Source organism: Embleya sp. NPDC127516, assembly GCF_044765325.1.
Taxonomy (GTDB): domain Bacteria; phylum Actinomycetota; class Actinomycetes; order Streptomycetales; family Streptomycetaceae; genus Embleya.
Map to the genome: position 1 here is coordinate 304,097 of NZ_JBIWJT010000001.1, position 57,671 is coordinate 361,767.

Sequence of the window (57,671 nt, forward strand, 5' to 3'; positions counted from 1 at the left end):
CATCGCCCATCGCGCGTCGCGCGTCGCGCGTCGCGCGTCGCCCGCAGAGGTCCCCCGCCCGCGAGCCCGCCCCATCACCCCCGATACAGCCTCGCGACCACCTCCTCGATCGTCGGCTCCCGCACGGACACGTCCCGCAGGCCCCCGTCGCGCGCGATCCTGGCGATCAACTCCCCCGCAGGCACGCCGTCCAGCGCGAAGGTGACTCGCCTGCCGTCCGCCTCGACCGCCTCGATCGCGACCCCGGGCATCCGCACGTCCAGCGCACGCGCCTCGTCCAGATCCACCACCACCCGCCGGCGCGAGCCGTAGCGCGCGTGCAGGGCCTCCAGCGTCCCGTCGTGCACGACCTGGCCGCGGTCGATCACGATCAGCCGCCGGCACAGGTGCTCGATGTCGGCGAGGTCGTGCGTCGTGAGCACGGTCGTGACGTCCCCGCGTGTGCCGATCTCGGCCAGGAAGGCGCGCAGCGACTGCTTGCTGACCACGTCGAGTCCGATCGTCGGCTCGTCCAGGAACAGCACATCGGGACCGTGCAGGAGGGCCGCCGTGATCTCGCCGCGCATCCGCTGCCCGAGCGAGAGTTGACGCACCGGTGTGTCCATGAACTCGTCGAGTTCGAGCATCGCCCGGCACTGTCGGAGCCTGGCCTCGTGCTCGACGGCGGGCACCGCGTAGACAAACCTCAGCAACCTGAACGACTCGCGCAGCGGCAGGTCCCACCACAGCTGCGAGCGCTGTCCGAAGACCACCCCGATCCGACGGGCGAGCCGGCGTCGACGGGGCACCGGTTCCAGGCCGCAGACCCGTACATGCCCCGAGGTCGGCGTCAGGATCCCGGTCATCATCTTGAGGGTGGTCGACTTGCCGGCGCCGTTGGGTCCGATGTAGCCGACCGTCTCGCCGCGCGCGACGCTCAACGCGACGCCGTCCACGGCGGCCACCGTGAGCGATTCCCGGCGGACCCGGCCGATCTTGCGCCTGACGGTGAACTCCTTGCGCAGGTCCCGCACTTCGATCATCGTCTCGGTCGCGGTCTGGGTGATGGTCTCGGTCGCGGTCACGATCCCGTACTCCTGTAGTGCCGAATCCCGGTCCGCCACACCAGCAGCGCGATCGTCCAGGCGAACGCCGCGACGACCGGGGACAACCATGCGAGCCAGTCCGGCCCGCCGAGTGGATCCGCGCGTCCCGTCAGGAACAGCGCGGGGTGATAGCCGACCAGCGCGAGGCCGACCCCGTAGCCGAACACCCGGCGCAGCAACCCCGGGTAGATCGTCGCCGGGTAGCGGGCGAACTCCTTGCCGCCGTAGGTGAACGCGTTGGCCATCTCGCCGGATTCGACGAACCAGAACGCGACACAGGCCCCCAGTACGAACACCGCGGCGAACAGCGCACAGCCCGCGATCGGAGTCAGCACGAGCACCAGTACGCGCGCGGGAGTCCAGTGCAGGTCCGCGTACACGAGTACGGCCACCAGCAACACCAAGGACTGCGCGGCTCGACCGATCCGGCGCAACGCGAAGTCGGTGGCGAGCAGTTGCGGCAGTACGCGCAACGGACGGACCAGGATCGCGTCGAGCATGCCCTTGCGCACGTACAGGGACAGTCGTTCGATGTTGCCGACGAGCAGGTCGGCGAGGTCGAACGCGAAGACCGCGAGCGCGGACATCACGAGCACCTCACGCAGCCCGAATCCGCCGACCGTCGGCGACACCCGGAACACCACGAGGACGACGGCGGCCTCGACGAGCGTGGTAAGCGCGCAGGACGCGACGTCGATGGTGAACGAGGCGCGGTACTGGGTCTGACTGCGGATCTGGGCTCGTACCAGATGCGCGTACGCCTGGATCGTGCTCGACTCAGCCACCCTGGATCACCAGCTTGTCGGTCGCGGCCCGCTGCACGCGCCGCACGACGGGCACCAGGATCGCAACCCAGAACAACTGGAGCACGACGCTGCCGATCTGCTGTGCGGGGCCGGGACGTTCGACCACCACGTCGAGCGGGATCTGAAACAGGCCGGGGAACGGGGTGCACAACCACAACACGGCCTGGGCCCAGTCGGGCAGGAACCGCAGCGGGAAGAAGGTGCCGGCGAGTACACCCGAGGCGAGCAGCCACACCGCGCCGATACCGCGCGCGTCGAGCAGCCAGAACGCGCCGAGGTTGACGAGGTAGCGCAGCGCGAAGCTGAGCACCGTACCCAGGGTCAGCGAGAGCACGAACAGCGGGATCGTGTAGGGACGTTGCGGGACGTACAGGGTGAACATCAGCGCGCCGGCGAGGACGGGTACCACCATCCGGGCGAGCACCGCGTAGGCGGCCCGGCCGAGGTCGGCGGCCAGGAACGCCTCGAAGGGGTCGATGGGGCGCAGCAGGTCGGCGGTCACGTCGCCGCTGCGGACCCGGTCGGCGAGTTCGTTCCAGGTCCACACGTGGACGACGCTGAGGATGCCCTGACCGACCCAGACGTAGGTGGCGAGTTGCGCCGCGTCGTAGCCGCCGGGCCGGCGGCCGTCGTCGGCGAGGGCGCGCAGCAACGAGTAGATCATCACACCGAAGACGATGTTGGTGAACAGTCCGGCGAGGGTTGCCTGCCGGTAGGTGGACCAGCGGCGGAAGCCCGCGCCGAACAGCGCGCCGAAGCGGTACAGCCGGGCCCGTCGGTCCGGCGGTTGGTCGATCCGCAGTGAGCGCGCGGAAGCGAACGACATGGTGAAATCCCTTTCCCCGGGCAGCGTGCGGCGTCGGCGGGGCCGAGCGGACACGCGACTCCGGGCATACCGAAGTGACCTCGGTCGGAGGTGTGGGGATGCTCACTCTTGGTTTCGTTGCGCCGAGCCTGATGCGTGACGAACGCCGGCCCCGGCCCGCAACACCCCGGGCAAGGCGAGCAAGAGTAGCGGACGAGCGGGTACGTTTCACCCCGGTTTTACTGACCCGTACGAGTGGGCACCCGATTTTTTCGCCGCAAAGGATGAACCGATCAGCCCACTCGTGTGACGATCGTGCGCATGGTGCAGCAGTTGGGCAAGGGACAGAACACGCCGGTGGCCGCCGCGAAGGTAAGCGCGGTCTTCGTCTGGCGACCGGGGCCGAGTACGCCCGGTCTGGACGCGTCGGCGCTGTTGTTGGGTGCGTCGGGTCGCGTCTCGGGCGACGCGGACTTCGTGTTCTACAACCAGCCGACCCATCCCTCCGGCGCGGTCCGCCACGCGGGCAAGAGCGAGGGGACGTGGTCGAGGGACGCGCTGGAGATCGACCTGGGGTCGCTTCCGGCGAGTGTGGATCGGGTGGTGCTCGCGGCGTCGGCGCACAGTGGCACCTTCGCGGGCATCCGGGATCTGCACCTGTTGGTGAGCGATCCGGGGGCCGAGGTGGACCTGGTCCGGTTCGACATCGCGGATGCGACCGTGGAGACCGCGATGCTCGCGGGCGAATTGTACCGCCGGGGCGGGGCCTGGAAGTTCCGCGCGATCGGGCAGGGCTACTCGACCGGTCTGGAGGGGCTCGCGACCGACTTCGGCATCTCGGTGACGGCCCCGCCTCCGCCGCCCCCTCGGGTGCAGGCACCTCCGCCGCCCCCGCCGGCACCCACACCTCCGCCGGCGCCTCGGCTGAACGTCCGCAAGCCCGAGCCGGTACGGCAGCCGCCCGCACCGCCCGCCCCCGCGCCGACGCCGGCGCCCGCGACCACTCCGAACCGGCCGCCGGTGCGGTTGAGCAAGGTGACGCTGACCAAGGCCTCACCGATGGTCTCGCTGAGCAAGGAGGGCATCACCGGCAGCCGCATGCGGGTGAACCTCAACTGGGTGCAGGCAGCTCCCGGGCGCGGCATGCTCAAGCGGCTGATGGGGCCGACCGACCTCGACCTGTGTTGCCTGTGGGAGCTCAACGACGGCACGAAGGGCATCGTGCAGGCGCTCGGCAACATGTTCGGTTCGGCGGACGCGCCGCCGTACGTGTACCTGGACGGAGACGACCGGACCGGCGCGAACACCGCGGGCGAGAACCTGTACATCAACCTCGACCACAAGAACAGCTTCAAGCGCCTGCTGATCTTCGCGTTCATCTACAAGGGTGTGACGTTCGACGACGCGCAGGCGGTGGTGACGCTCACGCCGGCGACCGGCCCCGAGTTGGAGATCCGGCTCGACGAGACCGGCGGTGCGGCGCGCTCGTGCGCGATCGCGCTCGTCCAGAACCAGGGCGGGGACCTGACGATCCAGCGCGAGGTGCGCTACATCAAGGGCAACCAGCAGAAGGTCGACCAGACCTACGGCTGGGGCCTGCAATGGCGAGCGGGCACCAAGGACTGACAAGGGAACCGAACACGGGACCGCGACCCCGATCGCGGGTGCGGGTGCGGGCGCGGGCGCGGCTACGCACCGGCGGTCGCGAGCGCAGCGCCCTTGTGGTCGCGACCGTAGGTGCGCTTGCGCGTACCCGCAGGCGGTCGCGAGGGTACGCATGCGACCGCCGGCGCCCACGCGTGCGCGATCGCCCGTGAGGACGCAGGCGGTGGCGGTGGCAGCCGCACGCGCAGCCGAACGCTCACGCGAGCGCGAGCGGGCGCGGGCGCGCAGCCAGGTGGTCGCCGGCGCGGTCGCGAGCGCAGGCTCGCGACCGCGGTCGCGGGTACGAGGACACCGGTCGCAGGCGCAGGTGCGCGCCCCGTCACGCCGCCTCCGCCGCCGCCGCGACCGCGCTCCCTGCCCGGGACCCGTCCCGCCCCGCCTCGCCCGCGTGTCAGACCTTGAGCCCCAGGTCTCCGCTCGTCCCGGTCATGCGTCGTCCGGGTGTGTCCCCTCCGGGCGTACTCCGATCCCGGGCAGGTCGACATACCCGCCCGACGTCCATGCCCGAGTGCGCAGCCGCCGAGCGCCGTCGATGCCCCAGAAGGCGAACGCCTCCAGGATCGACTCGGCCGCCGCGACCGCGTGTTCGGTGCCGGGACGCAGCCATACCTGGCGTCCGTTGCCCGGCACGTTGCCCAGTTCGAGGCGGTCCTGCCCGACCCGGATCTCGACCGTGTGCGCGGGTTCGGCTACATCCCCCAGCACCAAGAGGACCGGTTCCACCCACCCGACCAGCGGCATGTCCACCACCAGCGAGGACAGTACGCGCGGCAACGCCTCACAAAAGTCGGCCCAGTCGCGCGGGTCCGGCCCGAACGGCAGGAACAGTTCCGCCAGGCTCATGTCCGGCCGACTGACACACCAGATGTAGGGCAGCTCGGCCAGGGACCCCGCCCGCTCGAAGCCGCGCCGCTCGAACGCCTCGCCGGCGCGCGTCGGAAACAACTCCATGACGAGCGCCTCGTTCGCGTCGTCCCGAGAAAGGCGCAGCGTGATCCGACGCGATCGCCAGCGCAGCCACGCGGCGGGCCCGCCTCGCCACGGCGCGGGCCCCAGCGTCGCGGTCAGCGCCGCGCCCAGCCGGGTGTGCGCGGCGTCCAACTCCCGCCCTCGATCGCGGACGTAGGGCACGGCGCCCCATGAGCCGGAACCTGGGCCGTACGCGTATTGACCCGGCACCGACGGGCCTTGGAACCCGGGCACCGGCGGCGGTGGGTCCACCCGGACCGGTAGTGGGGCGCTGAAGCGCACGCACGGCGCGCCCTCGGCGAGTTCGCCGGGGTCCGCCCGGCACTGCAGCCCGGGTATGCCGGTCTCGATCGCCACCTGCCCGTCCTCGACGCGGCGAGTCTCCCAGCCGAGCCGTCCGGCGGTCTCCTGCATGGCCTCGACGGACCAGTCCCCCCACTCGGCGCCTCGGGCGGCGAGCAGCGTTCGAGCGAGTGTGTCGGCGGCAGGCATCACGGAGACGGCCATGCTCGACATGGTCACAGGACACGGGCCGATCGGACCAGACCCTTTACCGATCCGCGCTCGAAAAGATCGTCGGCGAACCCGGGCCCCACACGTGTCCACCACGATCCGCATCGCCTCCCCCGTCACGCCGACACACCCCCGCAGCCCCCCGAAGGCCCCGCCTCACCCGCGACACCGGGCCCGCGACACCGAGCCCTCGACCCCTCGCCTCCGACCCTCCGCCCCTCTGACCCTGTGGTCCTCTGACCTTCGGCTATTTGGCCCTCGCAACCCTCTCGGCCCCCTCGACCCTCTCAACCCCTCGACCCGCCGTCACAACAAACTGGTCTCCGGATACTTGCCACTGGGCGTGACAATCGTCCCCGCGTTGCCCCGGAGGATCTCCGCGGCCTGGTCGAGCGCGCCGATCGCCGCCATGTCGCCGGTCATCTCGACGAAGCGGCAGATCGCGTCGACCTTGGGGCCCATCGAACCGGCCGGGAAGTCCCCCGCGCGCAGTTGCATGGGGGTGGAGTTGGTGATCTCCTGCGCATCGGGTTGTCCGAATCCGCGGACCACTCGGGGGACATCGGTGAGCAGCAACAGCGCGTCCGCATCCAGTGCCTCGGCCAGCAGGGCCGCGGTGAGATCCTTGTCCACCACGGCCTCGACGCCGGTGAGTTGGCCGAGTTCGTTGCGGACCACCGGGACGCCGCCGCCGCCCGCACACACCGCGACCGCCCCGGAGGCGAGCAGTTGCCGGATCAGTCGGGTCTCCACGACCCGTGCGGGTTTGGGCGAGGGAACCACCCGGCGCCACCACTTGCCGTCCGGCTTGACGATCCAACCGCGCTCGTGGGCCAGTCGCTTGGCCTCGTCCTCCTCGTACACCGGGCCGACGAACTTGGTCGGATCCTGGAACGCGGGGTCGGCGGTGGAGACGAGGGTCTGGTTGATCAGCGAGCACACCTGCCTGCCCGGCAGCGCGTTCTGGAGGGACTGGAGCAGCCAGTAGCCGATCATGCCCTGCGTCATCGCGCCCAGGACGTCGAACGGGTAGGGCTGGGTGAGCGATTGGTCGGCGGCGGACTGGAGGGCGAGCACGCCGACCTGGGGGCCGTTGCCGTGGGTGACCACGAGTTCGTGTTCGCGCGCCAGCGGGGCCAGCGATTTGACCGCCTTTTGGATGTTGTGCAGCTGGATGTCGGCGTCGGGCTTGTCCCCGCGCTGAAGCATCGCGTTTCCGCCGAGGGCGACGACGACGCGCATGGTGGATCCCTTCGGTTCGGGCGGCGAGCGCGAGCGGTCGTCGACCGGTCGCCTCGTCGCAGCAAAGCGAATGAACGTGGCAAATGGGGCGTTCCACAACCACGTGCGGCCCGGGTACCGGTTGGTCCGGTGCCCGGGCCGCGCCGTTCCTCGTACCGCGCTCTAGTCGCCGAGTGTGGCGACCATGACCGCCTTGATCGTGTGCAGGCGGTTCTCGGCCTCGTCGAAGACGATCGAGAAGTCCGACTCGAAGACCTCGTCGGTGACCTCCAGCGCCTCCATGCCGGTCTTCTCGAAGATGTCCTGGCCGACCTTGGTGTTGCGGTCGTGGAACGCCGGGAGACAGTGCATGAACTTGACCTTGGGGTTGCCGGTGGCCTTCACCACGTCCATGTTGACCTGGTATGCCTTCAGTTGTGCGATCCGGGTGTCCCACACCTCCTTGGGCTCACCCATCGACACCCACACGTCGGTGTAGAGGAAGTCCACACCCTTGACGCCTTCCGCGACGTCGGCGGTGTGGGTGATCCGGGCACCGGTTGCGGTCGCGATCTCCTTGGCCTTGGCGACGATCTCCGCGTCGTTCCACAACTCCTCGGGCGCGACCATGCGTACGTCCATGCCCAGCATCGCGGCAGTGATCATCAGCGAGTTGCCCATGTTGTTGCGGGCGTCGCCGAGGTAGGCGAACGAGACCTGGTGCAGCGGCTTGTCCGAGTGCTCGCGCATGGTGAGCATGTCCGCGAGCATCTGCGTGGGGTGCCATTCGTCGGTCAGACCGTTCCACACCGGCACGCCCGCGTATTTGCCGAGTTCCTCGACGTACTCCTGCTTGCTGCCCCGGTATTCGATGCCGTCGTACATCCGCCCGAGCACCCGCGCGGTGTCCTTCATCGACTCCTTGTGCCCGATCTGCGAGCCGCCCGGGTCGAGGTAGGTCACGCCCGCGCCCTGGTCGTACGCGGCGACCTCGAACGCGCACCGGGTGCGGGTGGAGGTCTTCTCGAAGATCAGCGCGATGTTCTTGCCGACGAGACGCTTGCGCTCGTTGCCCGCGTACTTCGCGGCCTTCAGGTCCGCGGCGAGGTCGAGCAGGTGGTTGAACTCCTTCGGAGTGAAGTCCAATTCCTTGAGGAAGTTGCGGTGACGCAGGTTGAAGGCCATGGCTCCAGGCTTCTCTTCGTGCGGGATCGAAAGGTCGGTGGACGCGTCGGGCGGGTCGGCCAACGCGTCGTCGGATCGGCAAACCGCCAGGTTAGACGGCCTCGCGCTCCACCGGACAGCTCATGCAGCGCGGCCCACCGCGACCGCGGCCGAGCTCGCTGCCCCGGATGGTGACCACCTCGATGCCGTTCTTGCGCAGGTAGGTGTTCGTGGTGACATTGCGTTCGTAGGCGAAGACCACCCCGGGTTCGACCGCGAGCACGTTGCAACCGTCGTCCCATTGCTCGCGCTCGGCGGAGCGCACGTCCTGCGTCGCGGTCAGCACCCGGATGTCGGACAGGTCCAGGGCGTTCGCGATCGCCTTGTGCATGTCGTGTGCCGGGTGGTCGGTGACCTTGAGTTCCTTGTCGTGCTCGCCCGGCTCGATCGTGTACGACGGCAGCATGCCCATGCCCGCGTACTTGGTGAAGGTCTCGCCGTCGAGCATCGTCATCACCGTGTCCAGGTGCATGAAGGCGCGTTTCTTCGGCATGTTCAGGGCGACCACCTTCGTCGCGGAACCGTGCTTGAACAGCGCCCGCGCGAGCGCCTCGACGCCCTGCGGGGTGGTCCGCTCGCTCATCCCGACCAGGACCGCGCCGTTGCCGATCACCAGCACGTCGCCGCCCTCCATCGACGCGGGGAAGCTGCTCTGGCCCGGGTTCCACACGTTGAAGTCGCCCTTGGCGAAGTTCGGGTGGTAGTTGTAGATCGCCTCGAAGTGCACGGTCTCGCGCCGCCGGGCGGGCATCATCATCGCGTTCACCGCGACGCCGTCGTAGACCCAGCACGAGGTGTCCCGGGTGAAGATGTGGTTGGGCAGCGGCTTGAGCACGAAGTCGTCCACGTCCATCGTGTGGAACGCGACGCTGTGCGGTTCCTGCATCAACTCCAGGATCTCGCGCTTGGTGATCCCGCCCACCAGGTAGCGCACCAGCTCGTTGGTGTCGAAGCCCTCGAACAGACCGCGCAACTCGTCCACCGCCAGCAGGCCGAACTCGCGTTCGTCGAAGACCCGGTCCAGCACCATCTTCTTGGCGGCCGGCTCGCCCGAGAGCGTCTCGCGCAGCAGGTCCGTGAACAGGTGGACACGAATGCCCCGATCCCGCAGCGCGTCCGCGAAACCGTCGTGCTCCTCGCGGGCCCGCTTGACCCACAAGACGTCGTCGAACAGGAGTTCGTCCTTGTTCGTCGGGGTCAGCCGCTTCATCTCCAGATCCGGGCGGTGCAGGATCACCTGCTTGAGTCGACCGGTCTCCGACTCGACGTGGAACCCCATGGATGGTCCTCCTGACCGTTGCGAACTGCGGTGTGCCTTCCGGCCATCGGGACCGGGTCCGGTTCTGCTTCCGACGGTGCTTCCGGTTCTCGTGCCGTGTGCGCCTGCGAATGATGTTTCCGATTTCGAAGGTACGACGCACGCTGGGCGCGTGCGCCGCGCTACTCGCGCATGGCGGGGGTCGCGCCCTCGACTTCGACGCGGCTCGCCTCCTTGTCGCCGGGGCGGTACGCGCCGCGCGCGGCCTTGACCCGGAGATGGACCGGGATGCCGAGCACCAGCATGATCAGGCTCTTGAGCACCGCGTCCATGCCCGCGCCGTGGAGCATCCACAGGGCGAACAGCAAGCCCGCGACGGCGATGGTGAGGTCCTTGGCCAGTGCCGCGCGAGTGACCGCACGCTCGCGGGTGACCAGCCAGAGCAGTTGCGCCGAAGCGGAGGACAGGTAGGGGATCACGGTGGTGACGGTGGCCAGGAGCAGGATCGTCTCGAAGGCGTCCTCGGACCACACGTGGTTCACCGCGACCACGACCGAGGTCAGGACGGCGGCGACCAGCACGCCGAAGACCGGCACACCCGCCCGGTCGACAACGGCGAACCGCCGGGGGAACACGCCGTCCTTCGCCGCCGCGTACGGCATCTCCGCGCACAGCAGGGTCCAGCCGTTGAGCGCGCCGATGCCGGAGACGATCGCAACCGCGGCCATCACCCCGCCCCAGGGGCCGCCGCCGAACATGTGGTTCAGCGCGTCGGAGAACGGTGCGGACGAGTCGACGAGTTCGGCGTGCGGGACGGTCCCCATCACCGCGATCGTGCTCAGCATGTACAGGGCGGCGCAGGCGAGCGTGCCGTGGATCGAGGCCCTGCCGATGTCGCGTTCGGGGTTCTCGACCTTCCGGGCGGCCACGGACGCGGCCTCGATGCCCGAGTAGGCGAACACCACCAGCGCCGCGGAGACCTGCAAAGCGCCGAGGAAGTTCTCGTCGCTCGTGTTGAACTCGCCGAAGTTGCCGCCCTCGACGAAGAACAGACCGACAACGGCCACGAACAGCAGCGGAACGACCTTGAGCACGGTGGTCACGACTTGGAACAGGCCCGTGTTCCCGACCCCGGACAGGTTGATCAGGGCCGGGATCCACAGGCCGACCAGGGCGATCGCGATCTTGCCGGGCATGGAGTCCCAGTGCAGGAAGTAGTTCACGTAGCCCACCCAGGCCACCGCGATGGCGGCGTTGCCGACCCAGGCGGTGATCCAGAACGACCACGCGGTCAGGAAGCCGGGGAACTCGCCGAACGCCGCACGGGCGTAGGCGTACGGACCGCCGGCCGCCGGGACACGCGCACCGAGTCCGCCGAGGATCGCCGCGATCGCCAGGGCGCCGATGGTCACCAGGCCGAGGGCGAGGATGCTGATCGTGCCGTACTTGGCGAGCGTGGCCGGTAGCAGGAAGATCCCGGTGCCCAGGACGCCGCCGACCACGAGTGCGGTCGCCTGCGGGAGGCCGAGGGTGCCCTGCGAGGTCTCGCCGGCCGCGGGTGCGGGCGCCTGCGGGAGGCCGAGGGTGCCCTGCGAGGTCTCGCCGGCCGCGGGTGCGGACGCCTGCGGGAGGCCGAGGGTGCCCTGCGAGGTCTCGCCGGCCGCGGGTGCGGACGCCTGCGGGAGGCCGAGGGTGCCCTGCGAGGTCTCGCCGGCCGCGGGTGCGGACGCCTGCGACGAGGTCTCGGGTGCGGCCGCCGGCGAGGACGTGGGGGTCGTGGGATCCACCACGTGGCTCATCGCTGCTCCTCCGTGTGTCGAGGCGATCCGGCGCCGCGGGTTCGGCTCCGCTTTCCACCACGTTCGGATCCTGCACCCGGGAGCGGGCACGCACCTCCGACACAGGTCACGACCTGCGGTGTCGCCGGGACCTCTCGACACGGGACCGTCGATCCGCCTCGATCGGCACAGGACACTGAAGCGACATACCCGAAACTTTCCGGCAATCACGCACACAAGGGCGGTATCCGTGTCGCCACGGATACCGCCCTTGCTGCGAACAGGTGACGCGGACTCAGAGCCTGGGGTCCACCGGCTCCGATTCCAGCGCGAGTACGGCGAAGACCGCCTCGTGCACGCGCCACAGCGCCTCGCCGGCCGCCAGTCGGTCCAGTGCCTCGGCGCCCAGCGCGTGCTCGCGCAGCGCCATCGAACGCTTGTGGCCCAGGCCGCGATTGCGCAACCGCTCCAGGTTCACCGGTTCGGTGTAGTCGGCGCCGTAGATGATCCGCAGGTACTCCGGACCACGGCACTTGACCCCGGGCTGCACACGTCGGTTCGCCACCCGCGCCGCCTCGCCCGCGAGCGGTTTGACGACCATGCCCTCACCGCCGGCCGCGGTCAGCGCGGTCCACCACTCGATGCCCGCCGCGACCTGTTCGTCGTCGGTGACGTCCACGACCAGTCGGCCGGTGGGCGCGAGCAACCCCGAGGTGTCGGCCGCCACCAGGCGGTCGGCGAGTGCGAGATGCCACGCGTGGTCCCGCCCCAGGTAGGACCCGCCGCGCCCGGCGAGCACCTGGAACGGCGCGAAGCGCAGACCCGCGAGACCGTCGGTCTCCCAGCAGTACCGGCCGTACGCGTCCACGAAGGCGTGCGCGTTCGCCTCGCGGCCCCGGATCCGGTCGGCGAGCTCGCCGACGTCGATTCCGCGTTCGAGTACACGCGCCAGCGCGGCGCCGGCGACCGGCAGCGCGGAGGTCGCGGCCGCGCCCACCGACGCGTACTGCTGCCGCAACAACTCCTGCGCCTTCGCCGACCACGGCATCAGCTCGGCGTCGAACAGCAACCAGTCGGTGTCCAGTTCCGCCCACAGCCCGGCGGCGTCGATCGCCGCGCGCAGCCGGTCCAGGAAGCCGTCGGTGGTGGCGCGGTCGGGGAAGAAGCCGCGGCCGGTGCGCGTCCACACCGCGCCCACACCCATCCCCTCGTCCACCCCGAACGCCTCGCGCGCGGCTGCCTCGTCCCGGCAGACCAGGGCGACCGCGCGCGAGCCCATGTGCTTCTCCTCGCAGATCACCGTGGCGACCCCGTCCGCGCGGAACTGCGTGAACGCCTCGGCCGGGTGTTCGAGCAGGCCCGGCAGCGTGCTGGTCGCGCACGGGGCCATCGTCGGCGGCAGGTACACCAGCCAGCGCGGGTCGATGGCGAACCGGCTCATCACCTCCAGGGCCGCCGCCGCGTTCTCCTGACGTACCGTGACCCTGCCCGCGCGGGCCGTCTCGACGTGCCGGCGACCGACCCCGCCGGGGCTCAGGTCGAGCACGTCGCCCAGGTCGAGGGTGCGCCCGTCCCGACCACCGGGCGCCTCCGAGGCCAACGGTCGCACCGGCTCGTACCAGACCCGCTCGGCCGCCACGGCGACCAACTCGCGCTCCGGCCAGCGCAGCGCGGTCAGCTCGCCGCCGAACACCGCGCCGGTGTCCAGGCAGATCGTGTTGTTCACCCACACGGCACGGGGCGTGGGCGTGTGGCCGTAGACCACGGTCGCCTTGCCCCGGTACTCGTCGGCCCACGGGTAGCGCACCGGCAGACCGTACTCGTCGGTCTCCCCCGTGGTGTCGCCGTACAGCGCGAAGCTGCGCACCCGACCGGACATCCGACCGTGGTACTTCTCCGGAAGACCCGCGTGGCACACCACGAGCCTGCCCTCGTCGAGCAGGTAGTGGCTCACCAGGGCCTCGCAGAAGTCGACCACCTCGGCGCGGAACTCCTCGCTCTCCGCGGCCAGTTGTTCGAGCGACTCGGCAAGGCCGTGGGTGGTCTTGACCTGCCGTCCCTTGAGCGCGCGCACCAACTTGTTCTCGTGGTTGCCCGGTACGCACAGCGCGTGTCCGGCGCCGACCATGCCCATCACCAGGCGCAGCACGCCCGGCGTGTCCGGTCCGCGGTCCACCAGGTCGCCGACGAACACGGCGGTGCGGCCCAGGGGGTGTACGGCGTCGACCGGGCGCCCCGCGTCGTCGCGGGTGATCCCATAGCCGAGCTCGATCAGCAGCGTCTCCAACTCGGCGCGGCAGCCGTGGATGTCGCCGATCACGTCGAACGGCCCGGTCAGGTGCCGCAGGTCGTTGTATCGGCGCTCGTGCACGATCTCGGCGCGGGCGACCTCGTCCACGCCGGAGAGCACGTGCACCTTGCGGAAGCCCTCGCGTTGCAGGCCGCGCAGCGATCGGCGCAGGTCCCGGTGCTGGCGCTGGACCACGTGCGGGGGCAGGTGCATCCGGTCCGGGCGCTCGGCGTTGCGTGCCTGGCACTCGGCCTCGGGGATGTCCAGCACGATCGCGACCGGGAACACGTCGTGGTCGCGGGCGACCTTGACCAGGTGCGCGCGGGCCTCGCGCTGCACGTTGGTCGCGTCCACGACGGTCAGCCGGCCGGACGCGAGCCGCATCCGGGCGACGTGGTGCAGCAGGTCGAACGCGTCGCCGGAGGCCGCCTGGTCGTTCTCGTCGTCGGCGACCAGGCCGCGGAAGTAGTCGGAGGAGAGCACCTGGGTGGGCTTGAAGTGGGTGCGGGCGAAGGTCGACTTGCCCGCGCCCGTGGTGCCGATCAGGACCACCAGGCACAGGTCGGGCATGGTCAATGCGCGGCGGGCGCTCGCGTCGTGGGTCATGCCGTTGCTCCGGTGCCTTCGTCGTTCGCGGTGGGGGTGGGTATGGACGTGGGGACGGCGGTGTCGCCGGGCCGGGGGTCGTCGGCGGTTCGCGTGGTGCCGGCGGGTTCGGTCTCGGTACGGGTGAACACGGCCATCTGCGTGGAGGGGCCGACCTCGGGGTCGACCTCGCCGACCGGTTCGAAGCGGGCCGCGTAGCCGTACTTGGCGGCCGCCCGTTCGGCCCACGCGCGAAACGTGGCGCGGTCCCATTCGAAGCGGTGGTCGCCGTGCCGCATGGCGCCGGCCGCGAGGCCTTCGCCGCCCGGCTCCTCGGGGGCGTAGCGGATGTTGTATTCGACGTTGGGCGTGGTCACCACGACGGTGGCCGGCCGGGCCGCGCCGAGCACCGCGTACTCCAGGGCGGGCAGGCGCGGCTCGTCCAGGTGCTCGATCACCTCGCACAGCACGGCCGCGTCGTAGCCGACGAGCCGCTTGTCGGTGTAGGTCAGCGCACCCTGGATCAGCCGCACGCGGTCGCGCTGCCGCTCCGACATCCGGGCGAGCTTGAGCTTGCGCTCGGCGATGGTGAGCGCGCGAGTGGACACGTCTACCCCGACGATCTCGCGGAAGCGCGGCTCCCGGAGCATCGACCCGATCAGCTTGCCGTCGCCACAGCCCAGGTCGAGCACGCGCTCGGCCCCGGCCGCCCGCAGGGCCGCCAGGATCGCGTCCCGCCGCTGCCTGGCGAGCGTCATGGGCCGCTCGTCCGCACCCGCACCCGCAGGTGCGCCCGCGACCACGGCGTCGGCGGTCGCCGGCGCGGTCGCGAGCGACTCGTCCGCGGCGACGGCACCTGCGCCCGCAGCGACATCGCCCGCGCCCGCGGGCACTCCGGTCGCGGGGGCACCCGCGGGCGCACTCTCGGCAGTCGCACTCGCCGGCGTCGCACCCACACCCTCGGGCACGTCCGCGGCACAAGCGGCGCTCGCAACCGCGACCGCGGCCGACTCCTCCGCCGCCCCCGCGTCCTCCTCGACCTCGTCCGGTACCGCGTTGTCCAGATTCTCCGGCGCGGTCTCGTCGACCTCGGCGAGGCGCTCGATCGCGCTGCGGGTGAGGGTGTGTCGCCGTGAGAGGTATCGGCTCGCGATCAGGTCCCGGTCCGGGTGCGCCGACAGCCAGCCCTCGCCGGCGCGGAGCAGCTTGTCCACCTCGTCGGGTGCGACCCAGTAGTGCTTCGCGTTGTCCAACACCGGCAGCAGCACGTACAACTGCCGCAGGGCCTCCGCGAGCGGCATCGTGCCGGTCAGCGCGAGCCGCACATAGCGCGAGTCGCCCCACGCCGGGAAGCGCGGATCCAGCGGAATCGGCTCGATCGCGACCTGCCATCCCAGCGGCTCGAACAGCCGCCGGACCATCTCCTCGCCGCCGCGCGCGGGCAGCGCGGGCACCTCGATCTCCAACGGCATCGCCGTCGCGGGCAGTTCGGGCCGCGCGTCGCAGCGCCCCTGCATCGCGGTACGGAAGACCGTGCCGAGCGCGACCGCGAGCAGCGACGAGGCGGCGTAGGGCCGGTCGTTGACGTACTGCGCGAGCGCGAGGTCGGGCGAGCCCTTGGCGCCCTTGCCCCGCTTGACCCCGCGCGTGAGCGCGATCGGGTCGACGTCGAGCAGCAGCGCCGCGGTGCAGCGCGTGTCGTCGGCCTCGGGGTAGAAGACGTGTGCTTCGCCGTAGGTCGTGGAGAACCGTTGCGCCTTCCCGGGATGCTTGTGCAGCAGGAAGCCGAGGTCGGTGGCGGGCTGATGGGTGGTTGCGATGGTCAGGAACACCAGGCCGATTATGTGTCAGATACCCACTCGCCGACGATCGCTTTTCACCGGTCTGCGCCCTCACTCCATACCCTCGCTCGACACACCCTCCGCGCGCCCCCGCCGTACATCCCCTCCCCCCGAGCCTCCACCCGTCGACGCCACTGTCAACGCCACTGTCAACGCCGCCTTCGACGCCACCATCGAAGCCACCGTCGCCATCGACGTCGACCGACAGTTCCACCGCCATACGAGTCGCCGCCCCGGGCGCGCTCGCGAGCTCTCGCGGGCAGTGTTGGCGCAGGCTGCCCAGGTCGATCGACAGGTCCCGTCCGGCGGCGGCGCGGACGAGCGCGGCGAACGCGGGGTGTACGGCGGTGCCGTCGTCGGGGTCGGTGTCGGTGACCACGTGGTCGGTGCACAGTTCGCGGCCGGCCGGCCGTACGCCGGCGATCGTCCGCCGGCCCGGGACGGACCAACCCTCGGGGACCGGTTCGGCGAGTGGCAGGCACAGGGCGACCTCTGCCCCGGCGGCGTCGGAGGGGCGTCCCAGGTCGAGCCAGAAGCCGCCGGTGGGTGCGATGCCGTCCGCGTGCAGGCTCGCGTACAGGTCGAGCAGTGCGCCCTCGATCGCGACGTCGGCGTCCACGACCGCGCCGTCGGGGCCCTCGATCACGGGCTCGGTGTCCTCGGGCGTCGCGACGTACTCGACGACGCCGACCCACGCCTGGGCTCCGGTCCGGCGCAGTCGCACGTCGTAGTCCACGTCGGCGCCGGCGAGCACCCGCTCCGCCGCCGCGATCGCCCGGTCCTCGCGTGCCCGTTCGGTTCGGACCGCCTCCCGGCGCGCCCGCAGCGCCTCGTGTGCGGAACCGCCGTTGCCCATCGCGGTGCGGATCGCCGCGAGCGGCACGCCGGCCGCGCGGAGCGCGCGGACCAGACCCGCCTGTTCGAGTTGGCCGATCGTGTACCGGCGGTAGCGCGTGTGCGGATCCACGTCCGCGGGCACCAGCACGCCCTGTTCGTCATACCATCGCAGCGCCTTGACGGTCAGGCCCGTGGCGCGTGCGAAGTCTCCGATGCCGAGGAACATCCCCATCACCTCCCGATCGACCACAGTGCCCTCTCCCGTGACGGGAGGGTCCACCCCAGGGCACCGGGAGGTCCACCGCAGGCGCTCGGGAAGCTCCACCGGCCGGGCACCGGAAGGCCCGACGCAGGCGCTCGGGAAGCTCCACCGCGCGGGCACCGGAAGGCCCGACGCAGGAGCACGGGAAGCTCCACCGCGCGGGCACCGGAAGGCCCGACGCAGGAGCACGGGAAGCTCCACCGCGCGGGCACCGGAAGGCCCGACGCAGGAGCACGGGAAGCTCCACCGCGCGGGCACCGGAAGGCTCGACGCAGGAGCACGGGGAGGTCCCGGCCGCAGGGGCGCGCCGCCACGATCGTCGTGATCGCGGCGGGCGCGCGGCCCGGGTCACCAGTCGTCGGGCTCGGTGACGGTCAGCAGGCGGACGAATCTCTCGTAGGACACCTGGCAACTCTCCAGGCGCTCGTAGGTGCGGGCCGACAACGCGACGGGAGCGCTGGGTTCCAGAGCCACGCTCCAGAACCAGCCCGGCGCTCCGGTGGCCCGTCCGATGACGGGCACGAGGTCGACCACCCGGCGACGCAGCCGGTCCAACTCGATACGGCAGGCCCCCGCCGTGACATGGCCCCGAGCGGACCGCGCGAGCACGCGGCCGTTCGGGGCGATGAGCCGCCACCGCACGTGCTGCTCGGCGTCCAGGTGGACGTCGTAGCGCGCGTGCCGTTCCGGCGTACCGTCCGGGGCCCGCGACTCATCCGAAGCGACCGGCGACATAGTCGGCCGTCCGGGGGTCGCGGGGGGTGCCGAAGATCGCGGTGGTGGGTCCGGCCTCGACGATGTGGCCGGGGGTGTTCTCCGCCGCGAGGAAGAACGCACAGTGGTCGGAGACACGTTGGGCCTGCTGCATGTTGTGCGTGACGATCACGATGGTGATGTCGTCGCGCAGCTCGCCGATGGTGTCCTCGATCCGCCGGGTGGAGGTCGGGTCGAGCGCCGAGCAGGGCTCGTCCATGAGCAGCACGTCCGGGTCGACCGCCAGGGAGCGGGCGATGCAGAGACGCTGCTGCTGACCACCGGAGAGCGCGCCGCCGGGTTGCCTGAGCCGATTTCTCACCTCCATCCACAGGCCGGCCCGAACCAGCGAGGACTCCACGACGGCGTCCTTGTCCGCGTTGCGCACGCCGGTCAGCTTCAGGCCGGCGACCACGTTGTCGTAGATGGACATCGCCGGGAATGGGTTGGGCTTTTGGAAGACCATCCCGACCCGCCGCCGGGTCTCGATCGGGCGGCGGGTGGAGTCGTAGATGTCCTCGCCGTCGAGCAGGACCCGGCCCGCGAGTTGGGCGCTGGGCACGAGTTCGTGCATCCGGTTGAGGATGCGCAGGAACGTGGACTTGCCGCAGCCGGACGGCCCGATCAGGGCCGTGACGGAGTTGGCCGCCATCACGAGGTCGACGCGTTCGAGCACCTTGTGGGTGCCGAACCAGGCGCTGACGGCCTCCGCGGTGAGCGTCGAGCCACGCCCGCCGGCGGATTGGGCCGGTAAAGGCTGGGTCTCGGCTGCGGGAGCGAGAGTCGTCGCACCGCTGTCCGGGCTGGTCACGTGCGGAGCCTCCGGGGTGTGGAGTGGGACGGACGAGAACCGGCGTCAGAGCGTCGCCGGGAGTACGCGAGCGGCGGATTCGTACAGTGCCCACACGACGGCGAGCACGACCGGGGTGCCGAGCAGGAGCGTGACTCGGCGATCGGGATGGCGGCGCAGCGCCCAGGCCAGGACGACGAGCACGAGCGTGAACGCCTGTGCCCACAGCAGCAGTCGCACGCCGGCGTCCGCGTAGCCGCCGGTGCCCTTCTCGTCCGCGCGTAGACCTTGCGGACGGCGGCCCTCCTGGGCCTTGGGGGCGCCCTGCAGTTCGGCGATGACCACGGTGCGACCGCCGGGCCGGATCCACGAGTCGGCGGTGATCAGCACGAGCCGGTTCTCCCGGTCGGGCGCGAGCACGTCGTCCTTGCCGTTTCTCACGTGCCGGCGCTCGATCACCTTGTAGGTGAACTCGCCCTGCTGGGTGGTGGCTTCGATGCGCTGGCCGACGCGCAGCTTGCCGATGTCCCGGAACGGGCCGCCGAAGGTGTGTGCGCGGCCCATGATCACGCTGTGTCCGCCCTGGCCGGGCAGGCCGCTGGTGCGCAGGTGTCCGGGTCCCTTGGCGAGCGAGTCCGCGGTGGTGCCCTCGACCACGACCTGTCCGAGGCCGATCGCGGGGATCCGCAACATCGCCACGGGGCTGCCCTTGTCGATGCTGCCGCCGAGCGGGCCGACGTCGCGGTAGAGCTCGTCGGAGAGCCGGTCGGCCAGGATGCTCTGGTCGCGCGCCTGTTGGATGTCGGAGACCACGTACAGGTAGCCGACGAAGCCCGCGATGAGCAGCGCGAGCAGCGCGACCGACGCGCCGGCGATCGTGTACGGGTCGGGGCGCCCCGCACGCGGCTTGCTCGCGCTCGCGGGCGGTCGCGCGCCGGCGCTCGCGGGTGCGCCCGCAGGCGTCGATGCGGCCGCGGGGGCGGTCGCCGGCGCGGTCGCGGGCACCTTGGAGACGGTGTCGGCGGTCATGCGGCTGCCCCCTGGCGACCGATCAGGCGCAGGACGGCGGCCACCGGCGGTGGCCAGTCGCCGGTGCGGCGCTTGTGCCCGAGCGAGAGCAGCACGGGGCAGGCGAGCAGGGCGGCCCCGCTCACGCACATCAGGATCAGCAGCACGACCGCGGACGGGTCGCCGGCGAGCGCGTCCTTGATCACGTTGGCGACCGAGGGAAACGGGTTGTTGTCGGCAGGCGGGGTGGCCGCACCGACGGGGGCGGTGGAGGGCGCGGTCGACGGCGCCGCGGTCGGGGCCGGGGTCGGGTCGGTCGCAGGCGGGGTGTTCGGGTTGCCCGTGTTGCCGGCGCTCGTGCCCGCCGAGGCGCCCGCGTTGTTGTTGTCGCCGCCCTGGTCGACCGGCGGCGGGGTGGTGGGCGGCGGCTCGCCGGTCCACTTGGGCGCGGCGGCGATCTTCTGCCGGGCGGCGGCGATCTGCTGCTTCTGGGCGTCGCTGAGCGGGATGTAGCCGGGCGGCAGGCTGCCGGGCTGGAAGCTCCCGGTCTGCACCTGGCCGGCGGTGGCCGCGTAGGCGAGGAAGGCGTCGATCTTGGCCGCCTTGGCGGCGGTGAGCTTGTCCGTGGAGACCATCGCCACGTCGGTGACGGTGAGCGGGTAGGCGTTCGCGACCGTGCTCTGGAAGTCGTTGGTCAGCGTGACTCCGTCCGGCCCCGGCTTGGCGGCGGCGAGGCCGGCGCGCACGGTCGCGGGGTCGGTCGGGTCGACGAAGTTGCCCGCCGCGTTGCGGATCCTGGCCACCGGCGTGCCCATCCGGGTGGCCGCCTCGACCGAGGTGATCGCCATGACGCTGTGGAAGCCGTACTTGTCCTGGCCGTCGTCCTTGGGACCGACATCGGTCATCGAGCGGTTGGTCGGCACCGAGTTGCCCAGCCGGTTGGCGATGTCCTCGTACACCGTCTGCGGCACGTTCACATCGACGAGCATCTCCAGGCGGTTGGTGTACACCGCGAGCGGATAGCCGACGTTGCCCACGCGCCACTCCGCGGGACACACCACGTTGTTCTGGTCCGGTGTGCCCGACAGCCACGCCAGGGTCTCCCGGTCGGAGGCCAGCCACGTGGTCAGCGCCCAGATGGTGTCGTCCTGGACGCCGCGCAGGATCGGGGTCCGGATGTTCCCGGGCCAGTTGCGGGTGTCGTTGATGGCGGTGAACTCCGGGTCCGTCCACAACGACCTGATCGAACCGGGCGTCTGCGGCGCGGCCGGATACGCGCCGGTGATCAGCTTCGCGATCAGACGGGGCGTCAGTTTCATCGACGGAATGGGCAGGTGGGTCTGGACGTCGTCGATGTTGAACGCGAACGCCAGCGCCCCGTTGGTCAGCGGCGCGTACACCGTCTTGGCCTTGTCGCGGATGCCCGGCAGCGGTACCGGACGGGCCTGGTCGAGTGCGCCGCCGATCGGCTGTTGGGTGACGCCGATGTCGACGCCGTCGCTGAGGAAGACCTCGCGACCGCTGGGTCCGGAGCCGGCGCTCACCGTCATATTGACCGCGTTGTTCCGGGCGGAGCACAGACCGAACACCCACGAGGCGCCCGCCTGGGTGAACTCGCCGGAGCCGTTGACCGACAGGTCCGGGTGCTCCATGCCCGGGCACGCGTCGGGCGTGGGTACGAAGGACAGCGGCGTGAACGCGGCCTGCCCGGCGGCGAAGGCCAGTTCCATGTCGGTGTCTCGAGGCGCCAGGGTGTCGCCCAGGAGCACGGTGGACAGGGGGCGGAAGGACGTCGCGGTGCTTGTCTCGTCGGGCATCACGAACACCGCGATCGAGCACGCCTGCCGGTCGGAGCAGCCGAGTTCGGCCAGTTGCAGTGCGGGCCGCACCTGGATCCAGACCTGCCCCGATCCGTCCGCGGCTGTGGGCAGCCCGGTCTGCTTGGTCGCCAACCCCGGTGGCAGCCCGTCCGGTTGGCTGATCTCCTGGCCGTTCTGCGTCCAGCGGGGAGCCCAACAGTCCCGAGGTCGGGGCGTAGTGCCCTTGCACTGCATCACCACGATGCTGTTGGTGCCGGCGGCGAGTGTGAAGCCGGTCCACTTCACCAGGATGCGCTGGTTGACCAGGTTGGCGCTCTGCGACACGGTCACCGCGGGCCGGGCCGGCTCGGCCGCGCCGGCGGACCCCGCGACCACGCTCAGCCAGCCGGCGAGCAGGGCCACGCACAACGCGAGGACGCCGGCGACGGACAGGGCTCGTCCGTCCGGCGAGGCGGCGGATCGTTCGGTGCCCGTCACGGCGACTCCACTTCTTTCGCCCGCGTTCGGGATCGACTCCCGGCGAGGACGACCCGCGCCGATCCTCGCGCGGCGCGGCGGCACTGCGGGAGCGGAAACCGACACGGTGTTCGAAAGTTCGCCTGCGCCGCACGGACCGGACATCTCCCGGTCACCCGACCCGACCGGCTCGACCGGCTCGACCGGCTCGACCGACTCAACCGACATCGGGCCCACGTCCTCGACCGAGGCGGCTGTACAGGAACGGGGCGCCGAACACGGCCGCCGCGAGGCAGACCAGGGTCAGCGCGTAGAACCACACCGGTGGCAGCGGTGGCGAGTCGCCCGCCTCGACGGATCCCGCGCTCACGGGCCCGCCGTTGCCCTTGTCCCCGCCGGCCACGACCTCGCCGGTGCCCGCGTCGGGCGTACCGCCGCCGCTGCTCCCGTCCCCACCCTGCGCCCCGGGCACGCCCCCGGCACCGGGGTCGCCCGGCGTGGGAGTGGAACTTCCGCTCGGGTTGGCCGAGTTGTTGCTGTTCCCGTTGTTGTTGTCGTTCGTGTTGTTGTTCTGGTTGCCGCCGTTCTGCTGCGGCTGCTGCTGTTGTTGCGACTTCTGCTCCGGCGGGACCCAGGACGGGTCGAAGGTCGGGTTCGGACAGGCGTCGAAGTCGGCCTTCGTCGGCTTGTCCAGGTTCGCCGGCATCACTCCCGGGTCCGGCGCGCCGGGGATCGACTTGATCGCCTCGTAGCCGAAGCTGACCAGCTTGGGCGGCAGCGGTGAGTACCCCAACCTCGGGGCCTGCGCCTGCCCCGCGCACAGGAAGTACTTGATGAACTTGCCGAGCGTCTCACCCTTGGCCTCGTTGAACGAGAACTGCTTGGCGGCCGGCACGATCATGTAGCTGTAGCTGGAGATCGGATACGCGCGCCGATCGGCGTTGGTGTAGACGTCGTCGAGGATCTGCGTGCTGTCCGGGTTCAGCCGGGCCTTGGTGAGCGCGACGGCCACCGCGTCGGAGGTGGGCTGGACGTACACCCCGCCGGCGTTCTTGACGGAGGCGACCGGGAACTGGCGTTGGAGGGCGTAGGCGGTCTCCACGTAGGTGATCGCACCGTCGCCGTAGCCCGCCGCGACGTAGTTGGCCACACCCTCGGAGCCCGCCTGCGCCTTGGCGGCGCCCTTGACCGGGAACTCGGAGGTCATCCCGCCGGGGAAGAACGGCCGCCAGATGTCGTTGACCTGGTTGGTCAGGAAGGCGGTGAACTGTGCGCTGGTGCCCGAGCCGTCGGAGCGCACGACCGGGGTGATCGGCGTCGACGGCAGCGAGAGCGCCGGGTTGTCGTCCTTGATCGCCTTGTCGTTCCACAGCTTGATCTGGTTGGTGAAGATCCCGGCGATGGTGCGCGGCGACAGTTGCAGGTTGCGTACCTGCCGGCCGCGGATCTTGAGGTTGTACATGAACGAGGTACCGCCGGCGACGATCGGCAGGTACTTGAACTTGGTGTTCGTACTCGCCAGCGCCGCGAGTTCGTTGGTCGCCTTGCCGGTGCGGTCGACGTAGTTGCCCTGGAAGGGGATCTCCGACACCGCGAAGTCGACGAGGTGTTGGGAGAAGTCGGTGCGTCCGGCGGTGGAGCCGTTCTGGTTGTAGTCGACGGCGAGGCCGCGGGCGGCGACGTCGGCCGCCCACTGCTTGGTCGCGGGCGCGCTCCACGTGGAGCCGCTGCCGTGGATCGCGGCGGCCGCGGACGCGCTGCCGGCGGGCATCAGGGTGAGCGGGACGGCGAGCGCGGACGCCGTGGCCAGTCGTAGCAAGAGCGCGGGAACGCGCCTGATCCTGGTCATGAGGTGGGCTCCGGGGTGAGGGACTTGGCGACGGCGGAGCGCTGCCGCTTGCGACGCCCGGACTCGCCGGGGGTGCGCCCGCCGATCAGGCGCGCGAGGGTGAACAGCACGAGGACGATCAGCAGCAGGGTGACGCCGGCGCCCCACGCGAGGGAATTGAGCTCGTCGCTGGGCGACTTGTAGTTCTCCCAGATGAAGTACGGCAGCGAGTTCTGCACACCGCTGAAGGGGTTCCAGTTCATGCCCGCGCTGCCGCCCGCGACCAGCAGTACCGGCGCGGTCTCGCCGACCACGCGGGCGCAGCCGAGGATGACCGCGGTCACCAGGCCGCTGCGCGCGGTGGGCAGGACCACGTTCCACAGGGTGCGGAACTCCCCGGCGCCCAGCGCCAACGAGGCCTCGCGCAGCCCGTTGGGCACCAGGCGCAGCACCACCTCGGTCGCGCGGGTGACGACCGGCATCATCTCGACGGACAGTGCGAGACCCGCGGCCAGGCCGCAGAAGCCCTGGCCGAGCGAGATGACGAAGAAGGCGTAGACGAACAGGCCCGCGACCACCGAGGGGATCGCGGTCATCGCCTCGACGACCACCCGCACCACGGCCGCGAACCGGCCGCCGACCTCGTTCATGTAGATCGCGGCGGTCATCCCGAGCGGGACGCTCAGGACGATGGCGATGCCCATCTGCTGGAAGGTGCCGACGATGGCGTGTGCGGCGCCGACCGCGACGCCTTCGGTGCTCAGCGCGCTGAAGTGTCGCTGGGTGGCGGTGAAGAAGTCGGCGTGCAGAATCTGGCCGAAGCCCTTGACGAAGACGTACCCGATCACGGTCGCGACCGTGCCGACCATCAGGGCCGCGCCGGTGGAGATCACCGCGCCCGCGACCCGGTCGCTCGCGGCCACCCTGTCCAAGCGCATGCGGGTGGCTGTGGCGTACAGCACCAGGAAGCACACGTACGCGGTGATCAGGTATCCCTGCCAGCCGGTGACCGGCAGGATCCGCCCGTAGAGCACCCAGGCGAGGCTCGCGCCCGCGACCCCCGCGCCGAGCGCGACGCCGACGTCGTCGGGGGCCACGCGGCGCAGCGCCACGCGGGCTTCCTCCGGTGGTCGCGGCGCGGTCGCGGGCGGCGGCGCGTCGGGCCCGGGCCGAACGATCGGCTCGGTGACGGTCATCGTCGTGGATCCCCTCGGTGGTGGGTCTGGTGGAGCCGCTGTTCGGTGTTCAGATCTCGGTGGACTTGCCGCTGCGCGAGCGCGCGACCAGCACACCGGCGACGGTGTTGACGGCGAGGGTGAGGACGAAGAGCGCGAGGCCGGCGGCCATCAGCGCGGAGATCGACTCGTTGTCGGCCTCGCCGTACTTCAGGACGATCAACGAGGAGATCGTCGAGCCCTGGCCGTCGAGGATGCGGAACGAGAAGTCGGTGTTGAACGAGATGATCATCGCGACGGCGATGGTCTCGCCCAGGGCCCGGCCCAGGCCGAGCATGATGCCGCCGATCATGCCGCCGCGACCGAACGGCAGGACCACCGCGCGGATCACGCCCCAGCGGGTGGCGCCGAGCGCGAGCGCGCCCTCCTTTTCCCCGACCGGCGCCTGGCCGAACACCTCGCGGCTGACCGAGCAGCAGATCGGGATGACCATCGTGGACACGACCACGCCGGAGATGAACAGCGACGAGCTGAACTGGCTGTCCACGAAGCGGGCTTTCACGTCGATCGTGCGGATCTCGAAGATCGGCAGGAATTCCAGGTTCGTGGCGAGCCATCGGCTGACCGGGATCAACTGGGGTTGCAGCACGAAGAAGCCGAAGATGCCGTAGATGATGCTGGGCATCGCGGCCATCAGGTCCACGGTCGAGGTGAGCACGCCGCGCAGGCGCCGGGGCGCGAACTCGGTGATGTACAGGGCCGCGGTGAGCGCGATGGGCACCGCGACCACGAGCGCGACGAGCGCGACCAGGACCGTGCCGGTGAGCAGGCCGCGTACGCCGAACGTGCCGGACTTGGGCTCCCACACGTCCTCGGTCAGGAATCCCCAACCGGCCCGATCCAGTGCGCTGCTGCCCTGGTAGAGCAGGTAGCCGCCGATCGCGACGAGCAGCCCCAGGACCAGGATCGCGACGCCGCGCGTGGTCCAGCGGAAGGCGTGGTCGGCCCTGGTCCGGCGTACCACGATCCGCCGGGGCCGATCGATGAGTTCCGGCGACTCGGGTGCGAACACGGGCGGATGTGCCATGGCTGTCGGCTCCTGGAAGCGGGTGGCGAACCGACCTGACCGTTCGTCATGTCGCCCGGCGATCAAGCCGGATGCCCCTCGCCTGGAGACAACCAGAGCGCAGCCCCTCGGCAACTGTCCGCTACGGAAACAACCGGTGCCGAGGGTGTACGGCAGTTGTCGTATCCGTGCCGCTCCGGTTGTGGAGTATCCGGTTTCCGTTACAGGCGCGGTCCGTTCGTGTCGGCGCCTCGTGCGGCCCGGTGCCGTTTCCCTGCCGGACATCCCACGACGATCAAGCCGCCGGCAGCGTTGTCGGCGTCGGCCACTGCGGTCGACGGCCAGCAAATGCCAAGAGAGAGTTGGGACTTCGAATGTCCAGCGTCTTCAGCATGCGCAAGACCGCCACCGTACTGGGCACCGCGACCGCCGCCATGGCGCTCGTCGTCGGCGCCAACGCGTCGGCGAACGCGGCCACTTACGTCAACGCCGGTTCGGACACGCTGCAGAACGTCACCGCGGCGCTTGCGTCGGACTATGCCGCCAACGTGGACCCGGGCGGCAACAACTGGATAACCGTGAACGCCGGCGTCCCGGCCGGTGGCCAGGCCACCGGCAAGGCGGCGTGCAACACCCAGTACGGCACCGGCGCCAACCCGTGGCCGAACGGGTCGAGCGCCGGCATCAACGCGCTGCTGGCCGAGCGCGCCGGTACCAGTGCCAACTGCCTCAACTTCGCGCGTTCCTCGCGTGGCCCGAAGGCCGGCACCGCCGAGACCACGCTCACCTTCGTCCGCGTCGGCGGCGACGCGGTCACCTGGGCCACCAAGAAGGCCGGCGCGCCCGCGAGCCTGACCTCGGCGCAGCTGCACGGCATCTACGACTGCTCGATCACCAACTGGAGCCAGATCAACCCGAGCCTGTCGGGTGCGATCCAGAAGCACATCCCGCAGGCCGGTTCCGGCACCCGCCAGGAGTTCATCGACAAGGTGCTCGGTGGCTTCGACCCGACCTCGGCCGCGAACGGCGCCTGCGCCGCGACCGTGATCCAGACCGCGCAGGAGAACCGCGGCGACGCGCCGCAGATCACCACGACCGACGCGATCATCCCCTACTCGCAGGCCGCGTACGGCGAGCAGACCACCCCCGCGTCGGGCGTGACCAACCACACCAACGGCTTCACCCCGCGCCAGATCGACGGCAAGGCGCCGAACGCGACCGGCTTCGTCGGCAACCGCTCGGTCTACTTCGTCTACGACCCGCTGGACACCGAGAGCGACACCGACACGATCGCGTTCATCAACTGGGCCAAGGCCCCGGCTCAGGTCCCGATCTGGCAGACCTTCGGCTTCGTCGCCTAGTCCTCGCCCGAGCCGAACCGCAAGACGTGACCAGTGGCGGGCCGTCCCGAATCGAGGGATCAGGGACGGCCCGTCCCACGGGCCTTCGGGCCCGTGGCCCAACCTCTTCTCGATGAGCGCGGGGCCCCGCGCGAGAACGGTCTCGGTGTCGCGCGCACGACGCGGCCGCCGAGGAACGCCGGCAGCGGTGGGTTCGCCCTGGACGACACCGCGACGATCGTGTGCACCAGGGGGCCGAGGCTCCGGCGCAGCTCCCGATCCGGGCCTTCCACGGTTTCAGGCCCTGATTGTCGCCGGGTCGACGTGATGCTCCGACGCGGCGGCCTTCCCGATCCGATGTCTCGAGTGTCCTCGCGGCACTGTTCACCCTCCGGTGGCGGATCGCTCATCCATTCGCCATCGCGAGCGTCTGACGTTTCCCTCGCGGATGCCCAATCGGCCGCCGCGTGCTGTTTTGCTCGAACCCACTGACCCCGGAAGGGCATTTCATGAAGCTCCGTCGTCTGCTCGCGCTCACGGTCGCGGTTCCGGCCGCGCTCGCGATCGCCTCCGTGCCGGCCATCGCCACGGACGCCGCTCCCACGTCGCCGGCGACCACCGCGCCGGGCACGATCAAGGTGAGCCCGCTGTACGGCCCGGCCGACGCCACCGGCAAGGCGACCGTCCGCGCGAGTGTGCCGTGCGGCCCCGACGCGACCGCGTTCCGGTTCGTGGTGCGTTCGGAGGGCGCCAACGAGCGGGTCTTCGGTGGCTCGTTCCTGGGCACCCCGCTGCCGGCCGACAAGGTCGCGGACACCGCGGTCGTCGGCCAGCGTGCGCTGTTCCCGGTCGGCTCCGCCACGCAGGAAGGCGTCGCGCACAAGCTCGTCGCCCAGTGCTACACGACCGGCGCCGACGGTGTGTTGACCATCACCGAGCCCGCGTCGGTCGACCTGCGCGTCAACTCCGGTGTGTGGAGCGCGCTTTCGCCCGAGGCCCGGGCGCTGCCGACCAAGATCGGCGCGCTGCGCTTCGGTCTGGTCCTGTTTCGCGGCTTCGCGCCCGGTGAGCACGTGGACGGCGCGGTGCGCGCGGCCGACGGCACCTCCACCCCGGTCTCGCTCCAGCCGCAGATCGCGCCCGACGGCACCTGGGGCGGCGCGCTGCTGACGCTTCCGGCGACCGTGGCCGACGGTTCCTACACGCTCGTGCTCTCCGGCACGAACTCGAAGGCGACCACCTCGGTCGCGATCACCCTCGACTCGTCCCGCCTGTGGTGGTGACGCGGCGTCGGTGACAACGCCTTGGGCCGCCGGGATTCTCCCGGTGGCCCACTTGCGATCCGTCCCCGTTTTCCTTTCTTCTCAACGGAGTTGACCAGATGAGCCTAAGACTCGCGCGCGTGCTGGCATCGTGCGGAGCCGGGCTGCTCGTAATGTCGGCCATGCCGACGCTCGCGGCGGCAGCCGACTCCGGCTCCCCGACACCGACGATCATCGTCGCTCCGGGCACCGGCAAGATCGATACCAAGGTCACGATGAAGGCGACGGTGCCCTGCGCGGAACCGGCCGTCAACTTCCGGTGGACCGTGTCCGGGGGCACGCTCACGACGCCGCGTCTGATCGGTGGCGAGACGGGCGATCCGCTTCCCGCCGATCGCATCCCCAACCGCACCGCACCGATCCGGTTGTTCCTGGCGGCGACCGATCTCACGGGCACCTTCAAGATGACCGCGCAGTGTGTCAGCGAACTCGGCGAGTTGCTGAGTGAACCCGCGTCGGTCGACATCACCACGGCGGACGGACCGGACGGCAAGACGTGGAGCGTGGCCGCTCCGCCCACCTCCGAGCCGCCGACCACCGCGCCGCCGACGACGACGCCACCGACCGGTGAGGACGAGACGCTCGTTCTCGATCCCACGAGTGGTGAGTTGGGGGCACGGGCGAGCATCACCGCCGCGAAGGCGTGTCCTCAGGCAGCGACCAAGTTCCTGTTCATCATGACTCCTCCCGGGGGCGGCTCCGAGATTCGCATCGGCGGATTCTCCCCACAGCCGCTGCCGGCGGACCGCAAGCCGGCGATTACGCCGAAGCCGATCAACCCGAACGGGGCGGCCGGTGACTACCGCGTCCGGGCCCAGTGCCTGGATGACGCCGGCACGGTCGTGGCGAACGACCTCGCGCGGGTCAACCTGAAGCTCGAGGGGACCACCTGGAAGGTGGTGGCCACGGTCGTCCCGACCGTGGGCTTCGACGAAGAGATCAAGATTCCCGACGCGGCGGGCGTCGAGGTCAACTACTCGCTCTCGTTGACGAACTTCCCCGCGAGCGTCCCGTTCAAGGCCACGGTCACCAAGAAGAACGACACGACCTTCCCTTCGGTCGAGCTGGCCTCGGACCGGACGGACGCACAAGGTCTCTACACCGCGGTCCGCTCCATCTTCCCGCGGACCGGGGCCACGTGGACCGACGGCGACTACATCCTGACGGTCACCGCGTCCGAGACCGGGCCCAAGGTCGAACGGCCCTTCAAGATCACGCTCGTGCACGCCGGAGCCACCAACGGATCGACGACCGGCACCACGACGGGCACCACCACCGGGACCACCACGGGCACCACGGCCGGAACGACGACGGGCACCACGACCGGCACGACCACCGGGACCACCACCGGCACCACGGCCGGTGACACCACCGGAACCACCACGGGTACCACCACGGGCACCACGACCGGAACGACGACGGGCACCACGACCGGCACGACCACCGGGACCGCCTCCGGCACCAGTTCCGGCACCTCCGCCGGCAGCGGCAACGGGGGCGGCGGCGGTAGCCTCGCGCGCACCGGAAGCCTGCTGGACCCGCGCCTGCTCGGCACCGCCGGCGGCACGCTCCTGATGATCGGCGGCGTCATGTGGTACCGCGCACGCGGCACCCGCAGCGCGCTGCTCGCGGGCAGCGGCACCTTCGGCGACGGCGACGAGGACACTCCCGCGACCGCCTGACACCGAGGGAACACACCGAACGGCCGCCCGCTGTGGCACCGGGGGCGGTGGGGTGAGAAGAGGGGCTCTGTCGCAGCGCACGGGCTGCGACAGGGCCCTTTCCCGTTCCTGTTCCCGGGCCTGCCGGTCTCCCGGATCTCCCGGGTTCCCCTGGCATCCCGTTCGCCCTCGGCTCGCCGTCAGCCGCCGAGCTGGGTCATCACCTCCGAAGCGATCAACTCCAGGTGGTCCAGGTCGTCCAGGTCGTCCAGGTCCAGGATCTGGAAGTAGATCCGGGTCGAACCGATCTCGGCGAACCGGCCGATCCTGTCGACCACTTCGCCCGGTGAACCGGCGAGGCCGTTCTCCCGGAGCTCGGCGGGTTCGCGGCCGATCGCCGCGGCACGCCGGGCCACCTCGGCGTCGTCCTTGCCCACGCAGGCCACCAGCGCGTTCGAGAAGACCATGTCCTCCGCCTTGCGACCGTGCTCGGTCAGTGCGCCCCGGGCCCGCTCGAACTGCTGCGCGCTGGTGTCCACCGACCCGAACGGGACGTTGAACTCGTTCGCGAAGCGGGCGGCCAGGGCAGGCGTGCGCTTGGCGCCGAAGCCGCCGATCAGGATCGGCGGGTGCGGGTGCTGCGCGGGCTTGGGCAGCGCGGGCGAGTCGGCCAGGGAGTAGTGCCGCCCGTCGTAGCGGAAGGTGTCGCCGACCGGGGTGTCCCAGAGTCCGGTCAGGATGTCCAACTGCTCCTCGAGCCGCCCGAACCTCTCGCGCGGGAACGGGATCCCGTACGCGGTGTGCTCCTGTTCGAACCAGCCCGCGCCGATGCCCAGTTCGACCCGGCCCCCGGACATCGCGTCGACCTGCGCAACCTGGATCGCGAGCACGCCGGGTAGGCGGAAGGTCGCCGCCGTCATTCCTTGTTCATACACTCCGTCGTATGAGCAGAAAGAAGAACGCGCAGCCTAAATCCGCCATCGTGCCAGGCGAGTTGGCGGCAATCTACTGTCGGATATCCCATGCGAACGACGACGATCAAACGGGCGTTGACCGTCAGGAGCGCATTAATCGCGACACCGCCGAACGTCTGGGTTTGACGGTTGCACCTGACCACGTCTACATCGACAACAACCGTTCCGCTTGGCAGCGCACCCGCAAGCGCCCGGGGTGGGAAGCCATGCTAGAAGCTATGCGGAAGTCCGAGTTCCGGCACGTGATCGCATATCACCCGGACCGGCTCATGCGACAGCCTCATGACCTTGAGGAGCTGTTACAGATCGCCGACGATCGGTTTGCCACGCTGCACGGGCAGGCCAACCGACGTGACCTATCGGACCCCGATGACCGGTTCTTCTTGCGGATCGAAGTCGCGCACGCATGTCGTTCGTCTGATGACACGTCACGCAGGCTTAAGGACGCCCTCGAAGAGCGCGCCGACGACCGTAAGCCCCATTCGGGAAAGCGTCGCTTGGGATACACCAAGGACGGGATGGCGATTGTGGAGTCGGAGGCCGTCATCGTGCGCGAGGTCTTCGACCGGTACCTCAGGGGCGATGGTCTGTGGCCGATCGCCCGGAGTCTCAACGCCCGAGGCGTCAAGACCGCGTATGGCAAGGCGTGGACGGCTGGAACGCTGCGAGCGTTGCTTGACTCACGCCACGTCGCAAGTATCCGTGTACACCGAGGCGAGGAAATCGGGGACGGTATTTGGCCCGCGATCATCGACCGAGGTACGTGGGACGAAGTGCGTCAGCGACGTCTCTTCCGGTCAGCCAAATACGTGGATGACCAAGAGAAGAAGCGGTTCTATGTACTCCGAGGACTGTTGACGTGCGCCAAGTGCGGCACCCAGATGTCAGGCAGCAAGAAGGGTGACGCGCCGCACTACGCGTGCACTCGCCTTCACCGGGCCGATGACCTGAAGTGCTCCCGCCGCATCAAGGCACTCGAAGTTGAGGAGTTCGTACGTGACGCCGCCCTCGATCTCCTGGAGAGGTTGACCGTGTCCGGGGAGATGGCGAGCGCCACCGTGTCCGACCGCGTTGCCGAGACGATCGACGCGGACCGCCGGCAGCTCCGAGAGTTAAACGATATGTGGACGGCAAAGGAGGTAAGCACCGCCGAATACCGGCAGATGCGGAAGAGCATCGAGGATCGCATCGCGAAGGCCCAACGTAGGACCGTTGTAAGGCCGTTGAAGCTCATCGAAGGCGTGACTGGCCCCGGCGCACGCAAGGCGTGGTTTGCTGACGATATGACGGACGAGCGGCGCAACGCGATCCTCCGATTCTTGTTCTCCGCCGTGCGCATCGAGGCGTCCACCAAGCCGAGGGGTGTGTTCGACTGGGATCGGATCAAGATTGATCAGAACCCCCTGTAGGACTCCCAGGCGTGCCGCCCGCCAACAGATCGGCCAGGCGGGCGGCGCTTCGGGGACTGATCGTCGTGCGGAATCCCTCACAGACGCGCGCCAGAGCCCGAGCACGGGCAGCGTCATCCTGACGCTCACTCCTGCTCACGGGGCCCACGTGTGACCGAGTGCGCGTTCCTGTCGGACGATCTCACGCTGTCGAACGAGGTCTTCCGCAACGCCGGCTGCTATCTCGGCTTGCCCAGGGGTGTGGCCGTGCCCGGCGAAGCGCCAGGTTGCGAGCGTGAGTACGCCCGCGTCACCGGGGCCCGCGTCATCATCGGATCGTTGGTGATCGGCGCGGGCCGCCCGCAGCGCGCGGTAAGTGGTCGAATAGGCACGGGACTTGGTGAGGCAATGGCCTCTGAAGGCGAGCGTGTGTGCCCAGGGGCGTATGCGCAGGTGTGCGAGTTCCGGCAGCCCGCCCAGATCCCAAGAGGCCCGCAGAAGGGCCCTTACGTGGTCCGTGACGGGTAGCAGGTCGATGGTCGAGCGGTGGGTGATGCGGGTGTCGGTGCCGCCGCCGGCCACGGTGGACTTCGTGACGTATTTGGCGAGATAGCCGGCGATCGCATCGTCGGTCAGCTCGCGCCCGTCGTTGCAGGCCCGCAGCGGCCTCACGTCGAGTTGTCGGCCCCAGCGCAGGACATAGGAGCCGAGTGCTTCGGACGCCGGGGCGGAAACCCGTACTGCCGCAGCCGCTTCGGGGACCAGAGCGACCAAGAGGTCATCCGAGGCCCAGTCCGGCGGAGGCGAGTCGGGACCATCGGGGCCGTCCAGGCGCAGCACCGCGTGCAGGTGGACCGCGCCGCGTGCTTGGTACTCGGCCACCTTCGCAAACGAGACCCGAAGGTGTTCGCGCAGACGCGATCGAGGGATGCCCGCCGCCGAGGCCAGGCGCCGCCGCACAGCGTGAGTGAAGTAATCCCACAGTTCGCCGACGTGCGCATTCCAGAGCACGTGGTGCGGGTAGTCGTAACACGCCCGGCACAGCGGCTGCCCGATGACACTCTCATCGGGCGAATGCGTGAGAGGGCAGCCGCGGTGCCTCCCGTGCTCACAGAGGCTGCCGGCGCGTCTGGGTCGGCAAGGCCCGTCCGTGGTCGCCCGGTGGACAGGTCCGAACGAGGGTGCCGTCAGGGTGACGAACAGGCGTGGATGGTCGCGCACCACGGCGGGCACGCTCTTGCCGCCGACCAGGCCCGCGCGGACGAGGTGGAAGGTGTCGCCCTGGTGTTCGTAGGAGCAGGGTGCGCAGCGCGAGGCCCGGCGGTTGCGACAGCGCACGGCCAGGCGTCCGCCGGGTTCGTCGGCGGTGGAGTAGGCGTGGACCACCGTCCCGGAGGTGTCACGGGTGACGGTGGACCCGGCAAGGTAAATCGGGTGTTCACAGCCGCCGGTTGCGCGGATCTGTTCGACCCAGCGCCTGAATCCCGGCGCGTTGGCTATGCGGATCAGGTCCTGATCGACGGGTGAGAGTGCGGCGAGCCGTGCCCGATCCGCCTGCCGGGCACGGCTGTTCGTGCGGTCGTTGGTGTCTGTGGGTGTGGTGGTGCGCGGCAAGGGTGGTGCCTCCAGGCAGCCGAAGGGGTGTGGCGGGCGGGAGGCGCCGGGCGGCGCGGAGGTGTGGTCACGGTGATGCGGCCTCTCGGGTCGTGCGATGTGTCGGGTGGGTTAACGGATGGTGCCCTTGCCGCGACAGCAGCGGCACTTGCGGCGCCGTCCGGTGCGGGTACGGGTGTTGCGATCGCCGTGGCAGATCGGGCAGCGGACAGGACGCATGGTCAAAGGGAGGTCTCCAGACCTGTCAGAACAGTGCGAATACGAGGCTGGCCACCAGGCCCGAAATCGCCGGGGCCAGCGCGGACTGTGCGATGTAGAACCCGAACAACCCGGTCACGCAGACCTGCCACACGCGTAGTTCGCCAGCGCGGACGAGCATGAAAGTGATCAGGCCGAGGACGAAGACCAGCGGGAACGTGCTCGAAGCGCTGTTCACCGTGCCCCCTCACCGCAGCCGGCCAGCGCCGCCGTCAGCGCGGGCAGGTCGGGAGTCATCCCGGCATGGGCTGCGGAGATACCTGCCGCGTCTTTGGGGGTCACCAGGACCGACCGGGCCCGCATCCAGTCGCCGCCGATGCCCGTGAGGATGGCGACGCCGGGTTCGTCGGGGGAGATGGCCTGCGCCGCGTCGACGGCTTCCGGAGACAGGTCTCCGAGGGCCATTTCCGCCGTCCCGGGGTCGGAGACCCGATGGCAGACGCGCCCGGCAAGTTGCGCCCGAAGCGCTGTTGCCCCCGGCCCCAGGTCCGAGCCGACACGTTGCCCGGCAACGACCAGGTGAACGGCCAGGGCCGCGCCGAGTTGCGCGAGCCGTACCAGCGCCGTGGCCGCCCGCGCCGCATCATCCTTCTCCACACGCGACGCGGCGAGGAACAGTTCCGCCACCTCATCCACCACGACGACGATCGGCACGGGCCGTTTGCCGTCCGGCAGGTCCCACACGGAGCGCACCCGGGCAACCCGGCAGACGGTCATCCGCAGGTGCGTCTCTTCCACCAGGGCATCGAGGAGCGCACCGGCCTCCCGGCGGGACGTGGCCAGCGCCGACAGGCGCGGACCGAACAGGCCGAGTTCCATGCCGCCCTTGAGGTCGATGCCCACCAGGGCGACGGGTTGCGGAGCGAGCCGGGTCACCAGCGCGGCAAGAAGAGTGGACTTGCCCGTGCGCGTGGCCCCGACGATCAGCCAGTGCGGTAGCGCCCGGAAGTCCAGCACCCACGGAACGCCGTCCTCCCGCCGGCCGACCCGGGCACACATCAGGGGGTCGGTGGCGCCCGGCTTGTCCGGGGCGGACATCTCCCGCAGGGGATCGGTCGTCAGTGCGGACAGCCGCACACGGCCCCGTACGGGGGAGGTCACACGCACGGCGTGGACGCGCCAGGCGTGTGCCACCGCGTCCGCCGCAGCCGCGTAGGCGTCCGGGGTCTGGCCGGCATGCATGCGCACCGCGACTTCCAGGCCGCCCGGTCGGGGTCGGGGGATGCCGATCCGGGGCGGGACCGGCCGCAGCGGCTGCCCACGCACGATCAGATCTCCCAGCAGCACCCGGGAGGGACGACGCGTGATGGTCAGGCCCCGCTCGATCGCGAGCGGACGCCACGAGCGCAGCACTCGAACGGCAGCCGGCAGGAACCCGACCGCGTACCACCAGCCGACCGGGAAGCGCCGCCGCAGCAGCGGGGCCGCGACGAGCAGCCCCACCACCGCCACGAGCAGGACCCATGCCAGTAACTGACGCATCATCAGGCGTCACCCGCCTTGTCCTTGCCGCGCAGCGCGGACACCAACGGGCCGCCGGCATCCGCAGCCGCAAGGGTGATCGAGTCGGCCCGGAACGAGGTGCCGTGCCGGCCGTTCTGCTCCCAGGTGAAGGCGACCAGACCGGCGACGGTCACCCGTACGCCTTCCGAGATGCCGGACGGTTCACCGGACACCGCGATTTCGATTACGGACGCCCGCCGCGTGCCCTGTTGCCGCACGGAGACACCGACCGTCCACACGGTCACCCCGTCGCGGTCCGTCTTGAGTTCCCCGGTTTCCCGGGATACGAGCTTGGGTTCCGGCGCGACGACGCACAGCAGCGCCCCGAGCCGGTTCGTGTCCACAGGTATGGACTGCATGAGGTGTGGCCTCCAGCCACTCACGGACGCCCGTCTGTTGTCGGACGTCACTTGTCATGACAAGTGTCGGCCATGGAGCGCTGTGACGCAAGTGACTTGTCATGACAGGTGACATCAGTACGGGTGACGCCATACAGTCGAAGCGAGACGAACCCGTACACGGTGAACGCAGCCACCGACTAGGAGCCCCCATGGATTTGGTCCGACCCGACGCGCTTTATAGGCAGTTGGCCACCGCGATCCGAGGGGACATCCAGGCCGGCGAGTACCCGCCGGGGGCACTACTGCCGTCCGAAAGCGCCCTGTCCGAGCGCTACGGGGTATCCCGCCCCACTGTGCGCCAGGCACTGGCCGCACTGCGGACCGAGGGACTGGTGATCGTGCGGCGCGGGAAGGGGTCGTTCGTGCGCGACGCCGCAACAGGACCCACGGTGACGCTGGACCGGGCCATTGTCCGCAGCGCCGGCCACTACGCCGACCCTCACGGCGAGTGGTCGCAGGTCGAGGAACCCACCGCCTACCGCACCACCACCGACACCACCACCGGGCCGGCCCTCGGCATGGACGAGGGCGAAGCCGCCTTCGGCTGTGACCGCCTCATCTCCCACGGGCCGACCGGCACGCGCGCGATGGTGCGCATGGTGATCCCGTTCGCCACCGCCGACGCCGCCGGATTGGGCAACGATCCCGTCCGCCCGCAGGCCGAGCTGTACGCCGCCCTCGAAGCCGCAGGGCAGCGCCTCACGTGGCACGAGAGCGTCACCGCGCGGATGCCCACCCCGGACGAAACCACCGCGCTGCAACTACCGGAAGGCACACCCGTACTGATCATCCGCCGCATCACCGGCGGGAATTCGGGACCACTCCTATTGGAGGAGACGCGGACCGGTGCCGAAGCCGCGCAGGCCGACTACGTGATCACCCCACAGGGCCGACCCGCCGGCCGCAAACCCCGCGCCGCCAAGGACTGACGTATTCCGACATCAGTAATCGACGTGACGGTATGACGCCGGACAATCGTCACTGCGGATGCCCAGGCCGGACCATTGCAACGTCAGGATATCTACGGGCTTTCCGTCCCCAGGGATGGAAAGCCCGTAGTTTCCCGCCTCAAGGGATTCCCCATAGGCCGTCCAGACGACGGGCCGGTCGTAGAATTGCTCGTCACCCCACGTATTGGCCCAGCTCATACAGGATTTCTCCGGGGGTGTGAATGTCCATTTCTCCACCGTGCCGCACGGGGCAATTCTGGTGCCGCTCGGGAGGATCCACACCGGGCCCTGATCATCGGCTGACAGTTCCGCATTAACGGCCGACTTCGTACCCCCTTCCTTCGTATCCCGCACGCGCCACAGGCGCGATTTCTGGGCCGCCGCACCGCTCGCACCCCAATAGCCGTCCCGTGGCGCACGGTCGTTGAGCAAGTCCACGAGAGCCCCGCAGGCAGCATCGACGCCGGGCACCGTCGTCAGGGTCGTTCCCGATGCGGGCAGGGGGTCGGGGTTCACTTTCTCCGCCCAAACGACCGACGAATGTATTGCCTTCCACTTCCCCGCACCGCCGCTCTGGCGGAATACCACATACATCGTCGCTACTCTTTCCTGCACACCCACAATCCGTTGACTGGACAAGAAATACCGGTCCGCCCCGACGGGAGTCACCCCGGTATTGAAAATGCGAACATCGCTCACCGATACCGGATGGTAGAAGAGGGTCGGGCTCTTCTGCCCGTACTGCTTTATTCGCGCTATACGGTTCGTATCCGTCGCGAGCGGCGTACCGTCCTCCAGATCCCGGATAAGAGAGATATCCAGCCCGTCAAAAGCCGCCTTCTTCGCGGCCCAATACTCTAATACCGTCGTACGCGCATCGGCTTCCGAAATTGCAGGCACCGGCGGAAGAGGCGACGAAACGGCGACCGGCGGCCTTTGTGCAACCGGACCGGATGGGGCGTGGGCAGAATGCTCTGGGTTGTCCCCGCCCGAGCAGGAAACGGCTGCCATGCCGAGCAAGATCAACATGCTGGATTTCCGGATCATGCACGGGAGCCTAGGCACGGTGTCAACCCGAAATACGCCCAACGAAGATCATTCCCTGTGCGTCACCCCACCCTGCCCACCGACGACAGCATTCCGATGTCCTCGAACAACCCCACGGTGGTTATACACAGCCTGTGTATGGCATCCGGCTAGTCAGACCGCGACCCTCGACGTATGGGCAGAGCGATGCTCTACCGGGTCAAGCTGACGCGCTGACCCCCCAAGTCGACCCAACCCGAACCATTGGGAGGGGTCTGTATCACTCGACACCACCTCACAGTGGAGGTTCCGGCGTGACCCATATCCCCTGGGGATTCGAGCGGATGGCACCGCTCGTCGACACCCCGCCGACATTGCCCATCAGGTACGCGGGTCTGAACCCCGTCACCCAAACCGGTGTGTGGGTCGGTCCTGACGGACACCCCGCCGAACTCGGCAAGCACGGCACGAACACGCCGACCAGGCCGCCGACCGAGAACAGCAAGGACGGCAAGTCGGACCCGGACCAGGGACAGGACTACCAACCGGACTAGGAGGTAGCCGCCGGATGGACAAACGCCCGGTGCTGGTCGCGACAGCCGATCAGGACCCAACGGCAGACATGGTCATCGAGGAGCTGGACCGGCGCCGGGTGCCCGTCGTGCGCTTTGACCCGGGGCGGATGTTCCCCGCCCCCGGAACCCTCAGCGCTCACACATCCGCACGCGGATGGGGCGGCACGATGACCATCGGTGCCCGACACGTTGACCTCGGCGCCGTGCGCGCCTACTACCACCGTCGCCCGAGTCGACACCTTTTGACCGGTGACGACCAAGCCGAGCGATTCGCGGCACACGAGACGTGGCGAGGACTCGGCGGAGTCCTCGGCGCATTACCCGGGTGTCTGTACGTGTCGCACCCCCTTGCGATCGGTCGCGCCGAGTTCAAGCCCACTCAGTTGGCTATCGCCGGATACCTTGGCCTACGGGTGCCCGCAACGTTGATCACCAACGACGTTGACGAAGCGAAAGCGTTCTGCGCGGACCACACCGCGATCTACAAACCCCTGCACGCACACGCCTACACCGTCGGCAACCGACCGGCAGGAATCTACGCGGCTCCGGTCACGGCAGGCGAACTCACTGATGCCGTACGCGCATGTCCTCACCTGTTTCAAGAACGCATCGACAAAGCGGCGGACGTCCGGGTGACGGTGGTCGGAGACCGGGTGTTCGGCGCGCGCATCACGTCGCCGCCGGGCGTACTCGACTGGCGATCCGACTACGCGAACCTGGCTTACGACGAGATCGGATGTCCCGCCGAGGTGATCACCGGCGTGCAGCACATGTTGTCCCAGTTCGGTCTGTTGTTCGGGGCGTTCGACTTCGCAGTGACCCCGGCAGGTGAATGGTGGTTTCTCGAACTGAACCCCAACGGCCAATGGGCGTGGGTGGAAGACCAGACCGGACTACCGATCGCGTCGGCACTCGCCGATCTCTTACAGCACGGAGAGACCAGAACATGACGGAAGACCAGGACGAAGCCGCCCGATTCCGCAACCGGCTCGCTGACCGGCTCACGAAGGAAGGGGTGTTGCGGTCGCCCGAGTGGGACTCGGCGGTACGCGCCGTGCCCCGTGCGGCCTTCCTCGCGGGCGGATGGTTTGAGTACGAGGATGGTGGGTGGTGGCGCCCCACATCGATCACAGACGGTCCGGACAAGCTTGGGCGCGCGTACGAGAACGACACGCTTGTTACCCAGGTCGGCGGGGTGGTCGTGCCCCGGCAGGTCGACGGACGGGTGATGCTTGCGCCGACGTCGTCAAGCACGCTGCCGAGTCTGGTGGTTCGGATGTGCGAAGAGCTTCGGGTGACGGACGGGGCGCGGGTTCTGGAAGTCGGTACCGGGACCGGCTACTCGACAGCACTTCTCACACACCGACTCGGCGACGACCGGGTGACGAGTGTCGAAGTCGACCGGGACGTGTCGGCAAGCGCCGGCGTCGCCCTTGCGGGACTGGACCTTTGGCCAACCCTGATCGTGGGCGACGGACTCGCCGGCCACATCCCGGGGGCGCCATACGACCGCGTCATCGCCACATGTGGAGTCACGACCGTCCCTGACGAGTGGATCGCACAGACCCGCCCCGGAGGGGAAATCCTCGCGCCGATCTACGGCGGATGGATGGGAGCAAGCGAACTGGTACGGCTCACGGTCGCCGAGGACGGCACCGCCGAAGGGCCCATGCTCGGCGGGCGGGTCGGTTTCATGATGGCCCGACCGCAGACCCCGCCCCCGCTCGGACTGCTACCCGATCTGGACTCGGCCGACGAACAGCCCACCGATCTCGGCGCCGACGCGCTGACCGACTGGACAACCCGATGGGTCGCAGGGTTCGCCGTGCCGACCGTTCAACGACTCATGCTGTCCCGCGATGGGAACCCACTTCACGTCCTGGTCGACGTCGAAGCCGGGTCCTGGGCGAGCGTGTACCAACGCAACGGTCGATGGTTCGCCCGGCAAGGTGGGGGCGCCCGACTGTGGGACACCATCACCGACCGTGTCACCGAGTGGCGCACGGCCGAGTTGCCCGCCGAGAGCCTGCGCGTTCGTGTCGGACCGGAGGGGCAGCGCCTCACCTGGGAGTAGCCCGAACACCCCGCCCGGCTACCGCCTCAACGCGGGGCCGGGCGGGGCACCAACCACAAACCCGCAAGCTCAACCGGAAGCCGATGACTCCCCAATTCCGCTGGCCCAGCCTGTCCTATGCACTGCGCGACGCCATCGAGTCCGACATAGGACGCGTCACCAAGACCGTGTCACTGCCATGGACCCGCAGCGCGCCCTACGCAGCAGTCCTCAGGACACGCACCCATCGGCCGGTGGTCCTGAAGGCGGCCCCGGAGTGCCACAAGGCAGCCGAGTATGTACGCCGAGAAGCGATCGTTTCGCCCCGCGTCGCCCATGTGGCACCGGCATTCGTAGGGGCCTACAACGCCGGTGGGTGGGTGGCCACACTCGCCGCATTCCACGACGCCCGCTTTGCCGACCTCACTCCGGGATCCGCCGATCTACCGCGCGTCGCACGCGTGTTGGGAGCCGTGTCGCGCCCCTATGCCGGCCCCTCGCTGCCCCGCTTGTGTGACCGATGGCCGGACGCCGCCCTCAGCGCTGAAGACCGGAGTTCGCTCGGAGGCTTCACCTTGCTGCACACGAACCTTCACCGCACAAACTTGCTGGTCTACAAGGAGACTTGGGGCCCAAGAGTGCACATCGTGGGTTGGGGGCGTGCCGTGCTGGGCCCGCGATGGGCTGAATTGGCGATGTTCTACAGGGAGTTACGCCGAGCGGACCACACGGCGCATGCTGCCCACGCGTGGCTCGCCCAGTTCCCCACGTGGCGCAAGGCCCTGCCGGGTCGACTCACCGTGCTTGCTCGCGCGATGCAGAGAGATGCTTCGCCGCGCGACCGCGCCGTCTGGGCCGAGCTGATCAGCTAGGCGTCGGCGCCCTGATCGCGAGCCACAACGTACGTACCGCGTTGCGGCACCGTGCGGACATAGCCCTGTTCCCGTAGGTACTTGACCGCTCTGCGGGCTGTCTCTCGTGCCACGCCGTACGTTTCGATCAGCGTCGACTCGGAGGGGACGCGCCTGCCTACGGGCAGCGTGCCGGACTCGATATCGCGAATCAGATCGGCGGCAATCTGCCGATACGGCGGCTCTGGCGCTTCGTAGTCAATCTTGGTCGCGACCATGCACCCGACCCTAGCCGGACACGGACAAACGACCGCGACGATCAACGTACATAGTCGTTAGTAGACGTACCTAGAGGAGTTGCGTAACGTGGATCGAACACAAGAGCCCCGACAGTCGCGTCAACGGCTGCCGGGGCAGTCATCAGCCGAGCTGGTAAACGGAGCTGACAACAGTGACAGAGCTTATTCGCGCGCTCGTATGGGTGCTGCGGCTACTCGCCCCACGGACAACCGCCGGCGCGCACCGTGCCCGCCGCATCAACCGACCGGCCCGCCACAGGGGCAATCGGAGGGTGACCGTGTCCCTCTGGCGTGACTTCACCCCGCCGGCGTCCGAAGCCGTCAGCGCGCCCGCACCTGAGCCGGTCCCGACCCCTGAGCCGACCGAGCCCCCCGCGCCCGCCTCTGTGCCCGAGCCTGAGCCCACCGATGTGCTTGTCCGGCCGTACGTGATGGTCGTGGTGGAAGAACGCGCCCGGCAACAAGCCGAGGAAGACGAGCACTGGGCGCGCATCAACGAACAGATCGAGCGGGAAGCCGCCGAGCGAGCGCAGCGAGAAGCCGCGTACGCACGAGAGGCAGCCGTACAACAGGCACGCCGAGACGCCGCCGAAGCCGCACGCGCGGGATGGGATCTGGAATACCCCATCACGACACCGGGGGTGGCGTACGCATGATCCACGTACCGTCCTACCGCCACTGCTGCCGCTGTGAGAGTCAGTCCGCACTAGTCCCGGTGCAAGTGATCGAGTCCGGGCGTGGTGCGTCCGGGTGGACCCTGTGGGCATGCGCCGAGCACGCCCCCAAGTTCCCGCCGCTCGAACAGCCCGATGCGCGCTGCCTGCCCGAGCGTGAGCCGATTCCGCCACTCACTCTCGCGTTCTAGCCCGCCCCTGCCCCGTCCGGCCATCGTTGCCGGGCGGGGCTCTCTCATGTCCGCCAAGCGATGAAGCCTCCATCGAGGGACCGCCGGGCCGAGGTGTCCGAAACTTTCTCTACTTACTCAAGCCCGGCGCGTTCCGCGCCGGGGGCGGGCCCGCCCGGGGCGCCCGCCCCGGGCGTGCGGCGTGGCCGCCGGTCCCGGGTCGACACCCCGACCGGCCCCGCCCCGGGCAAGGACCCGTGAGGGGTCCGGCACAGCGGCTGCCCCCGGACACCACCATCCGGCGAAAGCGCGATGTGGGCAGCCGCGGTGCCTCCCTCTCCCTCGGAAGGCACCGACGCGACCAGGACCACGAGCCCGCTCGGTCGGGGGCCGGCGTCCGCAGTCTTGAGCCACCTCCCAGCACGGGGACCCCGCGTCGGGCAAGGCCGGGGGCCCTCAGTGGGGGTTCGGGTGGGGAGCGGTGCTCCCCACTGTGCCGGCCAGCGTACGGGCCCCCGACCATGCCCGACCCCCGCACAGGCAGGACACCGGCCCAACACTGCGACCACCACCCGCGCGCACCAGCCCGACACTTCACCCCCGCCGGAGACCCCTACGCCGCGCGCCCGGACACCCGCCGCAGCGCACCGGACACCATCCGGGCCCCGGCCACCGACAGCCGGACATCCACTGTCGCCGAGCCGTCCGCCAGCGAGACCGCGACCGCCCGAGCATCCCCCGACGAGAACCCGTGCGCATCGAACACGTCGTTCAGCGCGTCCGCCGCCGCAGCAGCGGCACGCCAGGCCGTCAGGTAGTCCACCCCCGGCAACCACAACGCCGCCCCGGGGTCCCAGTCGCCCAGGCCCCCGCCGCTGGCTAGGTGACCCGCCTCCCCCACATTCTCATCCAGACCCACCGTGACTCCTCCCTCAACCCCAGCCCATAACAAGGGCCCTGACAGACCGTCACACCGGAACGCAGCGCAACGACCCCGGTACCATCGGCACCGGGGTTCCGTCAGGGCCCCAACCGGACCACCCCAATCCCGCCAAGGTCACGGGGTGGTCCGGACTGAGCTATGTGGTTGTCCGGGTGGCGTCTTGCACTCGATCTGCAAGACGCCACCCGGGGGGATCAGAGCGGCGCGCGGCGCTGCCGGTCCGCGCGCCGCCTCCTGCCGTCACGGGAGAGGAGACGCTGTCGACACGCCTTCCCTGCGGCAGGAACCCACGGAGGTGGACAAGAGAAGGAAGCCTCCTCCGAGGGAGTTCAAAGGGTCGCAGGAGCGGAACGAGCGGCCCCGCCGACTCAGGGTCTGTCGGCAGGATTTCCGGTCATCGTGAACGGCCTTGCCAGTCCACGAGGTGCCAGATCGAAGCGGCACCACACCGTCTTGCCACCCATGCCCAGCGACCCCCACGACATGAAGTCCGAAACGGCTTCGACCATCCGCAGGCCGCGCAGCGAGCCCCCCATCAGATGCGGTTCCGACAACGACGGCTGTAGTACCTGTCGATCGGGCATCACGGGCGGACGCGGATCCGCATCTCGGATCTCGATCGCCACCGCGCGCATGGGCCAGAACGAAAGGCGCATCGTGAACGTGCGCCCCAAACGGCCTTGTTGGTCCGGCATGAACGCGTGCACCACAGCGTTCGTCGCCAACTCGGACGCGCAGAGCAAGGCTTCATTGGTCAGTTCGAGAAGATTCCAGTCCGCCATGGCCGCCCAGGTCAGCGCCCGAGCCTGCCTTACTTCCGTCGGACGGGACTCCCAGGTGCGTTCCCGAATCCACACCGGATCCCACCCGGGCCCGCTCAGCACAGCCCCGAGCCAACGTTCCCCGGGACTGAACCGGCCATGAGCTTCCGGCCGCCCGGGAGCAGTCCGTTCCTGGTCGCGTTCATCCGACTGAACCCGCGTGATTACGTGCCGCAGGCCCGCCCGCCCTATCTGCGTTCGTCCCATACGGTCGAGCTTCGACCCGAACGGGGTCTGGGCATCACCCCATGAGGGTTATACCCATGAGAGGTAGACTCACGGCGAAGAATGATCAACTGTTAGTGATCAACTGCGAATGATGAAGCGCACCCCGGGAGACGCTGAATCATGAACGACTACCTCTCACGTGCGGTCTTACCCGCACACGTTCTAGACCGCGACGACATGCGCGCTGCTCTGTCGAACCGTGACTTCGGAGCAGTCTTCGCACTTGCCCGCAAGTGGTGCGGGATCAGCTTTCAGAAGATTGCAGACGCGTGTGAGATCAACCCTCAGCGGGTCGGAACATTGGCGCGCGGCGAAGGACGAATCACCACCATTGACAAGGTCGAGACGATCGCCGACGCCATGCGCATCCCCGGCGAGATGCTCGGACTCGCCCCACGCCCATGGGAGCGATCAAGCCGAACACCCGTGCTCACTGGTGTCATAGTTGCGGGTCCGACGCACGGGCCGACCACCGACCCGCCGGAAGAATCCGAAACCGGCCTCACGTACAAGCGTTCGGTCACCGCTACTCTGGCTGACGTAGCCACCCTGGGGAGTAGCGACATGCATCGACGGTCATTCCTCACCAACGCCACATTCGCCGTAGCCGCGTTGGCGGCGCCAAGCCGTGACTGGCTGATGGCCAACCTTGACGAACTGGATGACGATAGGCCGCGCCGCGTGGGTCCTGAACAGATCAAGACCATCCGCGAAGCATTCGGGCACTTCCAGGAAATGGACGTGATCGGCGGTGGGGGCGACGCCGCACGCCGCCTTGTCGCGCAGTACCTCACCGAACAGGTGATGCCTCTCGTTGGCCAACCTCAGGCCCCCGCGATGCAACACGCCCTGTATGAAGTCGCCAGCGAACAGACCTACTTGGCTGGCTGGATGGCGTTCGACGCCGGGCGCCACGGACTTGCCGAGCGCTACCTGATCCAGTCGCTTCGCTTGGCCCAGGCGTCCGGCAACAAGATGCTTGGGGCACACGTGCTCGCAGGGCTCAGCGACCAGGCCACCCAACTCGGGTACCCCGAGGAAGGACTGAACCTGGCGCGGGCCGGACGGCACGGCTTGCGTGGGGTAACCGCACCGGCAGCCCTGACGGACCTTTACGTCCTCGAAGCCCGCGCCCATGCCGTCCTAGGCGACGTCATGTCAGCCGTCCGGGCCATCGACAGCGCCGAGCGCACCTACGACACCGTTAACCACGAAAACGAACCCGAGTGGGCTCGCTTCATCGATGACGCGTATGTCACCGGCGAAATCGCCGGGAGCCTGCGCGACATGAACGACTCCGTCAACGCGGAGAGGTTCGCGCGCGAGTCGATCGCCGCCGCACAACTCCAGAAGCGCAACCGCCGGGCATCCCTCAGCCAAGCAGTCCTAGCCGCAAGCCACATCCAGCGCAACGAGCTGGAGGCCGCGACGGGCGCCGCTCACCGTGCGCTCGATCTCTCGGCAGACATCCCGTCCAGCCGCGTTACCGCCGCCATGGACGGACTACAGGGCCGCATGCAGGTCTACGCAGACCAACCCGAAATTGCAGCTCTCATGGAGCGGTTCCGGCCTGCCTAACGGTGCCCCCGCGCAACACGGCTGAACGACAGCGCCCCGACCCCTTCCGCATGAGGGGGCGGGGGCGCTCGTCAAGGCAGCGTTACAGGGAGACTCGTCCGCGAAGCCATCGTCAGTGTGGATCAACGCGTGGGCGCCGTCGTCGAGTTGCCAGGCCGCATCCACGCAGCTCATCGCGGGGTGCATGAACGAGGATTGACAGCCGTCATCAGCGTGCCCAGTCGGATGCGCTTGGTTTCCCGGGCCAGTCCGGCCAGGGTGATCCACGCGTCGGTGGGACCGGGCAGGCCGTCGCCGCTCATGTGCAGGTAGTGGTCCGAGCGGAAGAAGGCCCCGAAGCCGAGGTCTTCGGTGGCCTTGGCCACGGTCAACAGCGTGTCGTAGGTCGCGCCTTGCTGAGGTTCGGTGAAGATTCGAAGATCCATACGGCCATCCTCTCCCGAGCGCGCGACTCGCACGGGAGCCGGCCACGCGCAGCACACGGAGGCCGAGCAGGCGCACTACACGCGCCCCGAGCGAACGCACCGCACGGAACCGGTGCGGGCCCGGCACGCGCGACGCGATCACGCGAGCCGCGCGGGGAAGGGCACCACATGCGCCGAACCGCGCCGCCGGCGTTGCGGGATCGCGGGGGCGTGCCGATGCGGTCGGCCCGACCAGGTCGCGGTCTCCTCGGCCGCGCGCAGCCGGACCAGATTGCGGAAGACGATCGCCCAGGCCGCCGCGCAGGCCCGGCGCTCGGCGGGCTCCAGCCGCGCCCAGTCCCCGCAGGGGTTGTCCGCCACTCCTTGCCGAGCCAGGAGCGTGAGCACCTTGGCCACTCGCCCGAGCACTCGGGCGGCCCCCGCGATCGGCACACTCGCCGGATCGCCGCCGGGCAACGGAACCACCGTGTCGGCGTCGGGACCCACGATCCGGGCGACGATCTCCCGGGCGTCGCCGAGTTCGTCGGCGACCCGACACAGGCAGCCACCCCGGTCCGGCTTGCCGCTCCAGGCGTGCACCACCTCCTGCACGGTGTGCAGCGCGAGGGCGACGGCGGCCAGCGCGCGTGGCGTGGAATCGACGGTGGCCAGTTCGTCGTCCAGTTCGGCGAAGGTCTGAATGGTGTGCATGATCGCTCCCTCGTGCGGTGCTCGTCCGGCTCGCCTGCTGTCGGTCCGGTGTGTTCACGACGCCTCCAGGTTGCGCCCGAGGAGCGGACGAATCGCCCGTCACCGAACAATCTGTGGACAACCAAGCGGATTTCGGGGCGGTTTCACCCTCCGGAGTGAAGTACTTCCCCGGTTGTCCACAGGACGTCGGCACGCAGAGTGACCGTGTGCCAACCTGATCGTTTCCCGGGAGGGCGCCTCGATCGATTCCCGACCGAGCACCGCGTTCCGGCCGGCCCCCGCCCGAGGCGACCGGCGATCGAGCACACGGCACGAACACACATCAGGGGGTGGTGGCATGTCCCGCACCGACGGCGACGGCGCGGCGGGCTACACCGTCGACACCGGCGAACTGCACGGTCTGGTCCGACGCTTGCACAACATCGGCACCGACTACCTCGCGCGCGGCTGCTTCGCCGAGCCCGCCCGGGTCGCGGCCGACACCGCACTAAGCACCGACGCCCTCGGCTCGCTCCCGGGCGCCGCCGAGCTGAGCGACCGGCACCGCCGCGCCTCGGCCCGGATGGTGGACCTCCTGACCGGGATCCGCGCGGAGTTGGCCGCGACCCGGGTCGAACTCGGCCGCACCGCCGACCGGTTCACCGACGCCGAGGCCGAGGTCGGCACACTGCTGCGCACGGTGGCGCCGCGATGACCGCCCCCGACGCCGTGGAAGCGTACGCGGCGATCCACGCGGCCCGACCCGGTGCGGTCGGCGCCGCGGCCGACGGTTGGCGCCTGGCCGCCGCCCGGCTGGCCGAACTGCGGGACGCGCTCGCCGAGACCGCCCGGCACGGCACGCGGATCTGGACCGGCGGCGGCGCCGAGCGATTCACCGCCCGCTGCCACGCCTTGGCCGACGTCGCCGATCGACTCGCCGCCCAGGGCGCCGCCTTGCACGAGCACCTCGGCGCGGCGGCCCAGGCCCTGGCCCAGGCCCAGGAGCACGCGTCCGACCCGACGGCCGCGCGAGCCGCCGCCACGCGCCTGGAGGACGTGTATCGCGACCTCGGCGACCGCCTGTGCGCCCTGCCCGACCCACCGAGCCCCGCCGAAGCACCGAAACCCACACCATCGAGCGCGGCCACGACCACCGACATCACCGACCAGACCCCACCCCGCCCATGTACACCGGCCACCACCCCGGCCGCCACCGATCCCGCTACTCCCGATCCCGCTACTCCGGACCTCACTACTCCCGAACCCACCAGCAGCGACCCCACCACCCCCGCAGCCGACTCCACCCCGACAGCCGCGCCGGACGAGACCGCGCCCCCACCACCCGCCGCTACGACGGCCTCGTGCGAGCCTCCCGAGCCTCCGACTCCCGAGGCCCCCTCGACGCTCCCGCCGACCACAACGACCTCGACGACCTCGACGACCTCGACGACCTCGACGACCACACCGTCTCCGCCACCCCCGCCGACCACTCCATTGACCACCTGCATGGCCACCACGACGCCGCCCCCACCACCGCCCGACCTCCCGCCCCCACCCGCGCCGGTGTCCGCGTCCGCTCCGCCCCTCCCGCCACCCCCGAGCACCTGCGCCGCACCCCCATACCCGACCACCCCACCGGCCCAGCCCGTCGTCGGCACCCCACCGCCCCACGAGCCCCGCCCGGTGCACCCGTCCGGAATCGGCCCACACCTCCAACACACCGCACCATCACCCCCGGCCCCGATCGCCCCGGTGACCGGCATCCGGGTCGCACCCGGCCTACACGGCGACGGCAGCGGCAACAACGACGGCTCGACGGCCACCCACGACGCCGCGCACTCCGACCTCGTCCCCGACCTCGTCGGCGGCACCGCTCGCAACGGCACCCCCGCCATCCCCACGTCCCCCACGTGGGTGACCGCCCCCACCACAGCGGGCACCCCCGCCACCCCAACCCCCCGCACCCGCCCCGGCACCCGCTACGCAACCCACCCGGCCGAAGACTGGTGGACCACCCCGCCACCGCCCCAGGCACCGGCCCCGGCCTAACCCGGCCCCATCCCAACTCAACCCAACCCGGCAGCCCCGAACCCGAACACACGAAAGGGCCGCCCCGACCAAGCCGGGACGGCCCTTCACCAAACACACCTACACCTACACCTATCTACCTACTACCAACGCCTACACCCACACACCCATACACCCGCACACACCCACAACCAACCCCCACCACCCCACGGCCGATCACCGCCGCCCGCGCCCACCGTCCCGCTTGACCGCACGCGGCGCCGGCTCCAGGATCGCCACCGACTCCACATGATGCGTATTGGGGAACAAATCGAACGACCGCACCGACCGCAGCTTGAACCCGACACCCGCGAAGTACGCCACGTCGCGCGCCAGCGCCGCCGGGTCGCAGGCCACATACGCGACCCGTCGCGGCGTCAGCCGCGCGATCCGCTCGACGACCGCCTTGCCCGCACCCGCGCGCGGCGGGTCCAGCACCACGATGTCGGCCCGGCGCAGGAAGCCCGGTCGGCTCAGCACCTTCTCCACCGTGCCGGTCTCGAACCGCGCGCCCGGCACGTCCCGAAGGTTGTGGATCGCGTCCTCGACCGCCTGCTTGGAGCTCTCGATCCCGATGATCGTGTCGCTGTCCGCGAGCCGCTCGGAGATCGCGCCCGCGAACAGGCCGACGCCGCAGTACAGGTCGAGTGCCAGGTCGCCCGGTCGCGGCTCCAGCCCTTCCACCACGGCCTGCACGAGCACGTCGGCCGCGGCCGGGTGTACCTGCCAGAAGCCGCCCGCCGAGACCTTCCAGGTCCGTCCCGCGGCCACCTCGCGCACCGCCGGTCGGCCGTGCACCTTGCGTACCCGGCCCTTGTCGTCGGCCCGGAACACCGACACCGCGCGGTTCAGCTCGACGATCGGCATCCGCCCGTCCGCACCCTCGGCGGGCACCACGGTGACCGCGCGGTCCAGCGAGCCGGTCGCCGAGACCGCCTCGACCGAGGCGACGCCGGGCCACTCGTGCGCCTCGATGCCCAGTTCCTCGACGCCGGGCGCCGCGATCGGGCAGGAGTCGATCGGCTGCACGTCGTGCGAGCGGTGCTTGCGCAGCCCCGCGCGGCCGGTCGCCGGGTCCACGGTGAACTGCACGCGCGTTCGCCAACCGAGGCCCTCGGGCATCCCGGGCGGGCTGTCCACGCCCTCGACCTCGACGTGTACGTCGACCTTGCCCAGCCGCAACAACTGCTCGGCCACCACGTCCGCCTTGAGCCGGCGCTGCGCGGCGGGCGTGGCGTGCTGCCAGTCGCAGCCGCCGCACATACCGGGGCCGGCCACCGGGCACGCGGGGGTGATCCGGTCCGGCGAAGCGGCCAGCACCTCGACCACGTCACCACGCAGGAAGCGCGACGTGGGCCCGCCATCGGTGATCTCCACGACGGCCCGCTCGCCCGGGAGCCCGTGCCGGACGAAGATGACGCGGCCCTCGTGGCGGGCCACGCAGTGCCCACCGTGAGCGACCGGGCCGATCTCGACCTCGTACCGCTCACCCCGCAGGGACTGGTCCGATTCGGGGGTGGTCGATCCGACAGGCACGGCACTCCTCATACAGCTCAGCTCGCACAGACATCGACAAGAGTTTCGGTGATCCCTCGGCCGGCGGCGCCTGACGGCGACGCCCGGGGACGACACGACGACACAAAGAAAGCGCCTCACGGCGGTGGGCGCGGTTCCAGGGTAGTCCCTACCCGAAGAACCCGCGCCCACCGTCGTGCCCCACACCCATGCCCCACGCCCATGCCCCGAATCAACCGGCCCGCACGAGCCGACTCAGGAACCCGACCCCGATCCCGACTCCCCCGCTGACCCGCCCGACCCGCCCGCTCCGCCCGACCCGCCCGACTTGGTCGGTCCGCCCGACTTGCTCGTTCCGCCCGACCCCCGCCGACCGTCCCCGGCGCGCGGCGTGCGCGCCGGTCCACGCCGTACCGAACCGGGGGCGACCCACGCCTTCGGCTCCTTGAGCCGCTCGGACGACTCCAACTGCCACGGCACCGATGTCACCATGACCCCCGGCGTGAACAGCAGTCGGCCCTTGAGTCGCAGCGCGCTCTGGTTGTGCAGGATCTGCTCGTACCAGCGCCCGACCACGTACTCGGGGATGTACACGTTCACCACGTCGCGCGGGCTGGACCGGCGCACCGACTTCACGTACTCGATCACCGGTCGGGTGATCTCGCGATACGGCGAGTCGAGCACCTTGAGCGGCACCTCTATCCCGCGCTCGTCCCACTCCCGCCGCAGCGCCTCGGTCTCGGCCGGGTCGACGTTGACGGTGACCGCCTCGACCACGTTGGGCCGCGAGTAGCGCGCGTACGCCAGGGCCCGCAGCGACGGCTTGTGCAGCTTGGACACCAGCACGATCGCGTGCACGCGCGAGGGCAGCTTGGTGTCGTCGATCTCGACCGCCGCGAGTTCGGCGGCGACCCGGTCGTAGTGCCGGCGGATCTGCTTCATCAGCAGGAACAGCACGCCCATCGCCGCGATCGCGATCCAGGCCCCCTGGGCGAACTTGGTCACCAGCACGATCACCAGCACCGTGCCGGTCATGAACAGACCGAACGCGTTGATCACCCGGCTGCGCATCATCCGACCGCGCGCGGCCGGCTCGGTCTCGGTCTTCAGGTGCCGGGTCCAGTGCCGGATCATGCCCGCCTGGCTCATCGTGAAGGACACGAAGACGCCGACGACGTAGAGCTGGATCAGCTTGGTGGGCTCGGCGTCGAAGGCGATGATCAGCACGATCGCGAACGCGGCCAGCATGATGATGCCGTTGCTGAAGGCGAGCCGGTCGCCGCGCGTGTGCAGTTGCCGGGGCAGGTAGCGGTCCTGGGCCAGGATCGAGCCGAGTACCGGGAAGCCGTTGAACGCGGTGTTCGCGGCCAGGATCAGGATCAGACCGGTGACCGCGAGCACGAGGTAGAACAGCGGCGACGCGAACGTGCCGCCGAAGACCGCGTCGGCGACCTGGGCCACCACGGTCTTCTGCTCGTAGTCGGCGGGCGCCCCCTGGATCTGACTGGCCGGGTCCTCCGCGAACCGCACCTTCGTCATGTTCGCCAGCGCCAGCATGCCCATCAGCATGGTCACCGAGATGGTGCCCATCAGCAGCAGCGTGGAGGCCGCGTTCTTGCTCTTGGGCTTGCGGAAGGCCGGTACGCCGTTGCTGATCGCCTCGACACCGGTCAGCGCCGCACAACCGGAGGAGAAGGTACGCAGCAGCAGGAACACGAGCGCGAAGCCGCTGAAGCTGTCCTCGGCCTCGATGTGGAACCCGGCGCTCTCGGCCTCCATGTCCGCGCCGGTGGCGCCGCGGATCAGGCCGAACAGGGTCATCCCCAGGATGGCGGCCATGAACGCGTAGGTGGGAACCGCGAAGAGCTTGCCCGACTCGCGGACGCCGCGCAGGTTCATCGCCATCAGCAGCAGCACCAGACCGACCGCCAACAGCACCTTGTGTGATTGCAACGCGGGCACCGCGGAGGCCATGTTCGCCACCCCGGAGGAGACCGACACCGCCACCGTCAGCACGTAGTCGACGAGCAGCGCGCTGCCGACCGTCAAACCGGCGTTGGGACCCAGGTTGACGCTCGCGACCTCGTAGTCACCGCCGCCGCTGGGGTAGGCGTGCACGTTCTGGCGGTAGGAGGCGACGACGGTCAGCATGACCACGACGACGGCCAGACCGACCTTCCACGAGAAGTGGTAGGTCGCCATTCCCGCCATGGAAAGGGTGAGCAGAATCTCGTCCGGCGCGTAGGCGACGGAGGACAGTGCGTCGGAGGCGAAAATGGGCAACGCGATGCGCTTCGGCAGGAGCGTCTCGGACAGCTTGTCGCTGCGCAGGGCTCGGCCGACAAGGATGCGTTTGGACAGATCGGTCAGTCTTGACACGCAGGTGATCGTAAGCCCATCGACTTTCGCCGGGCCGGGGGCATGCCGCAAGGCTCCCACGTGTAACGTCTCGGCGAGGTCTGCCACCCTGGTAACACCACAAACGAGCATCAGACCGGGCACAACGGACCAAATCCGGAAGGACGGCCGTGCACATCGTCATCATGGGCTGCGGGCGCGTGGGATCCACGCTGGCCCAGACGCTCGAGGAGCTGGGGCATTCGGTGGCCGTCATCGACCGCGATCCCTCGGCGTTCCGCCGGCTGGGGTCGCACTTCTCCGGCCGCCGGATCAAGGGCATCGGTTTCGACCAGGACACCCTGCGCGAGGCCGGTATAGAAGAGGCCGGCGCGTTCGCGGCGGTCAGCAGCGGTGACAACTCGAACATCATCGCGGCGCGGGTAGCCCGCGAGACGTTCGGCGTGGAGAACGTGGCCGCGCGAATCTATGACCCTCGGCGCGCCGAGGTGTACGAACGCCTGGGCATCCCGACGGTGGCCACGGTCCGCTGGACCGCGGACCAGATGTTGCGCCGGCTGCTGCCCAGCGGCGCCGAGCCGCTGTGGCGCGACCCGTCCGGGAGCGTGCAGCTTGCCGAGGTGCACGTGAACTCGACGTGGGTGGGTCACCGGATCACCCGGCTCGAACAGGCGTCGGGCGCGCGCGTCGCTTTCATCACCCGTTTGGGCGAAGGCATCCTGCCGACCTCCGAGAGCGTGATCCAGGAGGGCGACCTCGTGCACGTGGTCATGCACCAGGCGGATGTGGCCGCCGTCGAGGCGGCCTTCGAGAAAGCGCCGGAGGAGAGCTGATGCGGGTCGCAATCGCGGGCGCGGGTGCGGTGGGTCGCTCGATCGCGGCCGAGTTGTTGGAGAACGGCCACGAGGTCCTGCTCGTCGACAAGGCACCGGACGCCATCAAGGTGGACAGCGTGCCGCAGGCCGAGTGGCTGCTCGCCGACGCGTGTGAGATCTCCTCGCTCGACGAGGCCGCGCTGCAGCGCTGCAACGTGGTGATCGCCGCGACCGGCGACGACAAGGTCAACCTGGTCGTCTCGCTGCTGGCGAAGACCGAGTACGGCGTCCCGCGTGTGGTCGCCCGGGTGAACAACCCGAAGAACGAGTGGCTGTTCAACGAGGCGTGGGGCGTGGACGTCGCGGTGTCCACGCCGCGCCTGATGTCGGCACTGGTCGAAGAGGCGGTCAGCGTCGGCGACCTGGTCCGCCTGATGCGGTTCAGCCAGGGTGACGCCAACCTGGTCGAGCTGACCCTTCCGGGCGACGCCGCCCTCGTCGGCACGCGCGTCGGTGACGTGGCGTGGCCCGAGGACACGGCGCTCGTGACGATCATCCGCGAGGGCCGGGTGCTGGTACCCGGCAAGGACGACTCGCTCGAGGCCGGCGACGAACTCTTGTTCGTCGCGGCGCCGCACCGCGAAGAGGAACTGGAGGAGCTGCTGTCGGCCTGACCGACGGCGCCCTCGAACGACGGCTCAGGCGGCGGCCAGGTCACCCATGACCTGGTCCGCCTCCTCGCTGAACGCGCGCGCGATCGGCTCCCTGCCGTACGGGCGCAGCCGCCTGCGGAAGTCCGCGAGGAAGTCGTTGCACTGCGCGGAGGACAGATTGCCCGCGATCCGCAACGCGTCGGTGGCCTTGAGACACGCCGCGTCCAGGTCGCCCTGGGCCAGGTGCGCCGCGGCCATGAAGGTGGTGTCCTGCGCACACCGGCGGGACGCGCCCGCTCGGCGCAGTTTGATCGACTCGCCCGCGAAGCCGTGGATCTTCTCCGGCAGGCCGAGGTCGCGATGGCTGTGCGCGAACTCGTGCTGGAGTTCCGACTCGTCGAAGTAGTTGCACCACGACGGGTCGTCCTCGATCGCGCCGGCCGCGTCCAGATGCCGCTCGGCGACCCCCATCGCCCGCTCGCACGCGCGCCGGTCGCCCATCGCCGCGTAGCCGCGCGCCTCCATCGCGGCCACGATCGCCCGCGCCCGTGGACCCAGCTTGTCGCCGGCCCCCTGATCGGCGGCCCGGGCCAGTTGCACCGCCTCCCAGCCGTGCCCCAGGTACACCGCCTGGCAGGCCATGTTGGCCATCACGTACGCCCCGTACGCCGGGTCGTCGGCCGCCTGCGCGAGCCGCAGCGCCTGGATGTGGTAGCGCTGGGCGAGCGCGTGCCGGCCGGAATCGAACGACAACCAGCCCGCCAGTTCGGTGAGTTCGGCGACCGCGCGGAACAACCGGCGACCCACTTCCTCGCCGTAGGAGCCGGCCAGCTTGGTGCGCGCGACGCCGTTGAGGTGGTTGACCACGGTGTCCCGCAGATCCCCGCCGCCTTGCGCGCGGTCGAGTCGACGAAAGGCCAGGACGGTCTGGTGGATGCGTAGTACGTCCGCGTCGCGCACGGTGGTGGGCCCGTGCGAGGTGAGTCTCTCGGGCTCACCCTCGGCCCGGGACGCGGTCGACCAGAACAACGCGGGAGCGGCGAACGCCCCCACGCCGAAGGCCGTGTTGGCCAGGAAAGTACGGCGGTTCATGTCTCTCTCCGACAATTCGGCCACGGCGTGTCTGACTTCGGCCGCGGTCCGGGCGACGTTCAGCCCGTCGAAGGAGTCGGGGGTCGGTGGCCGCCGGTCGCACAGCCCGAGGTCCGCGACCGTGAGTTCGCATCCCAGCCGTCGTCCGAGGGCCTCGGCCAACAGTTCGGGAATCGGCCAGCGCGGCTGGGCGCCTTCCAGCCAACGAGCCACCGAGGTGTGGCTGCACCCGAGGTGCAGGCCGCGCCGTTCGGCGACCGTGTTGACCCAGCGGGCCAGTTCGCGCCGGGAGAAACCGGCTTCCGCTACCAATGCGATGAGGTCACCGTTTCCGGCCACCATCCCCGCCTCCTTCGTCCACTGGAGGTCTAACGGGGACGCTAATGGCCCAGTTACGGGATCATGCGGGAACGGCTGATTGGACCGCACCTGGCCCAAATTCTCCGGAATCGACCGGGATGTGGTGCTCGAATGATCACTCCGATGATCAACTCGCGACCGCACCCGGCGCACGCCACACGGCTGCCCGGCACACGCCACACGGCTCGAATCATCGGTCGTCCCATGAACCGGAGCCCCTGTCGCGCCGCAAAGACACGGATCCGATCGCCGGCGCGGAGCCACCTCTCGGTCGGCCCACGCCCGCCCCCGGGCCGCCCGACCCGCACCGGAACCGCGCAGGAGCCGCACCGGAACGCGAACCGCGCCCGCACCGCTCAATCCGCGACGCGGTCTTCCCGCCGCTCGTCGCGCTGCTCGACCACCGCCGACGCACCGCCGTCCACCGCGCCGCCACCCGCCGCGGACCGCTCGCCGACACCGTCCCCGTCGACCTCGTCGTCGTCGTCCTCGTCGACGACCCGCACCGGCGGCGGCGCCTTCGACATGATCAGCCAGGTGATGTAACAGACCACCAGGAACGGCGGCACGCCCAACGCGACCTTCGCGATGCCCAGCGCGGTGACGTTGCCGGACCAGTAGATCGGGATCTGGATCACGATCCGCAGCACGAACATGACGAACCAGACCCAGGTGGCCTTGCGGTACGCCGCGTACCGGCCCGGGTTCTGCCGCCAGGTGAAGTTCTCGCCCAGCGCCGGGCCGAGCACCACGCCGATGATCGGCCAGCGCACCAGGAGCGAGATCAGGTACGCGAGCGCGTAGCCGCCGGACAGCAGCATTCCGAACGCGTAGAAGTTCTCCGCCTTGCCGGACTTGACCGCGATCCAGCCGGCCAGCGCGACACCCAGGAAGCCACCGAGCGCGTGTTGCAGGGTCTCGCGACGCGCGATCCGCACCACGGCGAACGCCAGCGCGACGCCGCCCGCGGTCATCGCCGAGGTCCAGGTGGAGCGGCTGATCGTGTAGGCGATCACGAAGACCAGCCCCGGCACGGTCATGTCGATCATGCCG

At 69.8% G+C, this 57,671-nt stretch carries 47 protein-coding genes and 3 pseudogenes (1 of these 50 cut by a window edge); 17 read left to right on the forward strand and 33 right to left on the reverse strand.

Features of this window, described 5'->3' with window-relative positions; genetic code table 11:
* Positions 1-74: 74 nt before the first annotated feature.
* The 3 genes from ACIRL2_RS01300 to ACIRL2_RS01310 are packed head-to-tail and all read right to left on the reverse strand — an operon-like array spanning position 75 to position 2,717.
* Entirely contained in the window at positions 75-1,022 is a 948-nt protein-coding gene (locus tag ACIRL2_RS01300; RefSeq protein ID WP_395859935.1) for an ATP-binding cassette domain-containing protein, read from the reverse strand.
* A gap of 38 nt (positions 1,023-1,060) precedes the next feature.
* Positions 1,061-1,870 (reverse strand): ABC transporter permease, encoded by an 810-nt coding sequence (locus tag ACIRL2_RS01305; RefSeq protein WP_395859822.1) that lies wholly within the window; start codon positions 1,868-1,870, stop codon positions 1,061-1,063.
* Positions 1,863-2,717: an ABC transporter permease gene (locus tag ACIRL2_RS01310; protein WP_395859823.1), complete on the reverse strand. Its 855-nt coding sequence runs from the start codon at positions 2,715-2,717 to the stop codon at positions 1,863-1,865. Before ACIRL2_RS01310 ends, ACIRL2_RS01305 begins: the two co-directional genes overlap by 8 nt.
* A 300-nt stretch (positions 2,718-3,017) precedes the next feature.
* Between ACIRL2_RS01310 and ACIRL2_RS01315 the strand changes: the two genes are divergently transcribed.
* Complete coding sequence (locus ACIRL2_RS01315) at positions 3,018-4,322, forward strand: TerD family protein (RefSeq protein WP_395859824.1); 1,305 nt, start codon at positions 3,018-3,020, stop codon at positions 4,320-4,322.
* A 465-nt stretch (positions 4,323-4,787) separates the two neighbouring features.
* Here the strand turns inward: ACIRL2_RS01315 and ACIRL2_RS01320 are convergent, their stop codons facing one another.
* The 15 genes and pseudogenes from ACIRL2_RS01320 to pstC all read right to left on the reverse strand — a co-directional run bounded on the left by ACIRL2_RS01320 (position 4,788) and on the right by pstC (position 26,056).
* A complete protein-coding gene (locus ACIRL2_RS01320) occupies positions 4,788-5,837 on the reverse strand; it encodes a hypothetical protein (RefSeq protein ID WP_395859825.1) in 1,050 nt (349 codons plus the stop codon).
* Between the two features lie 312 nt (positions 5,838-6,149).
* The gene (gene arcC, locus ACIRL2_RS01325) at positions 6,150-7,085 is read right to left on the reverse strand and encodes a carbamate kinase (RefSeq protein WP_395859826.1); all 936 of its coding nucleotides are present in this window, start codon (positions 7,083-7,085) and stop codon (positions 6,150-6,152) included.
* Positions 7,086-7,247: 162 nt separating this feature from the next.
* Entirely contained in the window at positions 7,248-8,249 is a 1,002-nt protein-coding gene (gene argF, locus ACIRL2_RS01330; protein ID WP_395859827.1) for an ornithine carbamoyltransferase, read from the reverse strand.
* Positions 8,250-8,340: 91 nt separating this feature from the next.
* Positions 8,341-9,567, reverse strand: a complete 1,227-nt coding sequence (locus ACIRL2_RS01335; protein ID WP_395859828.1) for an arginine deiminase — start codon at positions 9,565-9,567, stop codon at positions 8,341-8,343.
* Positions 9,568-9,728: 161 nt separating this feature from the next.
* Positions 9,729-11,345, reverse strand: coding sequence for an amino acid permease (locus ACIRL2_RS01340; RefSeq protein ID WP_402229284.1), 1,617 nt, complete (start codon positions 11,343-11,345; stop codon positions 9,729-9,731).
* 274 nt (positions 11,346-11,619) lie between these two features.
* Positions 11,620-14,220 (reverse strand): polynucleotide kinase-phosphatase, encoded by a 2,601-nt coding sequence (locus ACIRL2_RS01345; RefSeq protein ID WP_402229615.1) that lies wholly within the window; start codon positions 14,218-14,220, stop codon positions 11,620-11,622.
* Positions 14,217-16,031, reverse strand: coding sequence for a 3' terminal RNA ribose 2'-O-methyltransferase Hen1 (locus tag ACIRL2_RS01350; RefSeq protein ID WP_402229286.1), 1,815 nt, complete (start codon positions 16,029-16,031; stop codon positions 14,217-14,219). Before ACIRL2_RS01350 ends, ACIRL2_RS01345 begins: the two co-directional genes overlap by 4 nt.
* An 874-nt stretch (positions 16,032-16,905) precedes the next feature.
* Positions 16,906-17,109, reverse strand: a pseudogene (locus ACIRL2_RS01355) (MerR family transcriptional regulator); the annotation flags it as partial.
* Positions 17,110-17,487: 378 nt separating this feature from the next.
* Positions 17,488-17,874: a hypothetical protein gene (locus tag ACIRL2_RS01360; protein WP_355529452.1), complete on the reverse strand. Its 387-nt coding sequence runs from the start codon at positions 17,872-17,874 to the stop codon at positions 17,488-17,490.
* Positions 17,852-18,568, reverse strand: a complete 717-nt coding sequence (locus ACIRL2_RS01365) for a phosphate ABC transporter ATP-binding protein (RefSeq protein WP_395859937.1) — start codon at positions 18,566-18,568, stop codon at positions 17,852-17,854. Before ACIRL2_RS01365 ends, ACIRL2_RS01360 begins: the two co-directional genes overlap by 23 nt.
* A 180-nt stretch (positions 18,569-18,748) precedes the next feature.
* On the reverse strand, positions 18,749-19,711 hold the full coding sequence (locus ACIRL2_RS01370; protein WP_402229289.1) for a sortase: 963 nt from the start codon (positions 19,709-19,711) through the stop codon (positions 18,749-18,751).
* Positions 19,708-21,987 carry a hypothetical protein gene (locus tag ACIRL2_RS01375; protein WP_402229292.1) on the reverse strand — a complete coding sequence of 760 codons (2,280 nt, stop codon included), beginning with the start codon at positions 21,985-21,987 and terminating at the stop codon, positions 19,708-19,710. The genes ACIRL2_RS01370 and ACIRL2_RS01375 overlap by 4 nt, the downstream gene beginning before the upstream one ends.
* 196 nt (positions 21,988-22,183) lie before the next feature.
* The gene (gene pstS / locus ACIRL2_RS01380; RefSeq protein WP_395859835.1) at positions 22,184-23,815 is read right to left on the reverse strand and encodes a phosphate ABC transporter substrate-binding protein PstS; all 1,632 of its coding nucleotides are present in this window, start codon (positions 23,813-23,815) and stop codon (positions 22,184-22,186) included.
* Positions 23,812-24,990 carry a phosphate ABC transporter permease PstA gene (gene pstA, locus ACIRL2_RS01385; protein WP_395859836.1) on the reverse strand — a complete coding sequence of 393 codons (1,179 nt, stop codon included), beginning with the start codon at positions 24,988-24,990 and terminating at the stop codon, positions 23,812-23,814. Before pstA ends, pstS begins: the two co-directional genes overlap by 4 nt.
* A gap of 49 nt (positions 24,991-25,039) precedes the next feature.
* Complete coding sequence (gene pstC, locus ACIRL2_RS01390) at positions 25,040-26,056, reverse strand: phosphate ABC transporter permease subunit PstC (protein WP_395859837.1); 1,017 nt, start codon at positions 26,054-26,056, stop codon at positions 25,040-25,042.
* Between the two features lie 371 nt (positions 26,057-26,427).
* Here pstC and ACIRL2_RS01395 point away from each other — a divergent pair, with 371 nt between their 5' ends.
* The 3 genes from ACIRL2_RS01395 to ACIRL2_RS01405 all read left to right on the forward strand — a co-directional run bounded on the left by ACIRL2_RS01395 (position 26,428) and on the right by ACIRL2_RS01405 (position 30,379).
* Positions 26,428-27,396 carry a PstS family phosphate ABC transporter substrate-binding protein gene (locus ACIRL2_RS01395; RefSeq protein WP_395859838.1) on the forward strand — a complete coding sequence of 323 codons (969 nt, stop codon included), beginning with the start codon at positions 26,428-26,430 and terminating at the stop codon, positions 27,394-27,396.
* A gap of 488 nt (positions 27,397-27,884) precedes the next feature.
* Complete coding sequence (locus ACIRL2_RS01400) at positions 27,885-28,658, forward strand: hypothetical protein (protein WP_395859839.1); 774 nt, start codon at positions 27,885-27,887, stop codon at positions 28,656-28,658.
* Between the two features lie 161 nt (positions 28,659-28,819).
* Positions 28,820-30,379, forward strand: a complete 1,560-nt coding sequence (locus ACIRL2_RS01405) for a hypothetical protein (protein WP_402229296.1) — start codon at positions 28,820-28,822, stop codon at positions 30,377-30,379.
* A 179-nt stretch (positions 30,380-30,558) separates the two neighbouring features.
* Here ACIRL2_RS01405 and ACIRL2_RS01410 read toward each other — a convergent pair.
* Positions 30,559-31,278: pseudogene (locus ACIRL2_RS01410) on the reverse strand (LLM class flavin-dependent oxidoreductase); the annotation flags it as partial.
* 23 nt (positions 31,279-31,301) lie between these two features.
* Between ACIRL2_RS01410 and ACIRL2_RS01415 the strand changes: the two are divergent.
* Positions 31,302-32,741 (forward strand): recombinase family protein, encoded by a 1,440-nt coding sequence (locus tag ACIRL2_RS01415; RefSeq protein ID WP_402229299.1) that lies wholly within the window; start codon positions 31,302-31,304, stop codon positions 32,739-32,741.
* 135 nt (positions 32,742-32,876) lie between these two features.
* Here ACIRL2_RS01415 and ACIRL2_RS01420 read toward each other — a convergent pair whose 3' ends face one another.
* The 4 genes from ACIRL2_RS01420 to ACIRL2_RS01435 form a co-directional block, all read right to left on the reverse strand.
* Positions 32,877-34,334 carry a replication initiator gene (locus ACIRL2_RS01420; RefSeq protein WP_402229302.1) on the reverse strand — a complete coding sequence of 486 codons (1,458 nt, stop codon included), beginning with the start codon at positions 34,332-34,334 and terminating at the stop codon, positions 32,877-32,879.
* A 244-nt stretch (positions 34,335-34,578) separates the two neighbouring features.
* Positions 34,579-34,770, reverse strand: a complete 192-nt coding sequence (locus ACIRL2_RS01425) for a hypothetical protein (RefSeq protein WP_402229305.1) — start codon at positions 34,768-34,770, stop codon at positions 34,579-34,581.
* The gene (locus ACIRL2_RS01430) at positions 34,767-36,077 is read right to left on the reverse strand and encodes an FtsK/SpoIIIE domain-containing protein (RefSeq protein WP_402229308.1); all 1,311 of its coding nucleotides are present in this window, start codon (positions 36,075-36,077) and stop codon (positions 34,767-34,769) included. Before ACIRL2_RS01430 ends, ACIRL2_RS01425 begins: the two co-directional genes overlap by 4 nt.
* Positions 36,077-36,454 carry a hypothetical protein gene (locus ACIRL2_RS01435; RefSeq protein ID WP_402229311.1) on the reverse strand — a complete coding sequence of 126 codons (378 nt, stop codon included), beginning with the start codon at positions 36,452-36,454 and terminating at the stop codon, positions 36,077-36,079. Before ACIRL2_RS01435 ends, ACIRL2_RS01430 begins: the two co-directional genes overlap by 1 nt.
* Positions 36,455-36,645: 191 nt before the next feature.
* On the opposite strand from ACIRL2_RS01435, the gene ACIRL2_RS01440 reads away from it, so the two are divergent.
* The gene (locus tag ACIRL2_RS01440) at positions 36,646-37,425 is read left to right on the forward strand and encodes a GntR family transcriptional regulator (protein ID WP_402229314.1); all 780 of its coding nucleotides are present in this window, start codon (positions 36,646-36,648) and stop codon (positions 37,423-37,425) included.
* 12 nt (positions 37,426-37,437) lie between these two features.
* Here ACIRL2_RS01440 and ACIRL2_RS01445 read toward each other — a convergent pair whose 3' ends face one another.
* Positions 37,438-38,493 (reverse strand): hypothetical protein, encoded by a 1,056-nt coding sequence (locus tag ACIRL2_RS01445; RefSeq protein WP_402229316.1) that lies wholly within the window; start codon positions 38,491-38,493, stop codon positions 37,438-37,440.
* 293 nt (positions 38,494-38,786) lie between these two features.
* Here ACIRL2_RS01445 and tgmA point away from each other — a divergent pair, with 293 nt between their 5' ends.
* The 4 genes from tgmA to ACIRL2_RS01465 all read left to right on the forward strand — a co-directional run bounded on the left by tgmA (position 38,787) and on the right by ACIRL2_RS01465 (position 41,972).
* Positions 38,787-39,026 (forward strand): putative ATP-grasp-modified RiPP, encoded by a 240-nt coding sequence (gene tgmA / locus ACIRL2_RS01450; protein WP_402229318.1) that lies wholly within the window; start codon positions 38,787-38,789, stop codon positions 39,024-39,026.
* A 14-nt stretch (positions 39,027-39,040) separates the two neighbouring features.
* Positions 39,041-39,997 (forward strand): ATP-grasp ribosomal peptide maturase, encoded by a 957-nt coding sequence (tgmB, locus tag ACIRL2_RS01455; RefSeq protein WP_402229321.1) that lies wholly within the window; start codon positions 39,041-39,043, stop codon positions 39,995-39,997.
* On the forward strand, positions 39,994-41,121 hold the full coding sequence (gene tgmC / locus ACIRL2_RS01460) for an ATP-grasp peptide maturase system methyltransferase (protein ID WP_402229324.1): 1,128 nt from the start codon (positions 39,994-39,996) through the stop codon (positions 41,119-41,121). Before tgmB ends, tgmC begins: the two co-directional genes overlap by 4 nt.
* An 83-nt stretch (positions 41,122-41,204) precedes the next feature.
* The gene (locus ACIRL2_RS01465) at positions 41,205-41,972 is read left to right on the forward strand and encodes a phosphotransferase (RefSeq protein WP_402229326.1); all 768 of its coding nucleotides are present in this window, start codon (positions 41,205-41,207) and stop codon (positions 41,970-41,972) included.
* Here the strand turns inward: ACIRL2_RS01465 and ACIRL2_RS01470 are convergent.
* Positions 41,969-42,229, reverse strand: coding sequence for a GntR family transcriptional regulator (locus tag ACIRL2_RS01470; protein ID WP_402229328.1), 261 nt, complete (start codon positions 42,227-42,229; stop codon positions 41,969-41,971). The two genes, ACIRL2_RS01465 and ACIRL2_RS01470, sit on opposite strands and share 4 nt — an antisense overlap.
* Positions 42,230-42,522: 293 nt before the next feature.
* Here ACIRL2_RS01470 and ACIRL2_RS01475 point away from each other — a divergent pair, with 293 nt between their 5' ends.
* Positions 42,523-42,906, forward strand: a complete 384-nt coding sequence (locus tag ACIRL2_RS01475; RefSeq protein WP_402229330.1) for a hypothetical protein — start codon at positions 42,523-42,525, stop codon at positions 42,904-42,906.
* Positions 42,907-43,707: 801 nt separating this feature from the next.
* Here the strand turns inward: ACIRL2_RS01475 and ACIRL2_RS01480 are convergent.
* On the reverse strand, positions 43,708-44,013 hold the full coding sequence (locus ACIRL2_RS01480) for a hypothetical protein (RefSeq protein WP_402229332.1): 306 nt from the start codon (positions 44,011-44,013) through the stop codon (positions 43,708-43,710).
* A gap of 392 nt (positions 44,014-44,405) precedes the next feature.
* Positions 44,406-44,921, reverse strand: a complete 516-nt coding sequence (locus tag ACIRL2_RS01485) for an ATP-binding protein (RefSeq protein ID WP_402229335.1) — start codon at positions 44,919-44,921, stop codon at positions 44,406-44,408.
* Positions 44,922-44,957: 36 nt separating this feature from the next.
* Between ACIRL2_RS01485 and ACIRL2_RS01490 the strand changes: the two genes are divergently transcribed.
* A complete protein-coding gene (locus ACIRL2_RS01490; RefSeq protein ID WP_402229337.1) occupies positions 44,958-45,110 on the forward strand; it encodes a hypothetical protein in 153 nt (50 codons plus the stop codon).
* 96 nt (positions 45,111-45,206) lie between these two features.
* Positions 45,207-46,664 carry a transcriptional regulator gene (locus ACIRL2_RS01495; protein WP_402229339.1) on the forward strand — a complete coding sequence of 486 codons (1,458 nt, stop codon included), beginning with the start codon at positions 45,207-45,209 and terminating at the stop codon, positions 46,662-46,664.
* Between the two features lie 200 nt (positions 46,665-46,864).
* Here ACIRL2_RS01495 and ACIRL2_RS01500 read toward each other — a convergent pair.
* Positions 46,865-47,089, reverse strand: a pseudogene (locus tag ACIRL2_RS01500) (LLM class flavin-dependent oxidoreductase); the annotation flags it as partial.
* 138 nt (positions 47,090-47,227) lie between these two features.
* Positions 47,228-47,779, reverse strand: coding sequence for a hypothetical protein (locus tag ACIRL2_RS01505; RefSeq protein WP_395859843.1), 552 nt, complete (start codon positions 47,777-47,779; stop codon positions 47,228-47,230).
* 337 nt (positions 47,780-48,116) lie between these two features.
* On the opposite strand from ACIRL2_RS01505, the gene ACIRL2_RS01510 reads away from it, so the two are divergent.
* Together ACIRL2_RS01510 and ACIRL2_RS01515 are read left to right on the forward strand one after the other, a co-directional pair.
* The gene (locus ACIRL2_RS01510; protein ID WP_402229342.1) at positions 48,117-48,473 is read left to right on the forward strand and encodes a hypothetical protein; all 357 of its coding nucleotides are present in this window, start codon (positions 48,117-48,119) and stop codon (positions 48,471-48,473) included.
* On the forward strand, positions 48,470-49,807 hold the full coding sequence (locus ACIRL2_RS01515) for a hypothetical protein (protein WP_402229344.1): 1,338 nt from the start codon (positions 48,470-48,472) through the stop codon (positions 49,805-49,807). Before ACIRL2_RS01510 ends, ACIRL2_RS01515 begins: the two co-directional genes overlap by 4 nt.
* Before the next feature lie 195 nt (positions 49,808-50,002).
* Here ACIRL2_RS01515 and ACIRL2_RS01520 read toward each other — a convergent pair whose 3' ends face one another.
* Both ACIRL2_RS01520 and ACIRL2_RS01525 read right to left on the reverse strand, forming a co-directional pair.
* Entirely contained in the window at positions 50,003-51,373 is a 1,371-nt protein-coding gene (locus tag ACIRL2_RS01520; RefSeq protein WP_402229346.1) for a class I SAM-dependent RNA methyltransferase, read from the reverse strand.
* A 222-nt stretch (positions 51,374-51,595) separates the two neighbouring features.
* Positions 51,596-53,719 (reverse strand): APC family permease, encoded by a 2,124-nt coding sequence (locus ACIRL2_RS01525; protein WP_395859847.1) that lies wholly within the window; start codon positions 53,717-53,719, stop codon positions 51,596-51,598.
* A 149-nt stretch (positions 53,720-53,868) separates the two neighbouring features.
* Here ACIRL2_RS01525 and ACIRL2_RS01530 point away from each other — a divergent pair, with 149 nt between their 5' ends.
* Together ACIRL2_RS01530 and ACIRL2_RS01535 are read left to right on the forward strand one after the other, a co-directional pair.
* Entirely contained in the window at positions 53,869-54,531 is a 663-nt protein-coding gene (locus ACIRL2_RS01530; RefSeq protein WP_395859849.1) for an NAD-binding protein, read from the forward strand.
* Positions 54,531-55,187, forward strand: coding sequence for a TrkA family potassium uptake protein (locus tag ACIRL2_RS01535; protein WP_078974936.1), 657 nt, complete (start codon positions 54,531-54,533; stop codon positions 55,185-55,187). Before ACIRL2_RS01530 ends, ACIRL2_RS01535 begins: the two co-directional genes overlap by 1 nt.
* A 24-nt stretch (positions 55,188-55,211) precedes the next feature.
* Here ACIRL2_RS01535 and ACIRL2_RS01540 read toward each other — a convergent pair whose 3' ends face one another.
* Positions 55,212-56,600 (reverse strand): hypothetical protein, encoded by a 1,389-nt coding sequence (locus tag ACIRL2_RS01540; protein WP_402229350.1) that lies wholly within the window; start codon positions 56,598-56,600, stop codon positions 55,212-55,214.
* Positions 56,601-56,974: 374 nt separating this feature from the next.
* Positions 56,975-57,671, reverse strand: the 3' portion of a protein-coding gene (locus ACIRL2_RS01545) for a DUF3159 domain-containing protein (protein ID WP_402229351.1). It continues 101 nt past the right edge of the window; only the last 697 of its 798 coding nucleotides appear in the window; its start codon lies off the right edge, out of view; the stop codon is at positions 56,975-56,977.

Bases quoted from the DNA above. Each gene is read 5' to 3' on its own strand.
- ACIRL2_RS01300 (WP_395859935.1), bottom strand. From the start codon at position 1,022: ATGATCGAAGTGCGGGACCTGCGCAAGGAGTTCACCGTCAGGCGCAAG.
- ACIRL2_RS01310 (WP_395859823.1), bottom strand. From the start codon at position 2,717: ATGTCGTTCGCTTCCGCGCGCTCACTGCGGATCGACCAACCGCCGGAC.
- ACIRL2_RS01315 (WP_395859824.1), top strand. From the start codon at position 3,018: ATGGTGCAGCAGTTGGGCAAGGGACAGAACACGCCGGTGGCCGCCGCG.
- ACIRL2_RS01320 (WP_395859825.1), bottom strand. From the start codon at position 5,837: ATGGCCGTCTCCGTGATGCCTGCCGCCGACACACTCGCTCGAACGCTG.
- arcC (WP_395859826.1), bottom strand. From the start codon at position 7,085: ATGCGCGTCGTCGTCGCCCTCGGCGGAAACGCGATGCTTCAGCGCGGG.
- argF (WP_395859827.1), bottom strand. From the start codon at position 8,249: ATGGCCTTCAACCTGCGTCACCGCAACTTCCTCAAGGAATTGGACTTC.
- ACIRL2_RS01335 (WP_395859828.1), bottom strand. From the start codon at position 9,567: ATGGGGTTCCACGTCGAGTCGGAGACCGGTCGACTCAAGCAGGTGATC.
- ACIRL2_RS01340 (WP_402229284.1), bottom strand. From the start codon at position 11,345: ATGAGCCACGTGGTGGATCCCACGACCCCCACGTCCTCGCCGGCGGCC.
- ACIRL2_RS01345 (WP_402229615.1), bottom strand. From the start codon at position 14,220: ATGACCCACGACGCGAGCGCCCGCCGCGCATTGACCATGCCCGACCTG.
- ACIRL2_RS01360 (WP_355529452.1), bottom strand. From the start codon at position 17,874: ATGTCGCCGGTCGCTTCGGATGAGTCGCGGGCCCCGGACGGTACGCCG.
- ACIRL2_RS01370 (WP_402229289.1), bottom strand. From the start codon at position 19,711: ATGACCGCCGACACCGTCTCCAAGGTGCCCGCGACCGCGCCGGCGACC.
- pstS (WP_395859835.1), bottom strand. From the start codon at position 23,815: ATGACCAGGATCAGGCGCGTTCCCGCGCTCTTGCTACGACTGGCCACG.
- pstA (WP_395859836.1), bottom strand. From the start codon at position 24,990: ATGACCGTCACCGAGCCGATCGTTCGGCCCGGGCCCGACGCGCCGCCG.
- pstC (WP_395859837.1), bottom strand. From the start codon at position 26,056: ATGGCACATCCGCCCGTGTTCGCACCCGAGTCGCCGGAACTCATCGAT.
- ACIRL2_RS01395 (WP_395859838.1), top strand. From the start codon at position 26,428: ATGCGCAAGACCGCCACCGTACTGGGCACCGCGACCGCCGCCATGGCG.
- ACIRL2_RS01400 (WP_395859839.1), top strand. From the start codon at position 27,885: ATGAAGCTCCGTCGTCTGCTCGCGCTCACGGTCGCGGTTCCGGCCGCG.
- ACIRL2_RS01405 (WP_402229296.1), top strand. From the start codon at position 28,820: ATGCCGACGCTCGCGGCGGCAGCCGACTCCGGCTCCCCGACACCGACG.
- ACIRL2_RS01415 (WP_402229299.1), top strand. From the start codon at position 31,302: ATGAGCAGAAAGAAGAACGCGCAGCCTAAATCCGCCATCGTGCCAGGC.
- ACIRL2_RS01430 (WP_402229308.1), bottom strand. From the start codon at position 36,077: ATGATGCGTCAGTTACTGGCATGGGTCCTGCTCGTGGCGGTGGTGGGG.
- ACIRL2_RS01435 (WP_402229311.1), bottom strand. From the start codon at position 36,454: ATGCAGTCCATACCTGTGGACACGAACCGGCTCGGGGCGCTGCTGTGC.
- ACIRL2_RS01440 (WP_402229314.1), top strand. From the start codon at position 36,646: ATGGATTTGGTCCGACCCGACGCGCTTTATAGGCAGTTGGCCACCGCG.
- ACIRL2_RS01445 (WP_402229316.1), bottom strand. From the start codon at position 38,493: ATGATCCGGAAATCCAGCATGTTGATCTTGCTCGGCATGGCAGCCGTT.
- tgmB (WP_402229321.1), top strand. From the start codon at position 39,041: ATGGACAAACGCCCGGTGCTGGTCGCGACAGCCGATCAGGACCCAACG.
- tgmC (WP_402229324.1), top strand. From the start codon at position 39,994: ATGACGGAAGACCAGGACGAAGCCGCCCGATTCCGCAACCGGCTCGCT.
- ACIRL2_RS01465 (WP_402229326.1), top strand. From the start codon at position 41,205: ATGACTCCCCAATTCCGCTGGCCCAGCCTGTCCTATGCACTGCGCGAC.
- ACIRL2_RS01470 (WP_402229328.1), bottom strand. From the start codon at position 42,229: ATGGTCGCGACCAAGATTGACTACGAAGCGCCAGAGCCGCCGTATCGG.
- ACIRL2_RS01490 (WP_402229337.1), top strand. From the start codon at position 44,958: ATGAGCTTCCGGCCGCCCGGGAGCAGTCCGTTCCTGGTCGCGTTCATC.
- ACIRL2_RS01495 (WP_402229339.1), top strand. From the start codon at position 45,207: ATGAACGACTACCTCTCACGTGCGGTCTTACCCGCACACGTTCTAGAC.
- ACIRL2_RS01505 (WP_395859843.1), bottom strand. From the start codon at position 47,779: ATGCACACCATTCAGACCTTCGCCGAACTGGACGACGAACTGGCCACC.
- ACIRL2_RS01510 (WP_402229342.1), top strand. From the start codon at position 48,117: ATGTCCCGCACCGACGGCGACGGCGCGGCGGGCTACACCGTCGACACC.
- ACIRL2_RS01515 (WP_402229344.1), top strand. From the start codon at position 48,470: ATGACCGCCCCCGACGCCGTGGAAGCGTACGCGGCGATCCACGCGGCC.
- ACIRL2_RS01520 (WP_402229346.1), bottom strand. From the start codon at position 51,373: ATGAGGAGTGCCGTGCCTGTCGGATCGACCACCCCCGAATCGGACCAG.
- ACIRL2_RS01535 (WP_078974936.1), top strand. From the start codon at position 54,531: ATGCGGGTCGCAATCGCGGGCGCGGGTGCGGTGGGTCGCTCGATCGCG.
- ACIRL2_RS01540 (WP_402229350.1), bottom strand. From the start codon at position 56,600: ATGGTGGCCGGAAACGGTGACCTCATCGCATTGGTAGCGGAAGCCGGT.